The sequence below is a fragment of the Bacillus sp. NPDC060175 genome (assembly GCF_042728695.1).
Classification (GTDB): domain Bacteria; phylum Bacillota; class Bacilli; order Bacillales; family Bacillaceae_G; genus Bacillus_A.
On sequence record NZ_JBHWYR010000023.1, the window covers coordinates 1 to 57,671 of the forward strand.

Here is a 57,671-nt window from a genome sequence, read left to right on the forward strand (position 1 = left end):
TGTATTAGGCACGCCGCCAGCGTTCATCCTGAGCCAGGATCAAACTCTCCAATAAAGTTAGTTTGTCTAGCATCTAAAAATAAAAATTGACGTTTCACGTTGTTTGTTTCGTTTAGTTTTCAAAGTTCAACATCGCGTTTCAGCGACTTTCATAATATATCATAGTATATTATTTTCGTCAACAAGTTTTTTTCGATAACTTGTATCTCTCATTTGCTGACTCTGCCTATTATATACACTTCCCTATTACTATGCAAGTATTATTATAAAAAAATAAGAGGGGGAGAAATCCCCACTCTTATTCTTCAGAAGAAACCTCTTCGCTAATTTCTTCTTCTTCTTCATCCTTTTGTGCTTTTGCTACTGTCGCTACCTCTTGCTCATCCCCTAATCGAATTAGACGAACACCTTGTGTATTACGCCCCATTTGAGAGATTTGATCAACTGGCATACGAATAATAACACCCGCTACTGTAATTAACATAATGTCTTCTTCACCTGTTACAGACTTAACTGCTACTAATTTACCGTTCTTGTCTGTAATGTTACAAGTCTTCAGACCTTTACCACCACGACTCTGTAGTCGATACTCTTCAACCGGCGTACGCTTACCATACCCGTTCTTCGTTACGATTAAGACATTTGTATCCTCTTCAACAATTTCCATACCTACTACTTGGTCCTCTTCGCCTAGTGTAATAGCTTTTACACCAGCTGCATTACGGCCCATAGAACGTACATCCTGTTCATTGAAGCGAATTAACATACCGTTGCTTGTCCCTACGATAATATCTTTATCACCAGATGTTAAACGTACAGAAATCAATTCATCTTCTTCACGAAGCGAAATTGCAATTAAACCGTTCGTACGTATATTTGCAAATGATGAGAGTGGCGTTCTCTTAGAGATACCTTGTTTCGTTGTAAAGAATAAGAACTGGTCGTCACCAAATTCACGAATTGGAATAATAGCGTTGATCCACTCACCCTTATCTACCCCTAATAGATTAATAATCGGTATGCCCTTTGCTGTACGACTATACTCTGGAATTTCATATCCTTTTGTACGGTATACTTTACCCTTGTTTGTGAAGAATAAAATATGATCATGAGTAGACGTTGTTAATAAATGTTCAACAAAGTCATCATCATTCGTACCCATTCCTTGTACACCACGTCCCCCACGGTTCTGTGTTTTGTACGTAGAAGCCGGTAACCTCTTAATATAACCATTATGAGTAAGTGTAATTGCGATATTTTGTTCTGGGATTAAATCTTCATCCTCAATAGCTTCCATACCGCCAATTGTAATTTCTGTTCTTCTCTTATCATTAAAACGATCTTTTACTTCAGCTAATTCCTCACGAATAATTTCAAGAACTTTTTCTTCGTCTGCTAAGATTGCTTTTAACTCCGCAATTATCTTCATTAAGTCTTGATATTCTTGTTCGATTTTTTCGCGTTCTAATCCGGTTAAACGTTGCAAACGCATATCTAAAATCGCTTGCGCTTGTTTCTCACTTAAGCCGAAACGTTCCATTAAACCTTGTTTTGCAATATCAGCTGTTTTGGAACTACGGATTAAAGTAATAACTTCATCAAGATGATCTAAAGCAATTCGTAATCCCTCTAAAATATGAGCACGCGCCTCTGCTTTCTCTAATTCATAAGCAGTACGTCTACGAATTACTACCTTTTGATGCTCTAAATAATAATATAGATTTTGTTTTAAATTTAGGACTTGTGGCTCTCCATTTACTAGAGACAACATATTAATACCGAAACTTGTTTGAAGTGCTGTATGTTTATATAGATTATTTAATAGTACATTTGCATTGGCATCACGACGTACTTCCATAACAATACGCATACCATTTCGGTCCGATTCATCACGTAAATCTGTAATGCCTTCAATTTTCTTATCACGAACTAATTCTGCAATCTTTTCAATTAATCTCGCCTTATTAACTTGATAAGGTAGTTCTGTTACGATAATAGTTTGTTTACCATTTGCTCTCTCTTCAATTTCAACTTTAGCACGAAGTATAATAGAACCGCGACCTGTTTCGTAAGCTCTTCGAATTCCACTTCGCCCTAAGATTAAACCTGATGTTGGGAAGTCTGGTCCAGGAATATATTCCATTAATTCCGCGATAGTGATATCAGGGTTATGACTTAATGCCAACACACCATCAATTACTTCTCCAAGTTGATGCGGTGGAATGTTTGTTGCCATACCAACCGCAATGCCCGTCGTACCATTGACTAATAAGTTAGGGAAACGCGCTGGTAATACAACTGGTTCTCTTTCAGAACCATCGTAGTTATCTTGATAATCAATTGTATTCTTTGTAATATCGCGTATTAATTCCATAGAAATCTTAGACATTCTTGCTTCTGTATAACGCATTGCTGCCGCTGAATCTCCATCAACAGAACCGAAATTACCATGTCCATCAACAAGCATGTAACGTTGACTAAAATCTTGCGCCATACGTACCATTGTTTCATAAACAGCTGAATCACCGTGCGGGTGATACTTACCAATTACTTCGCCGACAATACGCGCCGACTTCTTATATGCTTTATCAGCTGTAATTCCTAAATCATTCATCGCATATAAAACCCTACGATGAACCGGCTTTAATCCATCACGAACATCTGGTAATGCACGAGACACGATAACACTCATTGCGTAATCTAAAAATGAGGTACGCATTTCATGACTAATATTAATTTCTCGAATTCGTGCTTGTTGTTGATTGTCTGACATCAACGAGCACCTCCTCTTACATTTCCGTTACAAATACATTGATTTATATGTAGAAGACAGGAATACTTAGATTCCTGTCATTACTCACTTAAATATCAAGGTTTTTCACGTATTTTGCATTTTCTTGGATAAAGTTACGACGCGGCTCTACTTTATCACCCATTAAAATTTCAAATGTTTCATCCGCTTCAATTGCATCTTGAAGAGAAACTTGAAGTAACGAACGTACTTCTGGGTCCATTGTCGTCTCCCACAGCTGAGTTGGATTCATTTCCCCTAGACCTTTATAACGCTGAATCCCAGGCTTAGGTTGAGCTGGTAATTCAGCTAGTATTTTTTCAAGTTCTTTATTGTTATAAGCATATTGAATTTTTTTACCTTGTTGTACCTTAAACAACGGTGGCTGTGCGATATATATATAACCACACTCAATAATTTGACGCATATAACGATAGAAGAACGTTAATAATAGGGTACGAATATGCGCACCATCAACATCGGCATCTGTCATAATAATAACTTTATGATAGCGAGCTTTTTCAATATCAAAGTCCCCACCAATATTTGTACCTATTGCTGTAATAATTGTACGAACTTCATCATTTGATAAAATCTTATCTAAACGTGCCTTTTCAACGTTAATAATTTTACCCTTCAGTGGTAAAATCGCTTGGAAATGACGATCGCGTCCTTGTTTTGCAGATCCGCCCGCAGAGTCACCCTCCACGATATAAATTTCGCTAATTGCTGGATCTTTAGAAGAACAATCAGCTAGCTTCCCTGGTAAACTTGAAACTTCTAAAGCACTCTTTCGGCGCGTTAGTTCACGAGCTTTTTTAGCTGCTACACGTGCACGTGCTGCCATAGTCCCTTTGTCTATAATTTTACGTGCAACATTGGGATTTTCTAGTAAGAACTTTTCAAACGCCTCTGAGAATACAGATTCTGTAATCGTTCTCGCTTCACTATTTCCAAGTTTCGTCTTCGTTTGCCCTTCAAACTGTGGATTTGGATGTTTAATTGATACGATTGCTGTTAAACCTTCACGAACATCTTCACCAGTTAAATTACTATCCGCATCTTTTAAAATATTATTTTTACGACCATAATCGTTAATTACACGTGTTAGAGCAGTCTTAAAACCTACCTCATGTGTACCGCCTTCATACGTATGAATATTATTTGTAAATGAATAAATATGATTTGTATAGCCTTCGTTATATTGAAGAGCAACCTCAACCTGAATCCCATCTTTTGAACCGTCAACATATACAGGTTCTTCATGAATCGGTTGTTTTGAACGATTTAAATGTTCAACATATGATTTAATTCCACCTTCATAATGGAATTCTTTCTTTTGCTTATGTTCACGCTTATCTTCAATTGTTAATTTAATATTACGATTTAAAAACGCCAACTCACGCATACGAGTAGCTAATGTATCAAATTCGTATTCTGTCGTCTCTGTAAAAATTTCTGCATCTGGCTTAAAGCGTGTGATCGTTCCTGTACGATCAGTTTCACCTATTACTTTTAAATCCGCAGCTGGGATCCCACGTTCATATTTTTGATAGTGTATTTTTCCATCTCGATGTACAAATACCTCTAATTCTATTGATAAAGCATTTACAACAGATGCACCTACTCCATGCAAACCACCGGAGACTTTATAACCGCCACCGCCAAATTTACCACCGGCATGGAGTACCGTCATAATAACTTCTACAGCGGGACGTCCCATTTTCTCTTGAATACCAACTGGGATACCACGACCATCATCTGTTACAACAATACTATTATCTTCTTCAATACTGACATTAATTTCATCACAATATCCCGCTAAAGCTTCGTCAATACTGTTATCAACTATTTCCCATACGAGGTGATGAAGACCTTTTCCACTTGTAGAACCGATATACATACCAGGACGCTTACGAACCGCTTCCAGTCCTTCTAACACCTGGATCTGACTTTCATCATATGCATTTTCCTGCATTTGCTTTTGTTCCATTGACACAAAGATCACCTACTTTTCCATTTAAACAGAAATTATTTCCTGTCTATTTCACAATCTACCGTGCCGTTCGTTACATGAATTGTTTTCGCTTCTTTCAATGTTTCGTGTTCAATTCCGTCGACACTCGTCGTCGTCACAAAGGTTTGTACTTTTCCTTGAATTGTATTTAGCAGATGCGATTGGCGATAATCATCTAATTCTGATAACACATCATCTAGTAAAAGGATTGGATATTCCTTAACCTCTGAGTATATCAATTCAATTTCAGCCAATTTTAGGGATAGTGCGGTTGTTCGTTGTTGTCCTTGTGAACCAAAGACTTGAACATTTTTACTATTAACGAAGAAGTGTAAATCATCACGATGAGGACCTAGTAAAGTTGTACCACGAAAAATTTCACGTTGTTTCACAGATTGGAAACTTTCATAGTATACTTCTTTTATTTTCGACAAATCCATTGATTCTGATACATCTACACTTGGTTTATAAACAATTTCTAACTCCTCTAATCCCCTGCTAATCCCGCGGTGAATTGGAGCAGCCCATTCTTGTAGTAAATGCAAAAACTCAAAACGTTTTCGCAAAATTTTTGCACCATGCTCAATAAGTTGAAGTGTAAATACATCCAACATCGTTTCCTCATTTTTACTATTCCCTTGCATCTTCTTAAGTAAATGATTTCGTTGCGTGAGTACCTTTTGATATTGACTTAATTCATACAAATAGACCGGAGCTATTTGTCCAAGTTCCATATCCAAAAAGCGTCTTCGTACTTGGGGGCTTCCTTTTACAAGATTTAAATCTTCTGGGGCAAACATAACAACATTCATTTCACCAATATACTGGCTCAATTTTTGTTGTTCTAACTGATTTAACTTTGCCTTTTTACCTTTTTTTGAAATATTTAATTCTAAGGATAATGAACTATTTCGCCTTTGTAATCTACCTTTTATATTACCATAATCCTCATCCCAACGAATGAGTTCACGATCGTTCGAAGTTCTATGGGATTTCGCCATCGCCAATACATAAATAGCTTCCATCAGATTCGTTTTCCCTTGCGCATTTTCACCAATAATTACATTGACTTTATCCTCAAAGGAAAGCTCTAAATGCTCATAATTGCGATAGTTTTTTAATTGTATCTCTGTAATAAACAAAGGGATCCCCCTTTATGCCTGAACTTGGAAAGTTCCGCTTCCCGGAATTTCAACAACATCATTTGCATATAACTTTCGGCCTCTTCTATTTTCAAGTTCTTGATTCACATATACTTCATATTCTTGTAAGAACCATTTCACAGCGCCACCTGTATCAATTACATCAGCTAACTTTAAAAATTGTCCTAGTGTAATGTATTCTGTTGAAATCTTAATAAGTTTCATAAAATCGCTCACTTTCTGAAAGTGTTCATTCTTTCATTGTACTAAATAAACTAGCATTAGGAAAGTAATACCCTACAAATCAAATAAGGGTCACTAGTACCTTTACACTAGCAACCCTTAATCCTTACTTAGTAAGTACGGACTGGTAAAATTAACTGGATAATAGAATTATCATTTACTGTGCGAATTAAAAACGGTCTCATCGCTCCAGTAAAACTAACTTTAATTTCTGTACTATCTAAAGCTTTTAATGCGTCCATCATATATTTTGCACTAAAAGATATTTTTAATTCTTCTCCATCTACATTTTCACATTGAACCTCTTCTACTACTTTTCCGATTTCTGGTGCATTCGAAGAAATCTCTAACATCTGTTGTTCTAATGTTGATAATTTAACAACGTTGTTACGACCATCTCTTGCTAATAGCGACGCACGATCAATCGCTTGTAAAAATTCTTTTGTATTTACAAAAATATCAGTTTTACTTTCAGCTGGAATTAAACGCGTTGTATCTGGATAATTTCCTTCTAATAATCTTGAGAAGAATAATAAATGTTTTGTACGGAATAATACTTGATACTCCGTAATAACGATATCTACCATTTCTTCAGACTCATCTAGAATTTTACTTAATTCATTTAAGCTTTTACCAGGAATAACGACATTCGCTTGAAATTCATCGGCAATATTATACCCTTCGATTTTTGCTTTACGAAGTGCTAGCCTGTGACTATCTGTTGCAATACAAGTTAGCTCGCTGTTATATACTTTCCAGTTTACACCTGTCAAGATCGGTCTTGTTTCAGAACTTGAAACTGCAAATACTGTTTGACGAATCATGTGTTTTAGTAAATCTGTTGGAATCTTAAATACATGATGTTCTTCGATTTGTGGTAATAACGGATATTCAGCAGCATCTAAACCATTTAAGTTGAACTCTGATTTTCCAGATTTTATTTTTGTCATAAAATGATTTTCCACAGAAATTTCGACAGTTTCTTTAGGTAATTTTTTTACGATTTCACTAAAATATTTTGCTTGTAAAATAATACTTCCTGATTGTTCAATTTCCACAATTTCTTTTCCAGCATCTTCGACTGGGATAAATGATTCGATAGAGATGTCTGCATCACTACCTGTTAAAGTAACTCCTTCTTCAGTTGCTACAACTTTAATCCCTGTAAGAATTGGAATTGTTGTACGAGAAGAAATTGCCTTCATTACATCTTGTACACTTCTTACAAGATAGTCTTTTTGTATTGTAAAACGCATAACGAAAACCCTCCGGTAAGTATAAGATTTTATTTATTTAATAAAGATAAAAAAATAGTAGTAATAGTAATAGGGCTTGTGGATATGTGGATAACCCTATTTAAAGATGTAAAAACAGTCTATCTACATGTGGATAGACTGTGCGTAAAACAAGCTAAGTTATTCACACTATTCAGCTACTACTATTTTAAAATATCCTTAATTTCTTCAACGTGTTTTTGTAATTGAGTATCCGTTTTTAATAGCTTCGAAATTTTTTCGTGAGCATGGATTACTGTTGTATGATCGCGGCCACCAAATTCTTCACCTATTTTTGGCAAAGATGAGTCCGTAAGTTCACGTGATAAATACATCGCAATTTGGCGAGGGAATGCAACGGATTTTGTCCGTTTTTTTGCTTTGAAATCTTCTAACTTTACTTGATAGACGCCCCCAACAGCCTTTTGAATATCAGAAATAGAAATAATTCTAGGTATAGAGTTTGGAATAATATTTTTAAGCGCTTCAGCCGCTAAATCAGCATTCATATCTTTATTAATTAAAGATGAATAAGCTACAACTCGAATAAGTGCACCCTCTAGTTCACGAATATTTGAATCGATTTGATTTGCAATATAAAGCATAACTTCATTTGGTATATCAAGACCTTCTGCTTTTGCTTTTTTACGTAAAATTGCGATTCTAGTTTCTAAATCTGGTGGCGTAATGTCCGTAATTAACCCCCATTCAAAGCGAGAACGAAGGCGATCTTCTAAAGTTGGGATTTCTTTTGGTGGTCTATCGCTTGAAATCACAATTTGTTTACTTTCTTCATGTAACGCATTAAATGTATGGAAAAACTCTTCCTGTGTTTGTTCTTTTCCAGCAAGAAATTGAATATCATCTATTAATAAGACATCTACATTACGATATTTATTACGAAAATCGACAGCTTTATTATCACGAATTGAGTTAATAAATTCATTTGTAAATTTTTCAGATGATAAATATACAACTTTTGCATTCGGATTGTGTTCAATTACATAATGCCCAATTGCGTGCATTAAATGTGTTTTTCCAAGTCCAACGCCCCCGTAAATAAAGAGCGGATTATAGGCTTTAGCTGGTGCCTCAGCTACAGCTAAAGAAGCAGCATGTGCAAAACGATTACCAGAGCCAATAACAAATGTATCAAATGTATATTTTGGGTTTAACATACTCTGTGGTAAGTGATTAGACTCATCATGTGCGTGTTTTTGCTTAACAGAAGGGAGATCTATATCCTCTTCTGCCTGACTTTGGGGAATGATAAAACGAATAGCTAGTTTTGCCCCTGTTAAATCATAAAGTGTTTCGGAGATTAATTCCGAATAATGAGATTCTAGCCAGTCACGAGCGAATTCATTTGGAGCTGTAATAGTTAATACATCTTTTTTCAAGTTATGAGCAGTTGTTGATTTTAACCAGGTTTCATAACTTGGCTTGCTTACCTTTTTTTCTAATTCTTTTAAGGCACTATTCCATAAATCAGAGATATTTTCCAAAGGTGTCCCTCCTTTACAAAGATGGTAAAAGAATAAGGTTGCGCAACAATTGTACAACCTGTAAATATTTCTAATGCATATTTATACGAAACGTATTTTAAAATATAAAAACGTCGTTAGTATCCGAGATAGAGTTTTCGACAAAAAAACAAATGTGGACAACTATTTACCCACATGTGATTTAAAGTATCCACATGTTATACACAAATTGTGGATAAAATAAAGGTGTGGAAAACTTATTCAAAGTGAAAACACAACTATAATATCAAAAAAAAGCAGCTATAGCAATGAATTTAGGAAAGTTATCCACAAAATCAATACCTTGTGGAATAAACTTGTCCACAATACGATATACTGTGTAAAAGTAAAAAAAGAGTTTGTGGATATAAAAAAGAGAAAAAATATTTATCCACAAGGAAATATAGGGACTGTGAAAAAGTGTGTGAATAGGTTAAAAATGAATATTTGATGAAAATTTCGAGAACCATTGACATTTTCCTATTTGATTTACTATAATTTATTAGACTGTCTTTAACAGATATTCCTCAGGGAGGTGTCATATAATGAAAAGAACTTACCAACCAAATAAACGTAAGCGCAGCAAAGTACATGGTTTCCGCAGCCGTATGAGCACAGCAAACGGACGTAGAGTGCTAGCAGCTCGTCGTCGTAAAGGAAGAAAAGTATTATCTGCGTAGACCACTGAACGTTCAGTGGTCTTTTTTTCTAATAATAATGAGTTTCCGCTGATGAAATACAGGAGTGTCAAATGATATGAAGAAAAAAAACCGTATAAAAAAGAATGATGAATTCCAGGCTGTTTTCCAAAAAGGACAATCGAATGCCAATCGCCAGTTTGTTGTATACAAATTAGATAAAGAAAAACAGCCGCATTTTCGCATTGGTCTTTCTGTTAGTAAGAAAATAGGAAATGCAGTAGTTCGTAATCGAATTAAGCGTATGATTCGCCAATCGATTATAGAATTAAAAGATGAGATAGATTCTGGAAAAGATTTTGTTATAATAGCAAGGAAGCCTTGTGCAGAGATGACATATGAAGAGTTAAAGAAAAGCTTAATTCATGTCTTTAAACGCTCTGGTATGAAGAGAATAAAAAAGTAGCGTAAGGAAATGAATTACACTATATACATACCGAAACAAGGAGGAGCAAGCTTTGAAAAAGAAAATAGGTTTATTAGCCATGGTTATTATGTTAATGGCAATCGCTACCGGCTGTAGTGAAACAAATCAGCCGATTACACCGAAAAGCACTGGGATTTGGAATGAATATTTCGTATACCCGCTTTCTCAGTTAATCACGTATTTTGCAAATTTATTTGGTAGTAATTATGGTTTAGCAATCGTTGTTACAACTCTTATCATTCGTTTTGCATTATTACCATTAATGATTAAACAAACGAAGAGTACGAAAGCAATGCAGGCGTTACAACCAGAAATGGTGAAATTAAAAGAGAAGTACAGCTCAAAAGATCAAGCAACACAACAAAAATTACAACAAGAAATGATGCAGTTGTATCAAAAAAATGGTGTAAATCCATTAGCAGGATGTTTACCAATATTTGTTCAGATGCCTATCCTATTCGCTTTTTATCATGCGATTATGAGAACGGCAGAAATTAGTAAACATACATTTTTATGGTTTGATTTAGGACAGGCAGATCCTTACTATATCCTTCCAATCGTTGCGGCTATTACGACTTTTATTCAGCAAAAGCTTGCAATGGCAGGAACAGCTGGGCAAAATCCGCAAATGGCAATGATGATTTGGCTTATGCCAATTATGATTTTAGTCTTTGCAATTAACTTCCCAGCAGCACTATCATTGTACTGGGTAGTTGGTAATATCTTTGGTATCGCTCAAATGTATATGATCAAAGGGCCTGAAATTAAGGCTAGTAAGGCAGGAGGATCAAGCAAGTGAGTATAATTACTGCTAAAGGACAAACAGTCGAGCTGGCAGTACAAGATGCTTTAAGACAATTAAATGTTTCGAAAGATCGAGTAGATATAAATATTATCGATGAGGGTAAGAGGGGATTCCTAGGTTTATTTGGGAATCGCCTCGCTGTAATAGAAGTTGTATTGAAAAAAGATCCAATCCAAGAATGTGAAGAATATTTAAAAAATGTTGTTCAAAATATGGGTGTGGAAGTTGAGATTAGAAAAATTGTAAAAGGGCGCGAAGTTGAATTTACAATTTCCGGTAAAAACATTGGTGTTTTAATTGGTAAAAGAGGTAATACGTTGAATTCTTTACAGTATTTAACAAAACTTGTTGCGAATCGTAATACAAAGCAATATATTGGTATTACACTGGACGCTGAAAACTATCGTAGTAAAAGAAAAAGTACGTTAGAATCTCTTTCTTATCGATTGGCAAAACAAGTAGTGAGTACGAAAAAAAGAGTTGTTTTAGAACCAATGCCTTCTTTTGAACGAAAAATTATTCACCAAGCGTTATCTAATCATCAAAATATCATTACAACTTCTGAAGGGAAAGAACCACATCGGTATGTTGTAATATCTTCCAAGTGACCGGTTACTCAATTGAGTGCCGGTTTTTTTGAGGAGAAAATAAATGTGGATAACTAAAAAACACTAAATTTATCCACTGTGAATAAGTTTAGTGTTTTTTACATAAGGACATAATAAAATGAGTTATTATTCTTTTGTAGATAGGTTCGTTATGGTATCCTAATAATTTAGTGACGGAAAAAATTCATGTTGAAATAGAGATAAATAAGCAAGTGAGGTGAAAGGACATGGAATTTGATACAATTGCCGCAATTTCCACAGCACTTGGGGAAGGTGCAATTGCCATTGTTCGAGTAAGTGGGGATGATGCGATTGAGAAAGTCGATCGTATTTTTAAAGGGAAGGATTTAACACAGGTTTCTTCTCATACAATTCATTATGGTCATATTGTCGATTTAGATACAAATCAAGTTATTGAAGAAGTTATGGTATCCATTATGCGTGCACCAAGAACTTTTACGCGTGAAAATATAGTAGAAATTAACTGTCATGGTGGACTTGTTTCGGTAAATAAAGTATTACAGCTTATTTTAGCACAAGGAGTACGACTGGCAGAGCCTGGTGAATTTACAAAACGTGCTTTTTTAAATGGACGTATTGATTTGTCACAAGCAGAAGCTGTTATGGACTTAATCCGTGCGAAAACAGATCGTGCTATGAATGTAGCGATTAACCAAATGGAAGGACGATTATCTAAATTAATCGGCCATCTGCGTCAAGAAATATTAGAAACATTAGCTCATATTGAGGTGAATATAGATTACCCAGAATATGATGATGTAGAAGAGATGACGCATAATATTTTAATTGAGAAAGCTACACATGTCCGTGCTGAAATTAAAAAGGTATTAGAAACATCGAAGCAAGGAAAAATTTTACGTGAAGGCATTTCTACCGCGATTATCGGTAGACCTAACGTTGGGAAATCATCGCTATTAAATAGTCTTGTTCAGGAGAAAAAGGCAATTGTAACTGATATTGCAGGAACAACCCGTGATGTTATTGAAGAGTACGTTAATGTGCGTGGTGTACCACTTAAACTTATAGATACAGCCGGAATTCGTGAAACGGAAGATGTTGTTGAACGAATTGGTGTAGAGCGTTCGAAGGAAATGATGAGCCAAGCAGACTTAGTGTTAATTGTAGTGAACTATAGCGAGGCTTTAACAAATGAAGATGAGGATCTATTCCGTGCCGTACAAGGAAAAGATTTCATTGTCATTGTAAATAAGACAGATTTACCGCAAGAAATTGATATGGAACGTGTTACAGATTTAGCGGTAGGCAATCGTGTTATTACAACATCGTTAATTGAGGAGCAAGGAATAGACGAGCTTGAAAAGGCAATAGCTGATTTATTCTTTGAAGGAACAATTGATTCTGCGGATATGACATACGTGTCTAATGCGAGACATATCGGATTATTAACACAAGCAGGAAGAACAATTAATGATGCAATTGAAGCGATAGAAAATGGTGTTCCGATTGATATGGTTCAAATTGATTTAACAAGAACGTGGGAAATACTTGGTGAAATTACTGGTGATACTGTCCATGAAAGTTTAATTGACCAATTGTTCTCTCAATTTTGTTTAGGAAAATAAAGTGAAACTTTAATCAGAGATGATTTAGTAAGATAGAGGTTATTAGGAGGAATAAACAATGGGATACAATGCCGGTTCATATGATGTCATAGTAATCGGTGCAGGTCATGCAGGATGTGAAGCTGGTCTTGCGGCAGCACGAATGGGCTCAAAAACATTAATGTTAACAATTAACTTAGATATGGTAGCGTTCATGCCATGTAACCCTTCTGTTGGTGGACCAGCAAAAGGGATTGTTGTTCGTGAAATTGATGCATTAGGCGGAGAAATGGGACGCAATATTGATAAAACACATATTCAAATGCGTATGTTAAATACGGGTAAAGGACCAGCTGTACGCGCGCTTCGTGCACAAGCTGATAAATTCTCTTACCAGCATGAGTTAAAGAAAACAATTGAAGAAACACCAAACTTAACGTTGTTTCAAGGTCTGGTAGAGCGTTTAATTATTGAAGATGGTGTATGTAAAGGGGTAATTACACAAGCTGGTGCCGAATACACAGCGAAAACAGTTGTAATTACAACGGGAACATTTTTACGTGGTGAGATTATTATGGGAAATTTAAAATATTCAAGTGGTCCAAATAATCAGCAACCATCTATTACGTTATCTGAACACTTAGAGGAACTTGGTTTTGATCTTGTTAGATTTAAAACAGGTACACCTCCGCGTGTAAACAGTAATACGATTGATTATAGTAAAACAGAAATTCAACCAGGTGATGATAAGCCACGTGCTTTCTCTTTTGAAACGACAAAATTCATTATGGATCAAATTCCATGTTGGTTAACGTATACAAGTACAGAAACACATCGTTTAATAGATGAAAACTTACATCGCTCAGCTATGTATTCTGGTATGATTAAAGGAACAGGGCCTAGATATTGCCCTTCAATTGAAGACAAGGTAGTAAGATTTAATGATAAACCACGTCATCAAATTTTCTTAGAGCCAGAAGGACGTAATACGCAAGAAGTATATGTACAAGGCTTATCGACGAGTTTACCAGAAGATGTACAGCGTGCAATGCTTAGAACAATTCCTGGCCTGGAAAATGTTGAAATGATGCGTACGGGTTATGCAATTGAATATGATGCAATTGTACCAACTCAACTATGGCCAACACTTGAAACGAAAAAAATTAAAAATTTATATACAGCAGGACAAATTAATGGAACTTCTGGTTACGAAGAAGCGGCAGGACAAGGGCTTATGGCTGGAATTAATGCAGCGTGTCGTTCTTTAGGTAAAAAAGAAGTTATTTTAGGTCGCGCTGATGCATATATTGGTGTCTTAATTGATGATCTTGTAACAAAAGGCACAAATGAACCATACCGTTTATTAACGTCTCGTGCAGAATATCGTTTATTATTACGCCATGATAATGCAGATCTTCGTCTAACTGAGGTTGGGCGTGAAATTGGTTTAATTAAAGAAGATCGTTATGAGAGATTTACAAATAAAAAAATACAAATTGAACAGGAAAAGGAACGGTTAGAGAGTATTTTTATTAAACCGCGTCCTGAAGTTCAAGAATTAATTCGTAGTATTGGTGGAAGCGAATTGAAAGATGGAATACGTGCAAGTGACTTATTACGTCGTCCAGAGATGACATATGAGCATATTCATCTTTTAGTACCAAGTGAAGTAGAATTAAATGATGAAATTACAGAACAAGTTGAAATTCAGATTAAGTATGAAGGATATATCGAGAAATCTTTACAGCAAGTAGAACGTATGAAGAAAATGGAAAACAAAAAAATTCCTGTGGATATTGATTATGATGCGATTTCTAGCCTTGCCACAGAAGCGAGACAGAAATTGAAAGATGTTCGTCCACTTTCGATGGGGCAAGCTTCACGTATTTCTGGCGTAAATCCAGCTGATGTTTCTATTTTGCTTATTTACATTGAACAAGGAAAAATTGCACGAGTATCGAACCAATAACATAGTAAGGAGATATTGCTAGATGAACATAGAACAATTTCAATCTATGCTAGAAGAGAAGGGTATTTCCCTCTCTTCTAGACAGTTAGAGCAGTTCGAAATCTACTTTGAAACGTTAGTAGAGTGGAATGAAAAAATGAACTTAACGGCTATTACGGAGAAAGAGGAAGTATACTTAAAACACTTTTTTGATTCTGTTACAGCGGCTTTTTATTATGATTTTTCGAAACCATTTTCTATTTGTGATGTTGGAGCAGGAGCTGGATTCCCAAGTATCCCTTTAAAAATCTGTTTCCCGCACTTAAAAGTAACAATTGTAGATTCATTACAAAAACGTATTAATTTCTTAAATCACTTAGCGCAAAAGTTAGAATTAAGTGATGTTGCATTTTGTCATGATCGTGCTGAAACATTTGGAAAAAAAGAAGGTGTACGTGAAGCATACGATATTGTAATGGCACGTGCAGTTGCACGTCTTTCTGTATTAAGTGAGCTATGTTTACCACTTGTAAAAGTAGGGGGAACATTCATTGCAATGAAAGGTGCAGCGGCGAACGAAGAAATCGAAAATGGCAAATATGCTCTAGAGGTACTTGGCGGAGAATTGAAAGAAATGTCTACGTTCCAATTACCGTTTGAAGAAAGTGAGCGTAATATTTTATTAATCGAGAAAAAGCGCAAGACACCAAAGAAATATCCACGCAAACCGGGAACGCCCAATAAATTACCTATTGAAAAATAAATCTTATTAGACGTAAGATTAAATTATATAAATGAAAACGTAAATGTTTCATAGGAAACATTTTATGTAGAACAGTCAATAGGCCTAAAAGGTGGTGGAATATGTATGAAAAATACGTTTTCTCGTTTATTTGGCTTTGGGGATAAAGAGAGCGAATTCGAATTACAAGACGAAAGCCATGAAGAAATAGCTAAAAAGGTATATGAAGAAATACAGGAAATTCCGATAGTAAACATTACCCCTAACCGTTATCAACCACGAACAGTTTTTGACGATGCACGTATTGAGGAGCTAGCATTAACGATTCGTACACATGGGCTTATCCAGCCGATTGTTGTGAGACAGTATGAGGATGATAAGTACGAGATTATTGCCGGGGAAAGGCGTTTCCGCGCAGCAACAAAGTTAGGGTGGGAAAAAGTCCCTGCAATAATAAAGAATTTAAATGATACTGAGACAGCTTCTGTAGCGTTAATTGAAAATTTGCAGCGTGAGGAATTAACAGCAATTGAGGAAGCTGTGGCATATCAAAAGCTGATTGAGTTACATAATTTAACACAAGAAGCATTGGCACAACGACTTGGAAAAGGACAATCGACAGTCGCGAATAAATTGCGATTATTAAAATTGCCTGAAGAAATCAAAAGTGCATTATTAGAAAAAAGTATTACAGAACGGCATGCTCGCGCCCTCATTCCTTTGAAAAATGAGGAATTACAACTGAAGGTTTTACAAGAGATTGTGGAGAAGCAATTGAATGTAAAGCAAACAGAAGAACGAATTGCAAAGTTACTAGAAGAAGTAAAACCAAAGCGAAAAGCGAAGCAAAAAGCAGTAAGTCGAGATGCAAGAATTGCTATGAACACAATTAGACAATCATTACAAATGGTTGCTAACAGTGGTTTGAATGTTAATTCTGCGGAAGAAGAGTTTGATGAATACTATCAAATTACGATTAAAATTCCGAAGAAAAAATAATTACGTGCTAGAGACCTTATCCTATTGGAGAGGTCTCTTTTACTATATTTTCTTGTTAAAGCAAGAAGGAGTTTAGAAATAAATTTTGAAGTTTAATAAGGACGTAAAAGAAAAACTTTTATTTCATGTTACAATAAACGTAATTGTTTCTAGAATAAGAAAGGTTGAAAGTAGGTGACATCGTGGGAAAAATCATTGCTATCGCTAATCAAAAAGGCGGTGTTGGAAAAACAACAACATCCGTTAATTTAGGGGCTGGATTGGCACAAGTAGGAAAAAAAGTCCTTCTCGTAGATATTGATGCTCAAGGAAATGCAACGACTGGTGTAGGAATTGAAAAGTCTGAATTAGATCAATGTATTTATAATGTTCTTGTGGAAGATGCAGATGTTCAAGGCGTTATACGGAAAACCGCAACTGAAAACTTAGATGTTCTACCCGCTACAATTCAATTGGCTGGTGCTGAAATTGAATTGGTACCAACCATTTCCCGGGAAGTACGCTTGCAAAGAGCATTACAGCCAATTCGTGATGAATATGAGTATATTATTATTGACTGTCCCCCATCCTTAGGATTATTAACGATTAATGCATTAACAGCAGCAGATTCTGTTATTATTCCTGTACAGTGTGAATATTACGCGCTGGAAGGGTTAAGTCAGCTATTAAATACAGTTCGACTTGTGCAAAAGCATTTAAATAAAAATTTAGCAATTCAAGGTGTATTGTTAACGATGTTGGATGCTCGTACAAATTTAGGAATTCAAGTTATAGATGAAGTGAAAAAATACTTTAGGGATAAAGTATATCGTTCGATTATTCCTCGTAATGTTCGCTTAAGTGAGGCACCAAGTCATGGAAAACCAATTATGCAGTATGACGCTAAATCAAGAGGAGCAGAAGTATATTTAGATTTAGCAGAGGAAGTGATTGCAGGTGGCTAAGGGATTAGGAAGAGGAATCAATGTGTTTTTTCCAGATTTAGATGTGAAAGAAGAAGAAACGATTCAGGAGATTATAGTAACTGAATTAAGGCCGAATCCATATCAACCACGTAAACATTTCAATAAAGAAGCGATTCAGGAATTAGCGGCTTCTATTAAAGAGCACGGTATATTGCAACCGTTAATTGCTCGAAAGAGTATTAAAGGATATGAAATAGTTGCAGGTGAAAGAAGATATCGTGCTGCTAAAGAGGCCGGACTTGAGAAAGTGCCTGCTGTCGTAAGGCAATTAAATGAGCAGCAAATGATGGAATTTGCTTTGCTTGAAAACTTACAACGAGAAGATTTAAATCCTATGGAAGAGGCAATGGCATATCAGATGTTAATGAACGAGCTAAATGTAACGCAAGAACAATTAGCAAAACGTCTTGGTAAAAGCAGGCCTTATATCGCAAATTACACTCGATTGTTAAGCCTCCCTTCATTCGTTCAAGATATGATTGCAAACGGTCAGCTTTCAATGGCTCATGGAAGAACTTTACTTACAATAAAAGATGAAGAACAGTTGAAATCTTTATTGAAGCGAATTGAAAAAGAAGGACTGAATGTTCGCCAATTGGAACAAATTGTCCAGGAAATTAATCAACGTGTTTAACGTGAAACACAACAAGAGAAAAAATAAAGAAATATATTTTTTGTATATCGAGAAACATTTTTAATAGAAAAGTTTGGTACGGATGTAAAGATCAAAGAAACGAAAAAAGAAAAAGGTAAAATCGAAATCGAATTTTTTAATAAAGAAGACTTAAATCGAATTTTAGAATTATTATCAAAGGGAAATTAAAAAGCAAACCATCTTATTGTTTATAGATGGTTTGCTTTTTTTAATGCAGATAATTTTTGGTCTGTTTCTTTTATACTTTGTGCAATTACATCAGCCATCTTCATGACTAAACTTAGTCTTGTATTTTGAAGTACGAAAAACTCCATGAAACCATTTAAATTTACGATGCCATGAATATGCAAATCACCAATTTCAGGTAATTTCTTATTCATCGCAGCTCCAGGTTTACTGGGGCCCCTTCCGGTAGTTATAGAACCGATACTTTGAGATTTTCCTAAACATGCATCAACAGCAATAATAAATGAAGTAGGATTTTCTTTCTGTATATTCTGAATTTTCTCTTCTAAGTTTAGTGCATGTATTGGTTCGTCTAGTGTGCCGAACACTTGAAGGTTTTTGATTTCAATTTGTTCTAGTTTAGTACCAACTAATGGACCAAGTGCATCACCGGTGGAACGGTCTGTTCCGATACAAACGAGAATGAGTGGCATATTAGTCTTAATGGGAATATGGGAAAGTAAGAAATTGCTGATTGTCTCAGAGGCTTCTAAGTCATGATGCATAACATTTTGAGTTTCTTTTTCAAAAAAAGGTAAGCGAAAACTTCTAATATTCATGAAGCACCCATCCTTTTAATAAATTTTCACAATATGTTATATGGTGTCTGAAATGGAAAATTATAAGTGCATACTTTTTGCAAACTGTGAATGAAAACAGAAATAATAGTACTAGTATATATATATTCGTCTCATTTTATACCTGAATGGAAGTTAACAAATGGAATTAAAGTCATAAATTTTTTTCAGAAATCAGAGAGAGTTCTGATACAATAATAAGGATAACTAAAAAGAAATTTTAGCTGGAGAGGTAGAGGGACATGGATTTAGCGTTGAAATGGTTTGAGTCCATTGATTGGACGAATATAGGTGTGAAATCACTAAAAATAATCGTTATTTTAATACTTGGTGCAATCGTTGTGCGAGTTGTGAGGGCAATTGTACGAAATGCGTTTCGTATGGGAAGCCGTTCGCCGATTCAAATTTCAGAACGTCGTACAGTTACGGTAGCGAAGTTGCTTGAAAATATTGTGGCATACGTTGTTATGTTCATTATGTTAATTGCAATTTTAGGTGTGTTTGATATTAATGCGTCAGGTCTATTAGCCGGTGCTGGGGTAATTGGTTTAGCAGTCGGTTTTGGTGCACAAAGTTTAGTTAAAGATGTTATTACAGGATTATTTATTTTGTTAGAGGATCAATTTTCAGTAGGTGATTATGTAAGAATAGGTCAATTTGAAGGAACTGTTTTGGAAATTGGACTACGTACAACGAAGATGAAAAGCTGGACAGGTGAAATTCATATAATACCAAATGGTAGTATTGTACAAGTAACGAACTTTTCCGTTAGTAATAGTGTAGCATTTGTTGATGTATCTATTTCTTATGAAAGTGATATAGTACGAGCGGAGCAAATTATTGAAGATTTATTAGTGGAATTACCAGAAAAATATGAGAAAATGGTAACAACACCTCAATTGCTAGGTGTTCAAACACTGGCAGCGTCTGAAGTTGTATTACGTGTTATTGCTGAAGTTGAGCCGATGCAGCATGCAGTTATTGCGAGGGCTCTTCGCAAAGAGATTAAAAATCGTCTTGATTTACATGGGATTGAAATTCCATACCCACGTATGGTTTTATATAGTCGCGAAGAATTAGTTAGTGAAAAAGCAATTTAATAGTGGGAGGGATTTGGAGAATGGAGCAAAAGCAATATAACTTGTACGATGTTGTGGAAATGAAGAAAGCCCATCCATGTGGTGAAAATCGCTGGAAGATTATTCGTATGGGAATGGATATCCGCGTTAAGTGCGAGGGGTGTGACCATTCGGTAATGATTCCTCGAAGAGAGTTTGATCGTAAGGTAAAAAAAATACTTGTGAAGCATGAAGAATAGTGAAAAAGCAACAGCTGCAGTAGACAGCCGTTGCTTTTTTTCATTTGGTGGAAACTTGTCATTTTTTTCGTTACTATCTATAATGATGAAAGATTGAGACATAGGAGTGAAAAATATGGGATTAACGGCTGGGATTGTTGGATTACCTAACGTAGGGAAGTCCACTTTATTTAATGCAATTACACAAGCAGGAGCAGAATCTGCGAACTATCCATTCTGTACAATCGATCCAAACGTAGGGATTGTAGAAGTACCAGATGAGCGTTTAAATAAATTAACGGAATTAGTAGAACCGAAAAAAACTGTTCCGACTGTATTTGAATTTACTGATATTGCAGGTATCGTAAAAGGTGCGAGTAAAGGTGAAGGGTTAGGAAATAAATTCTTATCTCACATTCGTCAAGTAGATGCAATTTGCCAAGTTGTTCGTTGTTTTGAAGATGAAAATATTACGCACGTTTCAGGAAAAGTAGATCCAATTGATGACATTGAAACAATTAACTTAGAACTAATCTTAGCGGATTTAGAATCTGTTGATAAACGTATCGAACGAGTTGCGAAGTTAGCAAGACAAAAAGATAAAGAAGCTGTATATGAGCATGAAATTTTAGTTCGTTTAAAAGAAGCTTTTGAAGAGGGAAAACCAGCTCGTACTGTTGAATTTACAGAAGAGCAAATGAAGATTGTTAAAGGCCTTCATTTACTTACAACGAAAGAAATGCTATACGTAGCAAACGTAAGTGAAGATGATATTATGGATCCTTCTGACAACAAATATGTACAAATGGTAAAAGAATTTGCAACAAATGAAAATTCACAAGTAATTGTTGTATGTGCAAAAATCGAATCAGAAATTGCTGAGTTAGATGAGGAAGAGAAGAAAGTATTCCTTGAAGAACTAGGTATTGAAGAATCTGGTTTAGATCAATTAATTCGTGCTGCATATGACTTATTAGGACTTGCTACTTACTTCACAGCTGGTGTGCAAGAAGTACGTGCATGGACGTTTAAACAAGGTATGAAAGCACCACAATGTGCTGGTGTTATTCATACGGACTTTGAACGTGGATTTATTCGTGCGGAAACAGTTTCTTATACTGATTTAATGACAAATGGCTCTATGACAGCTGCAAAAGAAGCTGGTAAAGTACGTTTAGAAGGAAAAGAGTATATCGTAAAAGACGGAGATGTTATGCACTTCCGCTTTAACGTTTAATTTAATATTTCCTAGGAAAAATAAAGATATAGACTTGGCAAATATATTATATGTTTGCCAAGTTTTTTACGTATTGGTGAGTTGATTCATATAACTTACTATGATATAATCTAAACTCGTGAGTAATTACTATAAATTAATTGCTCCTTGCCCATTATGGGCCGTTTAGACCAAAAGGAGGTGAAAGTGTAATGAGAAAGTACGAAATTATGTACATCATTCGTCCTGGCGTTGAAGAAGAAGCTCAAAAAGCTTTAGTTGAACGTTTCGCAGGTGTTTTAACAAACAATGGTGCAGAAATCATTAACACAAAAGAGTGGGGTAAGCGTCGTTTAGCTTACGAAATCAACGACTTACGTGAAGGTTTCTACATGATCTTAAAGGTGAACTCTAACTCAGAAGCGATTAACGAATTCGACCGTTTAGCTAAGATCAACGAAGATATCCTTCGTCATATCGTTGTTAAAGAAGAAGAAAAATAATTAAGATATATAGGGAGAGTGGTTCGATTGATGAATCGTGTTATCCTCGTTGGTCGCTTAACTAAGGACCCTGACTTACGTTACACGCCTAATGGTGTTGCGGTAGCTACTTTTACGTTAGCTGTGAATCGCGCATTTGCGAATCAACAAGGTGAGCGTGAAGCTGACTTTATTAATTGTGTAATATGGCGTAAACAAGCAGAAAACGTGGCAAATTATTTGAAAAAAGGTAGCTTAGCAGGCGTAGATGGACGTCTTCAAACTCGTACTTACGATGGACAAGACGGTAAACGTGTATATGTAACAGAAGTTCTTGCGGAGAGCGTACAATTTTTAGAGCCGCGTAATGGCGGTGGGGAGCAACGCGGTTCGTTCAATCAGCAACCATCAGGAGCTGGTTACGGTAACCAAGGCTCTAACCCATTTGGTCAGTCTAGTAATCCGGGTAACTCAGGTAACTCAGGTAACTCAGGTAACTCTGGATTTACAAAGAATGACGATCCATTTTCGAATGTTGGTCAACCGATTGACATTTCGGACGACGATTTACCATTTTAATGGCATGAATCGGTTATTTTTAACAAAGAATGGAGGGAATAGACATGGCAGGACGCAAAGGTGGACGTGCGAAACGTCGTAAGGTGTGTTTCTTCACATCTAACGGCATCACTCGCATTGACTATAAAGATGTTGATTTATTAAAACGTTTCGTTTCTGAGCGTGGTAAAATTTTACCTCGTCGTGTAACAGGAACAAGCGCGAAATACCAACGCAAACTTACAGTTGCAATTAAACGTGCTCGTCAAATGGCACTTTTACCATATGTTGGTGAATAATAGCGTATGAAATGCACAGTAGAGTCGGACTCTACTGTGCATTTTGCTATGCTTTTCTTTTTTTGAGAGAGAGGTTGGATGATGAAAAATACGAGATTTATTACTGAGGGCGCAGTGTTATTGGCTATATATTCCATTTTGTTACTTGTATCTAGGTATGTTCCAATTTTAGGTACAATGGTAACGTTTGTGTTGCCGTTACCATTTATATTATTAACAGTAAGACATAAACTATCTAATATACTCGTGATTTTTGTAGCGGCACTTTTTATTACAGTTATTGTGAGTCAGCCGATTGGTCTCATAAAGACAGTGATGTTTGGGTTAATAGGTGTCGTATTAGGATATATGTATAAAAAAGGGAAAAAACCAGTGGAGATATTGATAGCTGGAACGCTTGCGTATTTAATTGGTATAATGCTCATTTATGTTGGAAGTATAAAGTTTTTCAACATAGATTTAATGAAGCAAATGCAAAATATATTTAGTGAAAGTGTGGCGCAAAGTGAAAAGATAGCAAATGCTGCTGGTATGCCAGTTAGTAAAGAACAAAAAGAGTTGCTTGCACAAATGAATGATATATCACAAACGTTACTTCCAAGTATACTTGTACTAGTTTCTGTATGCTTTTCTTGGATTACAGTGCTAATATCAGGTAGTGTTTTGAGAAAGTTAAAGCACGACGTTACACCTTGGCCAAAATTTAAAGATATACAATTGCCAAAGAGTATTGTCTGGTATTACGTCATATTTATTTTGTTAGCAACTTTTATAAAAGTAGAACCAACATCATATTTATATATGGTATTTTCTAACCTATATGTAATATTTGCTTTGCTGCTCGTATTGCAAGGATTAACGTTTATCACCTTTGTAGCACACAGAAAAGGTTTTACGAGAGGTATTCCTATTATTAGTTTTATTGTATGTATGTTTATTCCAATGCTGTTTCCTCTTGTGACAATCTTAGGTATAATTGATTTAGGGATTTCATTGCGTTCTAAAATAGGGGAATAAAATAATATTCCTTACACTATTTTAATTTGTTTAACTAACTGGAAGGTGAGTTAGTTTTACTTTATAGGAGTTGTATACATGCCTGAATTTTATAAGAAACAGTGGTTTTTATATCCTGTTTACGTATTGGCATTTTTTGTGTTGGTGCTAATCTCGATTCTCTGTTATTTCCACTTAATTATGGGGATATCTTCCTTTTTTGTTTTTAGCATCGTTTTCTTTTTAGTTATACGATTTGAACTTACCTTTCAAAGGAACTTTGAAAAGTATACGACAGATATGATTACTAGGGTAAAAAAAGTGAGTAACGAAGCATTCAACCAGATGCCAATCGGTATATTGTTATACAATAAGGAGTATGGGATTGATTGGGCAAATCCTTACTTGTCTTCATGTTTGGGGCAACACGCATTAGCTGGGTGGCATCTGTACGATGTATCAGAAACATTACTCCTTTTTATTAAAGGAGAGACTTCTGATGATATAGTATCTTTAAATAGTCGGAAGTTCCGTGTGTTTGTAAGGAAAGAAGAAAAACTAATTTATTTTTTTGATGTAACTGAGCAAACAGAGATTGAAAAAATGTATGAAGATCAGCGTACTGTTTTGGCTGTTATTTATTTAGATAACTACGATGAAGTTACACAAGGGTTAGATGATCAATTACGTACGAATATAACAAGTCTTGTGACGTCACGTCTAAATGAATGGGCCGTTAAGTATGGTGCATATTTGAAACGCGCATCTTCAGAAAGATTCTTCGTTGTACTAAATGAAAGTATTTTAGCGCAAATGGAGAAAGGGAAATTTAGTATTTTGGATCAAGTGCGTGAAGAAACATCAAAAAGGAATATACCACTTACATTAAGTGTTGGGGTTGGCTCAGGTGATTTACCTTTATCGGAGCTTGGAGCGATGGCTCAATCTGGTTTAGACCTTGCATTAGGACGAGGAGGAGACCAAGTAGCTATTAAACAAGCAACGGGTAAAGTTAAGTTTTACGGTGGCAAGACGAATCCGGTCGAAAAGCGTACTCGTGTACGTGCTAGAGTTATTTCGCATGCATTAAAGGATTTAGTATTAGAAAGCAGTAATGTCATTGTAATGGGGCATAGAGCCCCTGATATGGATGCGATTGGTGCAGCGATTGGTATTTTAAAGGTAGCTCAATTAAATGAGCGCAAAGGATATATTGTATTAGATGAAAATGATTCTGATAAAGGAATCAAACGTTTGATGGATAAAGTGAAACAAAATGAAGAGTTATGGTCACACTTTATTACACCAGGGCAAGCGATGGAATTTGCAAATGATGATTCATTACTTGTTGTTGTTGACACGCATAAACCTTCAATGGTGATGGAGGAAAAACTGTTACATAAGATTGAAAATGTAGTAGTTATTGACCATCATCGCCGCGGGGAAGATTTCATTGAAGATCCATTACTTGTTTATATGGAACCGTATGCTTCTTCAACGGCAGAGCTTGTTACAGAGTTACTTGAGTATCAACCGAAAAATTTAAAGATGACAATGTTAGAAGCAACGGCATTGTTAGCTGGTATTATTGTTGATACGAAAAGTTTTACATTCCGTACAGGCGCTCGTACCTTTGATGCCGCTTCTTATTTACGCTCGCATGGCGCAGACACTGTACTTGTACAAGAACTTTTAAAAGAAGATATGGGTCAGTATTTACGAGTTGCAAAAGCCATTAAAAATGCGTACATTTATAAAAATGGAATTGCGATTGCTAAAGTTGATGGTGATGAATATTATGACCAAGTACTTATTGCACAATCAGCAGACACATTATTGACAATGACAGGTATCATTGCATCGTTTGTTATTGCAAAACGTGGAGAAAATTTCATTGGAATTAGTGGTAGATCTTTAGGTGAATTGAATGTACAGCTAATTATGGAGAATTTAGGAGGTGGCGGGCACTTAACAAATGCAGCCACACAAATGAAAAATGTTACAGTAGATGAAGCGGAGGAGAAGCTTCGATTTGTTATTGATGACTATTTACAGGGAGGCACACAATCATGAAAGTAATTTTTCTAAAAGACGTAAAAGGTAAAGGTAAAAAAGGAGAAATAAAAAACGTACCAGACGGTTATGCAAATAATTTCTTACTAAAACAGGGGTTAGCTGCCGAAGCGACAAACAGCAGTATGAAAACTTTAGATGCTCAAAAGCGCAAAGAGGAAAAAGATGCAGCAGCAGAGCTTGAAAGTGCAAAACAATTAAAAGAAACATTAGAGGAATTAACTGTAGAATTAAAGGCGAAATCTGGAGAAGGTGGCCGTTTATTTGGTTCTATTACAAGCAAACAAATTGTAGATGCAATGCAAAAATCACACAAGATTAAACTTGATAAACGTAAATTTGAAATGGACGATGCAATCCGTGCATTAGGTTATACAAAAGTCACTGTAAAATTGCATCCGCAAGTAACAGCGGCAGTAAAAGTTCATGTTAGTGAACAATAAAAATAAATTAAGCAAGGAGGATTGCGCATGAGTGATGTACTGGCTGATCGTACCCCTCCGCATAATATAGAAGCAGAGCAGGCGGTTTTAGGGGCTATATTGATTGATCAAGATGCATTAACGTCAGCATCAGAGCTGTTGCTACCTGACTCGTTCTATCGAACGAAACATCAAAAGATTTTTGAAGTCATGCTTGGGTTGTCTGATAAGGGAGAACCAATCGACTTAGTAATAATGACATCAGCGATGGCTGATCAAGGAGTACTAGAAGAAGTTGGTGGGGTTTCTTATCTAGCAGAATTAGCAGAAGTTGTTCCAACAGCTGCAAACGTAGAATATTATGCACGCATCATCGCTGAAAAGGCACTTTTACGTCGTTTAATTCGAACGGCGACTCATATTGTATCGGATGGATACGAGCGAGAAGATGATGTGGATGGCCTTTTAAATGAGGCTGAGAAAAAAATATTAGAAGTATCTCACCAAACAAATGCAAAAGCATTCCAAAACATTAAAGATGTCCTTGTAGATGCTTATGATAAAATTGAACTTTTGCATAATCAAAAAGGTGAAGTTACCGGGATACCAACTGGATTTACTGAATTAGATAAGATGACCGCGGGTTTTCAGCGAAATGATTTAATCATCGTAGCAGCGCGTCCGTCGGTGGGGAAAACTGCATTTTCATTAAATATCGCACAAAACGTAGCGACGAAAACTGATGAAAATGTAGCGATTTTTAGTTTGGAGATGGGCTCTGATCAGCTTGTTATGCGTATGCTTTGTGCAGAAGGAAATATTGATGCGCAAAGACTTCGTACCGGTTCATTAACTTCTGATGATTGGGCGAAATTAACAATGGCGATGGGTAGCCTGTCGAATGCTGGTATATATATTGATGATACACCAGGGATTAAAGTAAATGAGATTCGAGCAAAATGTCGTAGATTAAAGCAAGAACAAGGTCTTGGGATGGTTTTGATTGACTATTTACAGCTTATTCAAGGAAGTGGGAAATCAGGAGAAAACCGTCAACAGGAAGTATCTGAGATTTCTCGTACATTAAAAGGGATTGCACGTGAATTGCAAGTACCTGTTATCGCCTTGTCGCAGTTATCTCGTGGTGTAGAATCTCGTCAAGATAAACGTCCGATGATGTCTGACATTCGTGAATCAGGAAGTATCGAGCAGGATGCTGACATTGTGGCCTTCCTATATCGTGAAGATTACTATGATCGTGAAACAGAAAATAAAAATACAATTGAAATTATCATTGCAAAACAACGTAATGGTCCAGTAGGTTCAGTAGAGCTTGCGTTTGTTAAGGAATTTAATAAATTCGTCAACTTAGAACGCCGCTTTGAGGATGGACATGCACCGCACGCATAAAGGCAGTATAAAAAAGAAACACATTTCTTATAATAAGATGTGTTTCTTTTTTTTTATATGAAAGATAGGGCTTTCATAAGGTGAATATGTAATTCTTACGAACGAAAACGTTTTTCGATAAAAAAATGTTCGCTTTTTGGTTGACTTCTTTTTCTGTTTTGGTACAATTATATTGTTTGAATAGATCGTTTGAAAATTGCGGAGGTGCTTTAATAATGTCTTCAGTAGTAGTTGTAGGAACACAATGGGGCGACGAAGGAAAAGGTAAAATCACTGATTTTCTTTCTGAGCATGCGGAAGTAGTTGCAAGATATCAAGGTGGAAATAACGCGGGACATACAATTGTTTTCGGCGGAGTTAAATATAAATTACACTTAATTCCATCTGGTATTTTCTATAAAGAGAAAATTTGTGTAATCGGAAATGGCTTAGTAGTAGATCCGAAAGCATTACTTGAAGAGTTAAAATACTTACACGATCGTGGTGTAAGTACTGATAATTTACGTGTAAGTAACCGTGCGCACGTTATTTTACCTTATCACTTAAAACAAGATGAGTTAGAAGAAGCGAGTAAAGGTGATAACAAGATCGGTACAACGAAAAAAGGTATCGGTCCTGCATATATGGATAAAGCTGCTCGTATTGGTATCCGTATGGCTGATCTTTTAGACCGTGAAGCATTTAAAGAGAAGCTTGAGCGCAATTTAGTGGAAAAAAATCGTTTGTTTGAAAAAATGTACGATACAGAAGGTTTCAGCGTAGAAGAAATCTTTGAAGAGTACTTCGAATACGGACAACAAATCGCACAGTATGTATGCGATACATCTGTCGTATTAAATGATGCACTAGATAACAATCATCGTGTATTATTTGAAGGTGCACAAGGTGTTATGCTTGATATTGACCACGGTACGTATCCATTCGTTACATCTTCTAACCCAATTGCTGGTGGTGTAACAGTTGGAACTGGAGTTGGTCCTGCGAAAGTTACTCGCGTTGTAGGTGTATGTAAAGCATATACAAGCCGTGTAGGTGATGGTCCATTCCCTACGGAACTTAATGATGAAATCGGTCATCAAATTCGTGAAGTTGGTCGTGAATACGGAACAACAACTGGTCGTCCGCGCCGCGTAGGTTGGTTCGATAGCGTTGTTGTAAGACATGCACGTCGTGTTAGTGGTTTAACAGACTTATCATTAAACTCTATCGATGTATTAACAGGTATCCCAACTCTTAAAATTTGTGTTGCTTACAAATACAATGGCGAAGTTATCGATGAAGTTCCAGCTAACTTAAACATTTTAGCGAAATGTGAGCCTGTATATGAAGAGCTTCCAGGTTGGACAGAAGATGTTACTGCTATGAAATCATTAGATGAACTTCCTGAAAATGCAAGAAAATACGTAGAGCGTGTTTCTGAATTAACAGGAATCCAATTATCTATGTTCTCAGTTGGACCAGATCGTAATCAAACAAATATCGTTCGTAATGTATACGAAGCTTAATTGATATAAAAAATTGATTCTTTTAAGAAAAAACTCATGTTTTCATGAGTTTTTTCTTATCTTTTATAAAAAAATAAAAAAAGGTATTGCAAAAATGAAAGATAACATGTTATGATATGTCTTGTCGTCACGAAAATATGACGTTGGTGAGTATGAGCCATTAGCTCAGTTGGTAGAGCATCTGACTTTTAATCAGAGGGTCGAAGGTTCGAATCCTTCATGGCTCACCATTTTATTTTTCGTGGCCCGTTGGTCAAGTGGTTAAGACACCGCCCTTTCACGGCGGTAACACGGGTTCGAATCCCGTACGGGTCATGTTTTTTTATGTTCATTTTTGGTCCCGTGGTGTAGTGGTTAACATGCCTGCCTGTCACGCAGGAGATCGCCGGTTCGACCCCGGTCGGGACCGCCACTTTTGTTTATACCACCATTAGTGGTTTTATATATAGTTTTGGCTCGGTAGCTCAGTCGGTAGAGCAGAGGACTGAAAATCCTCGTGTCGGCGGTTCGATTCCGTCCCGAGCCACTCTCAGGATATTAAGTGGGCCCACTTAATATCCTTTTTATTTTGTCCAGTTTTACAAAAGTGGGTAGTTATTTTACAATAGAATGAGGAGCCTCTAGCAGTTGAAGCTAGAGGTTTTTCTATAGATCGTATAGGATTCCGTGTAAAAGTGGATGATACATGAGTCTATGAGAATAGAGGAGAAATACTTAGACTAAGATTGTTGTCATATAGGAACATACTATATAAACACCAATATGTTTGAGGATTATTGATCATATTTTTATAAGGAGGAAATAGACGATGATGGGAAAGAAAATTTTAGTAGTTGATGATGAAAAGCCGATTGCGGATATTTTGAAGTTCAACCTAGAAAAAGAAGGTTTTGAAATTGTAATGGCGCATGATGGTGATGAGGCGATTGAAAAAGCAAATGAAGAACAGCCAGATATGGTTTTATTAGATATTATGTTACCGGGAAAAGACGGTTTAGAGGTATGTCGTGAAATACGTAAAAGCTCAGAAATGCCAATTATTATGCTTACAGCAAAAGACTCTGAAATTGATAAAGTATTAGGGCTTGAGCTTGGGGCAGATGATTATGTAACGAAGCCATTTAGTACGAGGGAGTTACTTGCTCGTGTGAAAGCAAATTTACGTCGCCATCAGCAGGGTGGTGCTGCAGAGAAAGAAGAAAATACTGAAATGGTTATTGGACCAATCGTTATCAATTCGAACGCTTATAGTGTAACGAAGCGTGAAGAAAGCATTGAGCTTACACATCGTGAATTTGAATTACTACATTATTTAGCGAAGCATTTAGGTCAAGTTATGACTCGTGAACATTTATTACAAACAGTTTGGGGTTATGATTATTTTGGAGATGTACGTACAGTAGACGTAACAGTACGTCGTTTACGCGAAAAAGTTGAAGATAATCCAAGTCATCCTACTTTAATTGTAACTAGACGTGGGGTAGGGTATTACTTGCGTGACCCAGAACAGGAATAGTATATGAAGAAAGTTGGTTTTTTTCAATCTATTCATTTAAAATTTGTGCTCATATATATGCTGTTAATATTAATAGCAATGCAAGTAATTGGTGTATATTTCGTCAGGGAATTAGAAAAAAGCCTTGTAAAAGGCTTTCAAGATTCCTTAACGCAGCAAACAAACTTACTTTCTTATAACCTGAAGCAAGAGTTTGTAAAAGAACGTCCTAAAACAGAATCAGTAGATAAAGCTATTAATGATTCGATTCAAAAATTCGCATCAGATCGTAAGAGAGATATTCAAGAAGTAAGTGTAATTGATTCTACTAAAAAATTAATGGCAATTTCAGATGCGTCTAAGCAAAATAAGGTAGGACGAACGTCAGCAGATACAGCTGTACAACGGGTAATGGTACAAAAGAAACCAGAGTCAAAGATTGAGAAAGATGGACATACAGGTCATCGAGTTCAAGTTATGATTACCCCTATTCTAAAAGAGCCGGGCGGAGATGTACTTGGCGTCATTCATATTGTTGCATCTATGGAAGATGTGTATAAACAAATGAAGGACATCAACCAAATTTTCGCAACGGGGACAGTAATTGCTTTATTAGTAACAGCTGTACTTGGAATTTTATTGGCTCAAACAATTACGAGACCAATTTCAGATATGCGAAGACAAGCAATTGAAATGGCGAAAGGAAATTATTCGCGAAAAGTAAAGGTGCATAGTCACGATGAGATTGGACAATTAGCATTATCTTTTAACAATTTATCTAAAAAATTACAACAAGCTCGTTCCTCCACAGAAAGTGAAAGACGAAAATTATCATCCGTTTTATCACATATGACAGATGGAGTAATTGCTACTGATCGAAAAGGGGATATCATTTTATTAAATGATCCTGCGGAAAAGATGTTAAATGTTTCGCGTGAAACGGCGCTAGATCAATCAGTGTTAGAAGTGTTAGGAATACAAGAAGAATTTACACTTGATCATTTATATGAAGAACCTGATTCAGTTTTATTAGATTTTAGTACGAGAAATGAACCATATATTTTACGTGCTAGTTTCTCTGTTATTCAAAAAGAAACAGGGAAGGCAAATGGTTTAATTGCTGTATTATATGATGTAACAGAGCAGGAGCGGATAGAACAAGAGCGCCGTGAGTTTGTTGCGAACGTATCTCATGAGTTAAGAACGCCGTTAACAACGATGCGCAGTTACTTAGAAGCACTTACTGATGGAGCATGGCAAGATCCAAATATTGCACCGCAATTTTTAACGGTTACACAAGAGGAAACGGAAAGAATGATCAGGCTTGTAAATGCATTGTTACAACTATCTAAACTAGATAGTACAGAACATCGCTTAATGAAGGAATGGGTCGACTTTACTGACTTCTTTAATAACGTTATCGATCGCTTTGAAATGTCTAAAGAGCAAAATGTAAGCTTCAAACGATCTTTCTCTAAAAAATCTCGATTTATTGATATGGATACAGACAAAATCACACAAGTTTTATATAACATTATTTCCAATGCACTAAAATATTCGCCAGAAGGTGGTACAGTAACATATCGCCTGCGTGACCGCGGGGAGTTATTAGAGATTAGTGTGAGTGATCAAGGAATGGGAATTCCGAAAGAAAATGTAGATAAAATATTTGAACGTTTTTATCGTGTAGATAAAGCGCGTTCGAGACAAATGGGTGGTACAGGTCTTGGGTTAGCTATTGCGAAAGAAATGATTGAGGCACATGGCGGCTCGATTTGGGCGAAAAGTGAGGAAGGAAAAGGGACAACTATTTATTTCACATTGCCAATGGCGACAGATGAAGAGGACGATTGGGAATGAGTATGGAAAACTTTAAAACGATAGTTCTAATTAATTTGGTTGTCATTAGTCTATTTCTTACTTTTAACTTATGGACATATGTTCCTGATTCCACTTCTATGCAAAATACAAAGTTCGTTCAAGGTAACGAAGAGATAAATCAGGTAAAGATTTCGGAGGTTGTTCGCCCATCCTCTGTCGTTATTCATAAAGAGAAAAATCATTATGTAAGCGAAAAGAAGGCAAATGTGGATTCAATCTATAAAATTCTTGAAAACGGAGAATTACATGATTTTAGGGAAATAACGGGGACAGTCCCTAAAGGTGATTTTCTGTCTTATGTACACGGAGAAGAAAAAATTGAATTTGTTTTCCCTACAAATATCCCGTTAGATACGATTAAAGATATGTTTAATATTAAAGATAAAAACATAGAAAGTAACAGAAGTTTTAATCGTATTATAATTGATCCTTCTAGAAGTACGGACCAAGAAATTAAAGTTAGCTTTGTTTCCTATGATACTCCTCATAAAATATATCAAGCAAAATTGAGCGGTGCTTATATAAAGGATATTATAAATGCTCAAAATCAACTTATAACAGTAGCAAGACCATATTTTGAATATCAAATAAATGATACAAAAAAACTTTTTTTACCAGATGGGATTACGGAATTAAGTAAGGCAGAGTATATTACAGCTAAACTAGAGGTAGATCCATTCAAAAATGCTTTATTTAGTGATCCACGTTATTTAAGTCCTATTTCTGAGAAAGAAAAGGAAACATTTACGGATGGCATCCGTTCTATGGAAATTGATAAGTTGGATGCAATGTTGAAATATAAAAATTCCGCTGTACATGGTGATAAACCTACGGATAATGCGGTGATTTTACAAAAAAGTTTTGATTTTGTAAGTGGGCATAGTGGATCCTTTAAGTCCTATCGTTTTGATTATATTAATGGGAGGAAAACTTCATTCCGTTTATATGAGGATGGTTTGCCTGTATTTAATGCCAATGGAATAGCGGAATTAAAACAAGTATGGGGTTCAGGTGAAATTATGCAGTATGAAAGACCCTTTTTTGAGTTCAGTATTACTTTGCCTAGTAAACAACAAACAACTTCTCTTGCATCAGGTCATATAGTGATGACATCACTAGAGAATAACCCGGAAATTGATAAAAAATCAATTCAGGATGTTGGTATTGGTTATAAAATGTCATTGGAACCTTCCATCAGTGATGGGAGTGGGAGAATCGCTGTCTTACAGCCGATATGGTATGTAAAATGTGAAGAAGATGGTAAGCAACAAATATATGAGTGGAGTGAGGGGGGACTAAATGGATTGGGATCGAATTAAAACAATATTTATTGTGACCTTTTTTGTTTTAGACCTCTTTCTTATCTTTCAGTTCATTCAAAAGCAAGATAGTAATCAATTAGAACTTGTGACGGAAACGAAAATCGATCAACAATTAAAAGCTGAAAAAATTACTATGGGGAATTTTCCTAAAGAACCGAAAAAAGAGTCATTTATAATGGCGAAAAATAAGGTTTTCAAAGAAGAAGATGTACAATCTTTAAAAAATCAGACGGCGCATGTGCAAGACGAATATCAAATAGAGAGTAAATTAAAAGAGCCTTTTTTAAATACAAAATCATCGTCAAAAGATAAGTATAATGATTTTTTGAAAAATTATGTGCTGGATGGACAAAAATATGAGTTTGGAGCAATAAAGGACTCAAAAATTTACTTCTTTCAAAAGTATAAAGATAAACCAATCTTCTACAATAATCGTGCGATGATTGTTGTAGATTTAAATGAAAAAAATGAGCTTATTTCGTATACACAAACAATGTTAACGGATTTGAAGGAAATGGGCGAAAGCGAAAAGACGAAAGAACAAGAAATTATTACTGCTCAAACAGCTTTAGAAAATATATATTTGAAAAATAAAATTGCAGAAAATACGCACGTGAAAGAGGCGCAGATTGGATATGCAACTCTTGCGGAGTCTTCTTCTAATATACAAGTGCTTGCTCCAACATGGAACTTAAAGACAGAGCAGAAAAAGGATTTTTTTGTGAATGCAATTGAAGGACAAGTTATGGAATTAGGGGAAACTCAAGTGCCGGAAGAACATAATGGAGTGAGAAAGAATGAGTATGCACTTTAGTGTACTTGCGAGTGGAAGTACAGGGAATATGCTATATGTAGGAACAGATGAAAAAAAACTGCTCGTCGATGCAGGTTTAAGTGGTAAAGCGACAGAGGCTTTATTTAAACAAGCTGAACTGAATATAAATGACGTATCAGGTATTCTTGTAACACATGAGCATAGTGACCATATTAAAGGATTAGGTGTATTGGCACGTAAATATGATTTACCTATTTATGCGAACGAGAAAACATGGAATGCAATGGAACATTTAATAGGTAATATCCCAACTGATCAAAAATTCATTTTCTCAGTAGGGGACGTGAAAACATTTGGGGATATTGAAGTTGAATCATTTGGTGTTTCTCATGATGCAGCGGAACCGATGTTTTATGCTTTTCATAACAATAATAGAAAGTTAGCTCTTATTACAGATACGGGCTACGTAAGTGACCGTATGAAAGGTGTCATTAAGGGAGCGAACGCTTTCGTATTTGAAAGCAATCATGATGTGGAGATGCTTCGTATGGGACGCTATCCATGGAGCATTAAGCGACGTATTTTAAGCGACGTTGGCCACGTTTGTAATGAGGACGCTGCATTAGCGATGGCTGATGTTATTACAGACGAGACAAAACACATTTATTTAGCGCATTTAAGCTTAGATAATAACATGAAAGAATTAGCGCGTATGTCTGTATCACAAGTATTAGAGGAAAAAGGTTTTGGGGTTGGAGAATCCTTTGAAATACATGATACGGATCAAAAAATGCCTACTAAAATTCAATACGTATAATTCTTCATTTTAGTAAACAATAAAGGTGAATATAGTTGTTTTCAGGAAGATAGGTGAACAAATATGTCCTTTATTGATGAAGAAAAATATCGTATTAAACGCGCAGGGAAAAAGAAACATAAAGGTATTGTCATTTCTAGCATAGCGGGGACAATTGTAGGGGCTTCATTATTTGCATTTGGAGCTCCTTTATTTTCAAATCATGCAGGTAAGCTTCCGCAAGCTGAAGCAAGTGAAAAAAATATGGCTGAAGCTCAAAGTGGAAATGTTCCTGTTAAACAGATTAGCTTTGTAGACGCCGTTGATCGTGCTTCAGAGGCTGTTGTTGGTGTTATTAACATTCAACGAGATGATTTTTCAGAGGCTGATTCGGAAGCTGGTACAGGCTCTGGTGTGATTTATAAGAAAACAGATGGACATGCGTATATTGTAACGAATAACCACGTTGTTGCTGGGGCGAATCGTATTGAAGTGAGCTTAAGTGACGGTAAGAAAATTCCAGGTAAAGTATTAGGAACCGATGTAGTCACGGACTTAGCGGTACTAGAAATAGATGCGAAGCATGTGAAGAAAGTGATTGAAATTGGCGACTCTAATACAGTTCGTAGAGGAGAACCAGTTATTGCGATTGGGAATCCACTTGGGCTACAATTTTCTGGAACTGTCACACAAGGTATTATTTCGGCTAACGAGCGTATTGTCCCTGTAGATTTAAACCAAGATGGACATTACGATTGGCAAGTAGAAGTATTACAAACAGATGCGGCAATTAATCCAGGTAATAGTGGTGGTGCACTTGTTAATGCAGCAGGACAATTAATTGGCATTAACTCAATGAAAATTGCAGCAAAAGAAGTAGAAGGAATTGGACTAGCTATTCCAATTACAAGAGCCGTCCCTGTTATGAATGAACTTGAGAAATACGGTAAAGTAAAAAGACCTTATGTTGGAATTGAGCTTAGATCGTTAAATGAGATTCCGAATTATTATTGGTCAAAAACGTTACATTTACCAGGTAACATAACGGATGGAGTTTGCATTTTAGATGTGAAAAGTCCTTCGCCAGGCACGGATGCTGGCTTGCGAGAGCATGACGTTATTGTGGCGGTAGATGGAAAAGCGGTGCACGATATTATTGGGTTCCGCACGGCCTTATATAATAAAAAAATTGATGACAAAATGACTCTTACTTTTTATCGTGGTACAAAACGAGCGACAACAACGGTGAAATTAGGCATTCAAAAGTATTAAAAACAGGAGGGCCTACCTCCTGTTTTCTATTGTAGAAAAGTGAGGTGAAGAATATGAATTTACCTTGTTGTTTAGAACATGTTGAATTAGCATTAGATATCATTGTGGATGAGTGTGAAGTTGCACCGGTTATTAACAATGTGGATAACTCTAAAGAAGAGAAAAAAACATGTGAATTTTGTCAAAAAGAGGCGACATATGTTGTATCGAACACAGATTCTCACACAATATGTGGGTAACATTTGTGGATATGTGGATAAGTCCTGTGGATAACGTGTTTGTAAGGTGGGGAATAGATGTGAATATCTCGATTATTTCAATCGGAAAATTAAAAGAAAAATACTTAAAACAAGGTATAGCAGAATACTTAAAACGATTATCTTCTTACGCAAAAGTAGAAGTAATTGAGTTGCCAGATGAAAAGGCACCAGAAAATTTAAGTGCAGCAGAAATGTTAATTGTAAAAGAAAAAGAAGGTATACGTATACTGGATAAAATTTCTGACGATACGCACGTCATTGCGTTAGCAATAGAAGGAAAACAAAAATCATCAGAAGAATTTGCAGCAAGTATAGATCGCCTTGCTACATATGGAAAGAGCAAAATCACATTTGTAATTGGTGGATCACTGGGGCTTAGTTCTGAAGTAATGAAGCGTTCAAACGAATCTCTTTCTTTCTCAAAGATGACATTACCACATCAATTAATGCGATTAGTATTGCTTGAGCAAGTGTATAGAGCGTTTCGGATTAATCGTGGGGAACCGTATCATAAATAGTGGGTAGTAATCGAAAGTTAATAATGCCTTGTGTAATAACATAAAGTATTATTGGCTGTATATTGAATAAAAAATATGATTAAGAAATTAGCACTTATCTTTACAGGATAGAGTGCTTTTTTATACGCACTTTATTATTTTAGATTTAACCGATCGTAATTAAAATGTACAATAAATATGGGATATGCGAGTGTTTGGTAAAATCAAGTATACTCAATATAGGAGAAAAGAAGTATTAGATGTAATTAGGGGGGCTTAACATATTTAGGGGAAATATGAAAAAAATACTTATATCATTACTAAAAAACCCATTATTAATAATCGGATACTGGATTTTTTGTTATGAGTTAGCTTTGTTATGTATGTATGGAAGAGTGAATAATAATATTTATATTTTGTTATTATGTACAGCATTTTTAATACTTATAATTATATTTACTACAATTAAAGTTATAAAAAATAGGGAATATGAATCATCCGAATTATTAAATATAAAGGGATGGAAATATGCTTCCGTTATCATCATTATCTTTATAACGCTTTTTTATGGGATAAAAATTTATAAAAGTGCAACGAATTATGGTGGTAAACTAGCATGGTTTATAGAAAGCGTAAAAAACGAAAGATCAGTTGAACTTGAGCGTGATAATATATATAAGTATGGTGTAGAGGGTATTTTTGAAGATATAAATAAGAAATATACTTTGCCAAAGAAGTTATATATGTCGGATGGTTTTACTTTGGAATTTAACTCAGATGGAACAATTACATCATTTGATACTTTTCTTTATGGAAAAAATGCTGCTGGAAAAGAGGAAAGCTACTTAATATCTTATAATAAAAATAAATCAAAAGATATTTTTGTAGGACTAAATGGGTATATTAACGCTGATTATAATGAAGATAAATTAGTAAAACCTTTAATTAAAACAGTTCAAGCCATTCCAGTTAAACAAACTGTCAGTAAGTGGAATGAAGATAAATATGGGCTGGTTTATTATGGGAAAAGAAACTGGGGTTACAATAGAGAAGGAATTATTAATATTAATAAAGATGGGAAATTAGAGAAGCTTGAAGAAGCAAAATCCGAAATAATTGGATATACGGTATCTATATTTATCCCCGGAAAAGAGAAAGAGATAGTACCTGCTAGATATAATTTACTAGGTGACCCAAATTGGAGTAAGGAAAGTAGTTCTAAAAAGAAAAAGAAGGATCTAACTAATAATAATGAGCAATTTTACTTTTCAAAAGAAGTGGGTTATAAACTACATGTTACAGATAAAGCGTTAGGGAGTACCTTTTATTCACTAAGCAAGACAATAGATGGTGGAGAAACATGGGCAGTTATAAATGAAGACCCATTTAATGAAGCAGTTGGTAGTGCATCAGGAATCATCTTTTTCAATGAGAAACTCGGATTTTTAAGGGCAGCTAGACCCTCTGGCACTGAAGGAGGGCTATACCGTACAGATGATGGGGGTATAACTTTTCAAAAGGTGAGCTATATAAATCATGAAGTGAAGCTAGAGAGTGGACAATTAATAACCCCTTTTGATTTTCCTAATATGCCTTATGAGAAGGATGGGGTTTTTAACATGTTAGTTGGGCAAGGATCAGATGGAGACTATAATGGTAATAGTAGTATACTTTATCAATCTAAAAATCAAGGTGAAACATGGGAGTATGTAAAAGAGGTTAAAGGTAATTAGTAGTGGGAAAGACCATTGGACAAAAATCACCGATGGTCTTTTACACATTAATAGGTGGTATATAGATTTCCTAAAATAAGTATGTTTCTATTTCTAAAAAAATATGCTGTAATATGAAGAGGGAAAAAGTATAAGTAGTCAGAGAAGTGAGGAATTAAGGGTGAAGAAGTTTAAGAAGTTTTACTTAGAGATTACAAGTGTATGTAATCTTGCGTGCAGCTTTTGTCCGCCGACGGAAAGGCAGAAGCAATTCATTTCTGTGGAGGATTTTGCTAAAAGATTAGACCAAATTAAACCTCATACAGACTACATTTATTTACACGTGAAGGGTGAGCCGTTGCTCCATCCAAAAATAGATCAACTATTAGATTTAAGCCATGAAAAAGGGTTTAAAGTTAATATTACAACGAACGGAACGTTAATTAATAAGAGAAGGCATAGATTGTTAAATAAGCCTGCGTTAAGACAAATGAATTTTTCACTGCACAGTTTTGATGGACACCCAGGATCGCAAGATAAAGAGGGCTATGTAAGGAGTATACTTTCTTTCATTAGAGAAGCGACGAGTCAATCGGATTTAATTGTTTCGCTAAGGTTATGGAATTTAACTCAGGATAACAAAACGAATCTTGAAATTCAGCGGAATAGAGATTTATTATCTATTATCGAAAAAGAGTTTGATCTTTCTTATAACATAGAAGAGAAGCTCACACCAGGAAAAGGTATAAAAATTGCGGAACGTGTATTTATTAATCAAGATTATGAATTCCAGTGGCCGGCATTACATGAAGAAGAGGATGATGGAAAAGGATTCTGTCATGGTCTTCGAAATCAGGCTGGAATCTTAGCGAACGGAACTGTTATTCCTTGCTGTTTAGATGGTGAGGGAATTATTAACCTTGGAAATATTAATAGTGATTCATTCTCTAATATTATTGAAGGCGATAGAGCGCAAAATATTGTAGATGGATTTTCAAAAAGGGTTGCAGTAGAAGAACTGTGTAGAAAATGCGGATACCGCAAAAGATTTGGAAAGTAAATATAGAATAAGCCCTCATAAAACGAGGGCTTATTTTTATTCTTGATAAGAGTGCTCTAGTTCATCAATTAAGGAACCGACGTAAGAAACAGCTTTACGGATTGCATCTGGTTTTGACATGTCTACTCCAGCGTGTTTCATTAATTCGAGTGGTTTCATCGTACCGCCTGCGCGGAGCACGTTGAGCCAGCGATCAACGGCAGGCTGTCCCTCTTCCTTAATCATTTGGGCTACGGCGGTAGATGCAGTTAGGCCTGCTGAATATGTGTAAGAATATAAGCCCATATAATAGTGAGGTTGACGCATCCATGTTAAACCGGCACCTTCATCAATTTCTACTGAATCTCCCCAGAATGTAGAAAGGACATTTGTTTTTATTTCAGTTAAAGTGGTGGCTGTAAGTGCTTGTCCTTCCTCTGCTATGGCATATACTCTTCTTTGATATTCTCCTTCAAGTAAATGAGTAACAAAGTTATGGTAGTACGTGCCGAGTAGTTGCAGAATAACCCATCTGCGCATTCTCTTGTCCTCCGTTGTCGCAAGTAAATGCTGAGTTAATAGTAATTCATTCATCGTTGATGGAGCTTCAACAAAGTACATAGATGGACGCACATTCATAATACGCTGATTTTTATTGGCTAAATAAAAATGACCAGCATGTCCAAATTCATGAGCTAATGTGAAACACCCGCGCATCGTACCCTGCCATGTAATTAAAATATAAGGGTGAGAACCGTATGGGCTAGAGCAGAAGGCACCTGTTGATTTTCCAACGTTATCTGCAAGGTCTACCCATCTTTCTTTGAAGCCCTTTTCGATAATGGAACTATATTCATTTCCTAATACTTTTAAAGAATTTTGAATGAGTTTTCCTGCTTCTTCATAAGTAATCGCTGGATTGAATTCAGGATCTAAAGGCGCGTGTAGGTCGCAGAAAAGCATTTGATCAAGACCTAATACTTTCCTTTTTAAATCTGCAAAACGGCGCATATGAGGCGCTAATTCGTTATAAATAATATCTAGTTGGTTGTTATACATTTCAAGTGGAACTTTTTGAGGCTCTAAAAGCATATGAGTAACGGATTCATATTTGCGTAACCGCGAAAGTGTCACTTGTTTTTTTACTTCAGTAGCATATGTTGTTGCGACTGTATTTTTATATCGTTTCAATGTGGAAACAAATGATGAATATGCTTTTCTACGTATATATGTGCTTGGAGAGAATTCATATTTACTTTCAAATAATGCAAATGATACAGGCAAATCATTTCCTTGTTCATCTTGTATAGAAGGAAAATCCATATCGGCTAATTTAGTCATACCGTAAATTTTGTAGGGAGAACTATGAACTTCGCCGAGTGCAGCAAGAGCTTCTTCTGTTTCAGGTGAGAGAGTGTGCTGCCTTTTTTGTAGTATTTCTAGTAACGATTTACGGAAAGGTTCAAGTTTTGTTTCTTCAATTAAATATTTTTCAATTGTTCCTTCTTCGAGTGAGAGGATTTCATTATGGATAAAGGATAGTGCAGTATGTACAGTTGTCCATAAAGCGGAAATTTTGGAAGAGTCCGCTTGAATAACTGGATCTGTTCGATCAGCAGATTCTTTTAAATTTGCATATGAATATAGCTTTGTTAATTTCATTAAAAGCTCTTCCTCTAAAAGCAGGCAATTTAATAAAGTAGTGGGGCTAGTGTGTAATTGTCCTTTAAATGTATCAAGTTTTTTTATATCATCTTTTAATACACGTAATGCAATTTCCCACTCTTTATCAGATGGGTATAAATCAGAAAGGTCCCATGTTAATTCAGTAGGGACTTCTGCGCGAATAAGGCGTTTCTCAATTACATCTTTCATTTGTTATATCCCCCTTATTATAAGTATCTAAAAACATGATACTAGAAAATTCAGTAAAATAAAAATATTTTACATTTTTATACATGAAAAAGAAGGACAAGCATAAAAAATGCTTGTCCTTCGAGTTGAATTTTAAAAATTAATATACTTTATCACCGTTGAAAATAGAGTTTTTCACGACAACATAATCTACAGTACGAATAGCATCTAATCTTGTTCCGCCAGCGTAAGAGATAGAAGATTGAAGATCTTGTTCCATTTCGATTAAAGTGTCTTCTAAAGAACCTTTATGCTCAACGAACATTTTCTTACCTTCAACGTTTTTCTTCTCACCTTTTTGGAATTCAGAAGCAGAACCAAAGTATTCTTTATAAAGCTTGCCATCTTTTTCGATTGTTTCCCCTGGAGACTCTTCATGACCAGCGAATAGAGAACCGACCATAACCATAGTTGCTCCAAATCGAATTGATTTAGCTACGTCGCCATGCGTACGAATACCACCGTCAGCGATAATTGGCTTACTTGCAGCTTTTGCACACCAGCGAAGTGCAGCTAGCTGCCAACCACCAGTTCCAAAGCCTGTTTTAATTTTAGTAATACAAACTTTACCAGGTCCAATACCAACTTTTGTTGCGTCAGCACCAGCGTTTTCTAATTCTCTTACCGCTTCTGGAGTTCCAACGTTTCCAGCGATAACGAAGCTCTCTGGTAAATGTTTTTTAATATGTTGAATCATATTGATCACAGCATTAGAGTGACCGTGTGCGATATCGATTGTAATGTATTCAGGTGAAAGTTGCTCAGCAGCTAATTGTTGTACGAATTCGTATTCGTCTTCTTTAACACCAACGCTGATTGAAGCAATTAATCCACGTGATTGCATATCTCTAATGAATGAGATTCGTTTCTCTGGTTGGAAACGATGCATGATATAGAAATAATTATTTTCAGCTAAATAAGTTGCGATTCTTTCATCTATAATCGTTTGCATATTTGCAGGTACGACAGGTAATTTAAATTTATGTTTTCCTAAAGTGACAGTTGTATCACATTCAGATCGGCTGTTTACAATACATTTTGCAGGAATTAATTGAATGTCTTCATAGTCAAATACGTTTTCCATCATTTACACCCCTAAAATACGAATATTTTATTTTTATTGATTAAAAATGTTCGTCCATAGGATAATTTACATCATTTTTATTAAGAAGTCAAAGATTTTCTTAACATTTTTTTTGAAAGAAGCTAATATCTTTTAAAAATAACGTTAAAAGCGAATTTAAATAGTTTTTATAGGTATAACGTTCGTTTATAAAAAAAGTAAGGAAAGTTGCGATAATTGCATAAAATTGTATGTGTGCTTCTTATTTTGGGTGAGGGGGCTGGGGAGATACTATGAAAAAGTTAATATTAACAATAGGAATAACTTTGTTGGTTGTTGCTGGATGCAGCAATAATGATGCCTTTGATAAGGCAAAGAAACAAGGAGATTTAGCGTTGGAAAATAAAGAATACGATAGAGCAGTCGCATCTTTTGAATTAGCATTAAAAGAAAAGAAGGATGATCGGGAAATAAGGCTGAAGATAAATCAAACGAATAAAATGATTGAAGCATTACAGGAAAGTAATATAGACCGAGCAAGTTCGTTATTGAGGGAAATTGAAAATGATTCTGCTAGTTCAGTTATATTAGCCAAACAAGCAAAAGAAAAACGAGAAGTTTTAGCTAATCAAAAAGATGAGGAAGAAAAATATAAGCAAATGCTTGCTAAAATAGAAGAGTTGAAAAACCAACAGAAGTTTGTGGATGTAAAAGAGCAACTGAACGTAATTATTAGGGAAACGAAAGGGAAAGAACAGTTTAAAGTATATTATCAAAATGCGAATGAACAAATTACACAGATTGTGCCGAGAGCAGTAAATGTAGATAAAACAAAAGATGAGAACCGTAAGGAAGAAAAAGAAGAGAAGTCGGGAAGTGTTATTACCGGTCAGAAGGCAGAGTATATTACTAAATTAAATAGTATTGAGGAGAGTTTGAAGAAACTCGATTACTTATATGAGAACGGAATTACAACTGAAATGAAAGAGGGTGAGGGTAAAAGATACGAGGCATGGGATAAAGCATTAAATGAGATTTATGGTGTTTTGAAAATGCAACTTCCTACAAGTGAAATGAACACTTTGAGAGAGAAACAGCGTGAATGGATTACGTATCGAGATCAAAAGGCGGAAGAAGCTTGGAATGAATCCGGGCAGGGGACATTGTCAGGTTTAGCAAGTACTTCATCGAATGTAAGTAGTACGAAGGAAAGGTGCTATCAGTTAGTTGAACAGTATATGAAGTGATAGAGGTTTATTTTTATAATGGAATAATTTTTTGAAATAGAAAATTTCTATATAAAAAGGTGAATCCCGAATGATTCGCCTTTTTATGTGAGCTTTCAAGTATAATGAATAAGGTGATAATAACGTATATGATGATTCATTGATAGGAAAAGTGAAAAAAGAAAATAATACAGAATAAAAAGAGGTTAATATATGAGTAAAAAAAGTTTTTCTGATTATGCATTAAGTAAAGAAATTGTAAGAGCACTTACTGGTTTAGGATATGAACATCCAACGGAAGTGCAAGGAGAGGTTATTCCAGTTGCCTTGCAAAAGAAAGACCTTGTCGTGAAATCACAGACTGGAAGTGGAAAAACCGCTTCATTTGGCATACCACTTTGTGAAATGGTGGAGTGGGAAGAGAATAAGCCACAAGCTTTAGTTTTAACACCGACGAGAGAGCTTGCGGTGCAAGTAAAAGAAGATATTACGAATATAGGTCGCTTCAAAAGAATTAAGGCCGCTGCAGTTTATGGTAAATCTCCATTTGCACGTCAAAAATTAGAGTTAAAGCAAAAAACACATATTGTAGTTGGGACTCCTGGCCGTGTGTTAGATCATATTGAAAAAGGTACCCTTTCTTTAGAGTGTTTGAAGTATTTAGTTATTGATGAAGCAGATGAAATGCTGAATATGGGTTTTATTGATCAAGTAGAGGCAATTATTGACGAATTACCTAAAAAACGAATGACAATGCTATTTTCAGCAACACTTCCAAAAGATGTTGAAAAGTTATCTCGTACGTATATGGATTCGCCAACGCATATTGAAATTAAGGCTGCCGGGATTACAACGGATAAAATTGAACATACACTTTTTGAGATGAGAGAAGAGGAGAAGCTTTCACTTCTTAAAGATGTAACAACGATTGAGAATCCAGATAGTTGTATTATTTTTTGCCGTACGCAAGAAAATGTAGATCACGTATTTCAACAGTTAAAGCGGGTTAACTATCCTTGTGACAAAATACATGGTGGTATGGTACAAGAAGATCGTTTTGAAGTTATGGATGATTTTAGAAAAGGAAAGTTCCGTTATTTAGTAGCGACAGACGTAGCTGCTAGAGGAATTGATATTGATAATATTACACATGTTATTAACTATGATATTCCATTAGAAAAAGAAAGTTATGTACATCGTACGGGAAGAACGGGACGAGCTGGTAATAACGGGAAAGCTATTACATTCATGACGCCGTATGAAAATAGATTTTTAGAAGAGATTGAGGAGTACATTGGCTTTGAAATTCCAAAGGCACTTGCACCTTCAAAAGAAGAAGTTATGAAAGGGAAAGCAGTATTTGAGGAAAAGATACATGCTAAACCAATTATAAAGAAAGATAAAAATGCAGACCTAAACAAAGGAATTATGAAATTGTACTTTAATGGCGGGAAGAAAAAGAAAATTAGGGCGGTAGATTTCGTCGGTACAATTGCTAAAATTAAAGGTGTTACAGCAGAAGATATAGGAATTATTACAATACAAGACAATGTTTCTTACGTTGAAATATTAAATGGAAAAGGACCACTTGTTTTAAAAATCATGAAAAACACAACGATTAAAGGGAAACAATTAAAGGTTCATGAAGCAATTAAGTAAACAAAAAACTATCCACCTGTTAGAGGTGGATAGTTTTTTTGTTTAAGTTTCTTTGAGGTCATCAACTAGTTTCTCTGCTAAACGTCTATACATATTACTCATAGTCACGAAGGATGTTAGTAATAAAAACTTTTCTAGCTTTGGATCTTCTAAGGAAGAAACCTCGTTTACTTCCTTAACACGGTTATTCACGTCGTGCTTAAAGTTTCCCACATTGGCGTCATTAAGAGAAAGGTAATCTTTATATAGGGTATTTAATTCGAATGTATCATCGCTTATTAACGGTGCATTTATATTTTCTAAGGAGCTTTTTATATCATTAATGGAAAGAGCTCCTTTTAATTGATAAATTAAGCTGATTAAAATCATATGTTCTTTTGAATACTTTTTATTTTTGATAGGGATGAATAATTTCCCTTTTGCGTAATTGTTAATCATTGTTTTTGTTAATACTTTTTCATCATCAGTTCTCGTTGTATCCGCATAAGTATTCTCAAATAGTTGGACAACTTGGTCTACATATAAGTCGACATTTGGGATATCCTCAAGTTTAATACTTTTTTCTAAATGTAATGATTCAAGTAATTTATTTATATTTTCCACGTAGAACCCCTCACTTTTATAACTTAGTGGAACGTAATGTTTAGTATATCTTTAAATATGGTATTACGAAACAAATGAATTGTAAATGTTGACCCGTGAGAATAATGTGTATATAATTACATGTAGTTATGAAAACTACATGTAATTATATGAGGGGTGTTTATATGAATACTTATGTAAGAGAACCAGTTAATGCATTTACTCACTTAGGAGGAGCTGTATTATCATTTATTGCATTATTAGCTATGCTTGTGAAGGTTTCTGTTAAGATGCCATCTGTTGCTGCAATTACAGCCGTTATTTTATTTGGTATAGGGATGATGGTCCTTTATATGGCGTCAGCCGTGTATCATAGTGTTGTAGCCAGTGAACGTGTTATTTATTTCTTTAGGAAGCTAGATCATTCTATGATTTTTATATTAATTGCAGGTACATATGCACCCTTTTGCTTAATTACATTAAATTCGGCAAATGGTTTACTATTATTTTGTTTAGTTTATGCAACTGCGATTTTTGGTATTGTTTTTAAAATGTTTTGGTTTAATTGTCCAAGATGGTTATCGACAGCAATTTATCTTCTGATGGGTTGGTTAATTGTTCTATTCTTTGCACCGTTAGCTGAGAATTTAAGTACAGGAGGTATTATTTTCTTAGTACTTGGAGGCATTTTTTATACAATTGGCGGGTTTATTTACGGTGCGAAGCCAAAATGGTTGGAGTTTAAATATATGGGACACCATGAAATTTTTCATGTTTTTGTATTGTTAGGTAGTCTTGCTCATTTTCTAAGTGTATATTGTTACGTAATTTGATCAAAAAACGCCACATGATGTCTGTTATGTGGCGTTTTTTTATTACCTGATTTGAATCGTGTATTGCCCAAAAAATTATGGGATAAAATGTAAGTTTCTGTGTTCGCATAATAAACATATGATAAGAAATATGTGATATACTTTGAGAAGTTTATAATGAATGAAATATGGAGGACTATAATTATGGCAATACTTGTAACAGGTGGAGCAGGATATATTGGTAGTCATACATGCGTAGAATTACTAAAAAACGGTTACGAAATTATAGTAGTAGATAATTTTTCGAATAGCTCAGTAGAGTCTATAAATCGAGTAAAAGATATAACAGGAAAACAGTTTAAGCTTTATAAAGAAGATATTTTAAATCGAGAAGCACTTGATACGATTTTTGAAGAAAATACAATTGAAGCTGTTATTCATTTTGCAGGCTTTAAGGCTGTAGGGGAATCAGTAGCAATTCCGTTAACGTATTATCATAACAACATTACAAGCACATTAGTGCTATGTGAAGTGATGCAGAAGCATAATGTGAAGAAGATGATCTTCAGTTCATCTGCAACAGTGTATGGTATCCCGGAAACATCACCAATTACGGAGGAGTTTCCATTAAGTGCAACAAATCCATATGGTCAAACGAAATTAATGATTGAACAAATTATGCGTGATGTAGCATTTGCGGATACAGAATGGAGTATCGCATTACTTCGTTATTTCAACCCATTTGGTGCGCATGAAAGTGGGCGTATTGGAGAAGATCCAAATGGAATTCCAAATAACTTAATGCCATATGTAACACAAGTAGCAGTAGGTAAGCTAAAAGAATTAAGTGTATTTGGAAGTGACTATCCAACAAAAGATGGCACGGGTGTCCGTGATTATATTCATGTTGTAGACTTAGCGAATGGCCATGTAAAGGCGCTTGAAAAGGTAATTGGCACTACTGGGATAGATGCATATAATCTCGGTACAGGTACTGGTTATAGTGTGTTGGAAATGGTTGAAGCATTTGAAAAGGTTTCGGGCAAGGAAGTTCCTTATAAAATTACAGAGCGTCGCCCTGGTGATGTTGCAGTATGCTTTGCAGATGCATCGAAAGCGAAGCGTGAATTAGGATGGGAAGCAAAACGCGGATTAGAAGAAATGTGTGCAGATTCTTGGAGATGGCAATCAAATAATAAAAATGGCTATCTAGAAGTTTAATAAACAGATAAAAAATGACCTTTGCATAAGCAAGAGGTCATTTTTTTATCTGTTTATTTTCTATTAAGTTTATTGGCCACTTTAGTAAAGAAAGTTCGTTGTTTTATAGAAATGTTTGACTGACAAAACGTATAGTAGTCAATATCTTTAATATAAGTAAAGAGTCTAGAAATAGCATATAAGAATGTAATAGAAGATCCGAGTGCAAAACTAATACCGTAACCATTGAATCCAAATGGAAGTAGAAGAAGACTTAATAATAGGTTTGCAAAAAAGAACAGGGCTGATGTTCGAAATGCCCCTTTACGATCTTCAAAATATAAGAGTAGTAACGTGATAACAAGGACCATCCCGTTTGCATAAGCACCAATTATAGTTAGTTGCAAAATAGAGTATTCAAGTGTCACGTTCCCAGATTGTGAACTAAACATCCATATTATAAAAATAATAAGTAAAGAAAAAATACCTTGATTACGAAGTATGCGTTCCATTTCTTGCTTTAGGACAAAGTTCATTGATTCTTTTAATTGTAAAATTGTATTTAATGTCGCCCCATTGTTAACTGAGCCGAAGAACTTCTTATACCGTTCATAAAACCTTGTTTCAATGGATACTACGAAGAAAATATAGGTTGGGATAATGCTTAAATAAGCCCAGAAAACAGAGGTATCATACATTTGATGATAAATAAACGTGTTTTCAATATTTCCTCGCCCTTCTCCGAACCAAATAACAAAGTTACATACCCAAATGCCGATATTGTAAAGTAAGCTTGACCAAAATAGTTCCGGATATTTATCTAAGTAAGAAAGGAAGGTAAATTGTTCGGTAGCATCACTATTTGGAAACATTCGTACAATAACTATACTTAACCACACTAATGTAATGAAAGTCCCGATTGTAAAAGAAATTAAAAGTAATAGGGCAAATCCATGTTCTATTCCAAGTGTTGGATGCCAGTAAGCGATAAGCGCAATTCCAGATAAGGAGAAAATGGAACCAATTAAAAATGCAAGAGCGATGGACTGATAATCTTTAGCTGCTGTTAAATAAATGGATTGAATCCAAATGATGTTTAAAGCTAAAAATAAAAATAGCATCACGATTTTATAATACAAGGCTAATGGTGTAAAAATTGCAAACAAAAGCCATAAGACAATAGCTAAGAAAAGTGTGATTTTCGTCATTCCTAAAAAGGAAGAAAATACTTTATCAGCTTTTTGCTCGTATAAAAGGTCAGCCACATATCTAGTTACGATGAGCTGTAAGGCACCATATATAATTTGAGAAAAAATAAAGCAGTATGAAATTGAAATTGTGAAAAGGCGCTGTTCCTCAATTGAAATAGAATGGAACAAACTTAAAATGTATCGAATAGCTGTTACTGCTAAAATAACGACTAACCACGGACCAGCTGTAACAAATAATGAAAATCCGTACGCCTTTATTCTTGAAGAATAGTAGTCTTCTTGGAATAATTTTTGTAAACGAAATCCTATTCCTGCCATGTTTTTTTACCTCTTTCTAAGTAAAGCTTACGATAACTATCAACGACACCTGATAATTGATAGTGCGCTTCAATACGATTGCGCCCATTATCCCCAAATTGTTGAATGGATTCAGGGTGACGATAATACCACTCTAAATGAATGGCAACTTGTTCAGGAGATACAGGTGGTACAACAAATCCACATTGTCCGTAAGGATCTCTATCTTGTCCGTAAATTAATTCCTTACAAGAGCCGACATCTGTAACAACCCATGGTAATCCTGCTGCCATTCCTTCTAACATAGCTAATGGTTGTCCTTCAGATATACTTGTTAATACGAGAAGATCTGTTTGTTTTAAGTAATCTTTAATATTTACTTTGCCGGTCATTATTACATGCTCTTCTAATCCTAATTGTTGAATTAACTCACGACATTCCTGAGCATATTCTGCTTCTTCCGTATCAGGACCTAGTAGGTAAAATATAAATGGAATATCTTTTTCCAATAATAATTTAGCTGCATAAATCATTGTTTTTACATCTTTAATTGGCACAACTCGTATAATGGCGGAAATGATGAGTTTATCCGAATTGTATTTTGGTTTACGTAACCCTTTATAGTCAGATAAAGTAACGCCATTTGGAACGATTTTTAGTTTATGGGCCGGGGCACCTAATTCTTTTTGATATGCACTATTTCGGCCGAACAACGTAATTACATCAGCAGCTTGTTCATATGCTTGATGAGACAAGTGATGAAAGAAAGAAACCCATCTTTTTTTGTATTCAATTGGTATCCAAGTAGATTGTAGTATTTCTTCTTCACGCTCCCGGGAGTAAATACCATGTTCAGTTAGAATAAATGGTATATCGGACTTGGCACTAATTGCAGCACCAAGTAACCCACCATATCCTGTCGATACAGAATGAATAAGATCTAATTCAGGAAAATCAATTTGTAAAATTTGAATGATTGGTGTGAACATAGATCTCCACATCCAAAAGTAATTTAAGAAGGATCCACTACTTTCTTCATATAAATAGCTTTCTTTAACAATCTCATAAAACTCACGGCTTTCGAAGAAGGAATGGAGTGTTCCTAGTTTTTGTTTGTTTCCTAATATTTGTAATGCTGTTGTATCGTTGGCTTGAAATGTAAACCATTTTTGAAGTGTCTGTACTTCTTGTTCAGTTAAATTAGTTTTTATATGTTTTGCTTCATTTTCTGATTGCAAAGGAATCAGAATGATATCTTTTACGTTGCTTGGAATTTCATATTGATATTCATCTTCTGTTTTTACTTGAGGGACTATCGCAAAAATCGTAAATTCATGTTCTTTAAACTGCTGGATAATCATCTGAACCCAGCTTGCTACCCCTCCACTTACAAAGGGGTAGCTGCCTTCAACGACCAAACCTATTCTCATTTGTTATTCTCCTTTAATTGGAATTGTAGCGCTGGCTTTCGTTAACGTAACGCTATAAATTTGGGAATCAAGCTTTTTAACTGTACCGTAAGAGAATGAGCCAGGTTGTATCTTCTTACCTTCTTCTACACGTATAATTGTTGAAGTATGGTTTGGTAACCCTTGATAGGCAATGTGAACAGCATCATCTTCATAAGAAACATCTAGGTTACCAGTTTGATAAATTTTCATAGAAGCAGTTGCTTCACTTTGAGTCATACTTTTCATATAAGGATACCTTTCTCGTATTTCTTTAATTGTCGTTTTATAAGCTTTAAATAATTCTTCCCATGTTAAGTTACCTGAGCGTTTTTCATCAAGGATATCATCTGGATGGACGAAATGTGAGATAACCCCTAAATTTGCGGTAACATCAGTTAAGATAAATTGCTCTTCATCTGTGATAGCATAGCCACTCGTAATGCGCGGGAAATGATAAATGTTTTTATTCTGTACATCTGGTCCGAATTCTTGAATTAAACTGCCGTTACTTGTGCCTCCCACATATAGAGAAGCAACTGTTTCTATAGTTGGAACCGCGTCGTTTAATGCACTTAATCCAGTTGTATTTATAATATTGGATGGTGGTACATAGGTTTTTAATTTTTCATTTGGAAAGAAGTTATACACGAGTTTTTGTAGAGCATTTAAGGAGCTCTCCATATCCTCTTTTGAATTCCATGGAACATATTCAAGTGCTTTATCTACTGGGTCTGGTGGTAATAATAAAGGTTGATGGTTATAGCCATGAATGCCTATTTCCCCGCCGTGACTTAATAATTCTCTCCCAAATAATAAATAGGTATTTCTATTTTTACCTGAGAAATCTTCAAAAGGTGGAGTTACTTTGTTTTGGTATGTCCCAATTGCAACACCCGTATATTTAATATCAAGCTCTTCAGAGATATTCTTCATATTTTTCCACCAATGTTTTTTATAAAATTCTTCAACAGAAATTTTTTCTGTTGTTAAGTTTTTTAGTTCTCCACTTGGAATCGGAGATGGGAAGTCATCGATATACATAATCTCGGCTCCAAGTTGTGCTGTAGCGAAAGCCGGGAAAATAGTCCCGAGTGATTGAACGAACATACCTCTACCTAATTTATCGTTCAATGCTGTTGTATTCCAATATAAGACTTTTCCTTCACCGTAGTCATTGGTCCAGAGGATGGGAGTATCTTCCGCTGTAATCCAAGTATTAGTTGTATTCTCATCTAGCGTAATATTCATTGAGCTATGAGTAAACAATGGAGAAGAACTTGGGAGATCTGGATAACCAGGGAATAAAACTTCTTCAAAGGTTAATCCTTTCGCATCTTTGAAACCTTCTTTTTTTGTAATACCAAATAATGTGTTCCAGGAAGGATCTGAATCAAGTCGGTTTGCGATAATAATCCTTCCGCCCATTTGTACAAAATTTTGAATATCAGCTTGTGGAAGTTGCGCCATTATTTCACCTGTAATAATAATCCCTGTATAGGGAGAAGGAGTAAGTCCCTTAATTTCATTAGCTGTAATATCTTTATAGTGTAGGTGTGCGTAATCCATTGCCTTCTTTGTATTAAATTCGACTTGTTGTCCTAATGTATTATCCGTTTTTAAAACGTATAATTGCATTTTCTGTCCATTTTGAGTTACATCTTTTGCTTTGAGTGTTTTAACAGTATCTGTTTCTTTAGTTTTAGGAACAGAAAACTTTTGATAAAAATTTTCTGTTCGATATATAAGGATGGATAAAATTAAGAGAAATAAAATGATACTAATAATCCCGATATATATATTAATCCCCTTTTTCAATGTGTGCGCCTCCAAACTGCCTTACAAATAATTGATATTTACGCGGTAGTATATGAATTCTTTTTGCAGTTGTTAGATTGTTGATTAAGTTATAGAGCTTATCCCATAACTTTTGGCCATAATATATTTCAAGTAATCCAACATAGCCGTAATATGATTCAGGATAGAAATGAATAAGATTTAAAAATTGTTCTTCAGACTTTGCATATTGTTTTGTGTGTAGAAACAGGTTTCCAAGGTGGAAAGGGTAAAGAGATTCATTAGGGAATAGTTCTACACTTTGTGTAATAAAATTCATAAATTCAGCGATTATTTTTTCTTTTTGCTGATTAGAAAGAAGACCACTGTTTATATATCTTAAATAGTTAGAAACCAATTCTTTTGCAATTTCATTTTGTGGATTTTGTAGAAATTGCTTATTTAAGTATTCGATCTGTTTTTCGTACCGTTCATTTAGTAAATTAATAGTAGTTGCTGCGTAATGCACAGTTTCAGGATCTTTATGGTGAATGGCTTCTTTCAATAAGCCTCCTTCATTAGAAATAGAGGAGGAGCTTAACTGTACAATGAGTTGTTTATGTAATTCAGGCTTATCTAGTTCTAATCCAGAAGAAAATGAAATTAAGTCCATATCTTGTTTTGCTGATTCCAAAATATCTTCGTAATTATCAACGTGAAAGGCAACATAATCAGAGTATTGCTGTAACCACTCGGTTTTGGAGCGTCTTATATTAAGTAATAACATGATTGCTGATACAATAAGTCCGATAAGCGGGAAAAGAAGAGAGATAATCAAGCAAAATTCAATAATTCCTTTTTTATCTTTAGCAATCAAACTTTTCGTAAATCGAAATAAAAGAAAAACCAAAATAGCATAAATAAAATAAAGAAGGAGTAAAATCATTAGAATATCACTCCTTTAGAAGAAAGAGCATTTTGTATACGAGTTTGAACTTGTAGTAAAAACTTTTCTTCAGTGCCAGGTAATAAAATCATAATTTTTTGTTCGGTCGTACTATAACCGAATATATCGATATCACGTAAATGGTCTTTTAAAATAGAATTTATCATTTCTAAAGAATCTTGCGGAGCATTGAACTCAAAATAGGAATATGGATAAGATAATGTTTCGTAACGTTTTTTTTCTATTTTTAGTAAATGTTCAAATTCATCTTCATAATAAATGCTTGTTTTAGGGAATGTGCGATCCTCTTGATTCGATAGCCAAAGATTAGAAGCGTTCTGTAAACGATCACCCATCCAGCGTAAATACCATGTGAAAAGTTCGAATTGCTCAGAAGTTACTTTTGAAAACTCGATTTCGTCTAATATAATGACGTATTGTACATCATCTTGGAATAGGACGGGACCAACTAAAAGTGGAGCATCTTGAAAATCTTCATCTGTACGGAAAAAAGGTCGATTATGCGCTAGAGCATTTTTGATGACTAACGAAGCGTTTTTAACAAAAATAGATTGAGATAATGTACTTTTACCAGTTTCTGATCTTAATTTAATACGAAGCGATTGTTTATTGTTATCGACGTGATAGATACCAATTTTTTTTGCTCCAAAGTACATTTTTAATACATTTATTCCTTCATCGAGTACAATTTCAGGATGTGTATGATTTAAAGCTTTAAACATATGATACATTTTAGACAAATGGTTATTTGATTCAAGTACACGAGAACGTAGTGTAATACGTGTTTCATCCAATTGTTTCACAACATGTTTTAATTCTTTATTTTCAGCCTTCAGCTCATTATTTATCATATGTACATCTTCATAACGTTCTTTTTGTGAAGTACTCATTAATCCGCAACATAAACTAATAACAAGTAAGAAAATCCAACTTATCCAGTAACCTGATGAATAAAAGTACAGTAATACATCATCTTCTTTATATATACCGCTTACAAAAATATAAATCATTGCTTCCAGAAAGACGAAAAGGGCAATAGATATACCATACCGGCTGGAAATAATTAATGTAATAAATAAGAGTAAGCAGTATTCATACGTAGGTGTTAGAAAATCAGTTAGTATTGAGAGAAAAAATAGTGCAATAAAGAGAATCGTAGGTTCAATCATTTTTTGGAATGAATTGGATTGCTTATAGTACATAAATAAATTCCTTCTTTCATTTGCAAATTTAATTTTGAGGAATAGTACATTGACGCGAAATGCATAATTTAAAAGAATTATTTTAGGATATATAATAGTTAGAGCCCCAATTATTTTATCAATAGGAATATAGTAAATTCAAGGAAAATAAATTCTAATTTTTGTAAATGTATTATGTTTTTTGGGTTTTTATAAAATGATTCAGTTCGCAAAACTGTAAAATATCATGTGTTTACTATATGTCTATTGAGATTTTAAGGTGTTAAAATAGATGGGGCATTACAGTTGTATAGGGGGTAATATTATTATGGCCTGGAAGCGTTCCGTATGTTTTTTTGCTATATTTTCTTTTCTTTTTTCTTCAAATACATTTGCTCAAGCGAATGTTGTGAATCCGATTCTAAAAAATGTACAGAGTTATAAAATTTATTATGGTGAAGCGAATGAGCAAGTAATTGAGAGACTTTCAAAGTACGACATGGTTATTATTGAGCCGTATGCATTTACGAAAGAACAAATTCAACAATTAAAAAAATCAGGAACAGTGGTTCTTGGGTATGTAAGTGTTTTAGAGTTAGAAGCATGGCATAAACCACAAGTAGTGGAATCTGATTATTATTATAGAGACGGCAAGAAAATGAAAATAGAGCAGTGGGATACATATATTATGAATTTAGCTGACGACCATTACCGAGGTATTGTTGTTAATAAAGTAAAACAGCAAATTATTGGAAAAGGTATAGATGGGGTGTTTTTAGATACAGTTGGTGATATTGATGATTATTTTTATAATCAGCCAGCTATACAAGGGGAATTTAGAGAAGCATATGTAAATTTATTAAAAGAAATTAAAAGTGTTGATTCCAACCTACTTCTTATACAGAATTGGGGATTTGATACAATCAAAAATACATCCTTGAATTTTATACATGGTGTATTGTGGGAAGACTTCAATAAACAAGTTATTGCAAAAGATGAATGGAGTCAAAATTGGATGCGCTATTTTAAACAACAAAGCAATAAAATTGTAACGTTTACTGTTACTCCAAATAACGTATCTAAAAAATATAGTTCTATAAATGGATTTATTCCTACAATTAATCCGAATGATATTTATGATAAATAGCAATTGTTTGGAATAAGAGACTATCAAGATTGACTATGACAGTTTAGGTCAGTAATCCGATTATCTTATAAAGATGAATGTATTACTGACCGGCCCTTTTTATATAATAGGGAGACTTAATGAATTCGAACGAGCTGTTTATGGTATACTGTGTTACCTTCTGGGCTTGAATATGGTGGTAAGCTTCGCCCAAAGCAATTTGCAATAATGTTGGAATGATCGTTATATGAAATTCGAATTTCATATAAATCTACAGTGTCATCTAGATCGGCGTAAAAAACGGCAAGATTATTACTGTCGAGAGAATAGGGGAAGCTCGCTTCTACATTTTCTCCAATCAGTACGGGAAGTTTTACAGGAGTGGAATAAGTAGACCAATCCCATACTTCAATAGCTATGTGATGTGGATAGTATTTATCCAGGTTCACAATGTTAACTACAGCAGAAACAGTAGTAGTTTCTTTCGTTAAAACACCAGTTGAATGAACTACATATCGGGGAATTCCATGATGAAGCATATACATCTTACCTTTCTAAAAAGATTAATATGAATTTAAAATATTTTATGTGAAGGATCAATAGAATGAACTAGTATAAATGAATCATTCTATTGATTTTCATAGAAATCAAAGAGAATAATTTAAAAATCATCCCGGGT

At 35.1% G+C, this 57,671-nt stretch carries 51 protein-coding genes, 4 tRNA genes and 1 pseudogene; 40 read left to right on the forward strand and 16 right to left on the reverse strand.

Going from position 1 to position 57,671, the window contains the following annotated elements:
• Nucleotides 1–298 precede the first annotated feature (298 nt).
• The 6 genes from gyrA to dnaA form a co-directional block, all read right to left on the reverse strand.
• The gene (gyrA, locus tag ACFWDE_RS13625) at nt 299–2,773 is read right to left on the reverse strand and encodes a DNA gyrase subunit A (RefSeq protein WP_002113241.1); all 2,475 of its coding nucleotides are present in this window, start codon (nt 2,771–2,773) and stop codon (nt 299–301) included.
• Between the two features lie 88 nt (nt 2,774–2,861).
• Nucleotides 2,862–4,784: a DNA topoisomerase (ATP-hydrolyzing) subunit B gene (gyrB, locus tag ACFWDE_RS13630; RefSeq protein ID WP_033710559.1), complete on the reverse strand. Its 1,923-nt coding sequence runs from the start codon at nt 4,782–4,784 to the stop codon at nt 2,862–2,864.
• A 38-nt stretch (nt 4,785–4,822) separates the two neighbouring features.
• Complete coding sequence (gene recF, locus ACFWDE_RS13635) at nt 4,823–5,950, reverse strand: DNA replication/repair protein RecF (RefSeq protein WP_016106803.1); 1,128 nt, start codon at nt 5,948–5,950, stop codon at nt 4,823–4,825.
• 12 nt (nt 5,951–5,962) lie between these two features.
• On the reverse strand, nt 5,963–6,175 hold the full coding sequence (gene yaaA / locus ACFWDE_RS13640) for a S4 domain-containing protein YaaA (RefSeq protein ID WP_002159661.1): 213 nt from the start codon (nt 6,173–6,175) through the stop codon (nt 5,963–5,965).
• A 128-nt stretch (nt 6,176–6,303) separates the two neighbouring features.
• The gene (gene dnaN / locus ACFWDE_RS13645; protein WP_131231382.1) at nt 6,304–7,449 is read right to left on the reverse strand and encodes a DNA polymerase III subunit beta; all 1,146 of its coding nucleotides are present in this window, start codon (nt 7,447–7,449) and stop codon (nt 6,304–6,306) included.
• 182 nt (nt 7,450–7,631) lie between these two features.
• A complete protein-coding gene (dnaA, locus tag ACFWDE_RS13650; RefSeq protein WP_002144554.1) occupies nt 7,632–8,972 on the reverse strand; it encodes a chromosomal replication initiator protein DnaA in 1,341 nt (446 codons plus the stop codon).
• A gap of 563 nt (nt 8,973–9,535) precedes the next feature.
• On the opposite strand from dnaA, the gene rpmH reads away from it, so the two are divergent.
• From rpmH to ACFWDE_RS13700, 10 genes and pseudogenes are all read left to right on the forward strand, one after another.
• Entirely contained in the window at nt 9,536–9,670 is a 135-nt protein-coding gene (rpmH, locus tag ACFWDE_RS13655) for a 50S ribosomal protein L34 (RefSeq protein WP_002068706.1), read from the forward strand.
• 76 nt (nt 9,671–9,746) lie between these two features.
• Nucleotides 9,747–10,094 carry a ribonuclease P protein component gene (gene rnpA, locus ACFWDE_RS13660; RefSeq protein WP_002089963.1) on the forward strand — a complete coding sequence of 116 codons (348 nt, stop codon included), beginning with the start codon at nt 9,747–9,749 and terminating at the stop codon, nt 10,092–10,094.
• A 52-nt stretch (nt 10,095–10,146) separates the two neighbouring features.
• Nucleotides 10,147–10,914 (forward strand): YidC family membrane integrase SpoIIIJ, encoded by a 768-nt coding sequence (gene spoIIIJ / locus ACFWDE_RS13665; RefSeq protein WP_002144555.1) that lies wholly within the window; start codon nt 10,147–10,149, stop codon nt 10,912–10,914.
• Complete coding sequence (gene jag, locus ACFWDE_RS13670) at nt 10,911–11,528, forward strand: RNA-binding cell elongation regulator Jag/EloR (RefSeq protein ID WP_377892857.1); 618 nt, start codon at nt 10,911–10,913, stop codon at nt 11,526–11,528. Before spoIIIJ ends, jag begins: the two co-directional genes overlap by 4 nt.
• A gap of 227 nt (nt 11,529–11,755) precedes the next feature.
• Complete coding sequence (gene mnmE, locus ACFWDE_RS13675) at nt 11,756–13,132, forward strand: tRNA uridine-5-carboxymethylaminomethyl(34) synthesis GTPase MnmE (RefSeq protein WP_002144558.1); 1,377 nt, start codon at nt 11,756–11,758, stop codon at nt 13,130–13,132.
• Between the two features lie 58 nt (nt 13,133–13,190).
• Complete coding sequence (gene mnmG, locus ACFWDE_RS13680) at nt 13,191–15,080, forward strand: tRNA uridine-5-carboxymethylaminomethyl(34) synthesis enzyme MnmG (RefSeq protein ID WP_377892860.1); 1,890 nt, start codon at nt 13,191–13,193, stop codon at nt 15,078–15,080.
• A gap of 22 nt (nt 15,081–15,102) precedes the next feature.
• On the forward strand, nt 15,103–15,822 hold the full coding sequence (rsmG, locus tag ACFWDE_RS13685) for a 16S rRNA (guanine(527)-N(7))-methyltransferase RsmG (protein ID WP_002089956.1): 720 nt from the start codon (nt 15,103–15,105) through the stop codon (nt 15,820–15,822).
• A gap of 105 nt (nt 15,823–15,927) precedes the next feature.
• The gene (noc, locus tag ACFWDE_RS13690) at nt 15,928–16,800 is read left to right on the forward strand and encodes a nucleoid occlusion protein (protein WP_002016471.1); all 873 of its coding nucleotides are present in this window, start codon (nt 15,928–15,930) and stop codon (nt 16,798–16,800) included.
• Nucleotides 16,801–16,982: 182 nt separating this feature from the next.
• On the forward strand, nt 16,983–17,744 hold the full coding sequence (soj, locus tag ACFWDE_RS13695; protein ID WP_002113231.1) for a sporulation initiation inhibitor protein Soj: 762 nt from the start codon (nt 16,983–16,985) through the stop codon (nt 17,742–17,744).
• Nucleotides 17,737–18,588: pseudogene (locus tag ACFWDE_RS13700) on the forward strand (ParB/RepB/Spo0J family partition protein). Before soj ends, ACFWDE_RS13700 begins: the two are co-directional and overlap by 8 nt.
• A 20-nt stretch (nt 18,589–18,608) precedes the next feature.
• Here ACFWDE_RS13700 and yyaC read toward each other — a convergent pair.
• Nucleotides 18,609–19,205 (reverse strand): spore protease YyaC, encoded by a 597-nt coding sequence (gene yyaC, locus ACFWDE_RS13705; protein WP_193647874.1) that lies wholly within the window; start codon nt 19,203–19,205, stop codon nt 18,609–18,611.
• Nucleotides 19,206–19,465: 260 nt separating this feature from the next.
• Between yyaC and ACFWDE_RS13710 the strand changes: the two genes are divergently transcribed.
• The 25 genes from ACFWDE_RS13710 (at nt 19,466) to ACFWDE_RS13830 (ending at nt 40,551) form a co-directional block, all read left to right on the forward strand.
• Nucleotides 19,466–20,323, forward strand: a complete 858-nt coding sequence (locus tag ACFWDE_RS13710) for a mechanosensitive ion channel family protein (protein ID WP_377892862.1) — start codon at nt 19,466–19,468, stop codon at nt 20,321–20,323.
• Between the two features lie 20 nt (nt 20,324–20,343).
• Complete coding sequence (locus tag ACFWDE_RS13715) at nt 20,344–20,541, forward strand: DUF951 domain-containing protein (RefSeq protein WP_000436054.1); 198 nt, start codon at nt 20,344–20,346, stop codon at nt 20,539–20,541.
• A gap of 115 nt (nt 20,542–20,656) precedes the next feature.
• Entirely contained in the window at nt 20,657–21,757 is a 1,101-nt protein-coding gene (gene ychF, locus ACFWDE_RS13720; protein ID WP_002159666.1) for a redox-regulated ATPase YchF, read from the forward strand.
• Nucleotides 21,758–21,948: 191 nt separating this feature from the next.
• Nucleotides 21,949–22,239 (forward strand): 30S ribosomal protein S6, encoded by a 291-nt coding sequence (rpsF, locus tag ACFWDE_RS13725; RefSeq protein WP_002144565.1) that lies wholly within the window; start codon nt 21,949–21,951, stop codon nt 22,237–22,239.
• Between the two features lie 27 nt (nt 22,240–22,266).
• Nucleotides 22,267–22,797 (forward strand): single-stranded DNA-binding protein, encoded by a 531-nt coding sequence (gene ssb, locus ACFWDE_RS13730; RefSeq protein ID WP_377892863.1) that lies wholly within the window; start codon nt 22,267–22,269, stop codon nt 22,795–22,797.
• A gap of 44 nt (nt 22,798–22,841) precedes the next feature.
• Complete coding sequence (gene rpsR, locus ACFWDE_RS13735; RefSeq protein WP_000918874.1) at nt 22,842–23,075, forward strand: 30S ribosomal protein S18; 234 nt, start codon at nt 22,842–22,844, stop codon at nt 23,073–23,075.
• Nucleotides 23,076–23,156: 81 nt separating this feature from the next.
• Complete coding sequence (locus ACFWDE_RS13740; RefSeq protein WP_377892864.1) at nt 23,157–24,092, forward strand: YybS family protein; 936 nt, start codon at nt 23,157–23,159, stop codon at nt 24,090–24,092.
• Between the two features lie 78 nt (nt 24,093–24,170).
• Complete coding sequence (locus ACFWDE_RS13745; RefSeq protein ID WP_377892865.1) at nt 24,171–26,144, forward strand: DHH family phosphoesterase; 1,974 nt, start codon at nt 24,171–24,173, stop codon at nt 26,142–26,144.
• Nucleotides 26,141–26,587 (forward strand): 50S ribosomal protein L9, encoded by a 447-nt coding sequence (rplI, locus tag ACFWDE_RS13750; RefSeq protein WP_377892866.1) that lies wholly within the window; start codon nt 26,141–26,143, stop codon nt 26,585–26,587. Before ACFWDE_RS13745 ends, rplI begins: the two co-directional genes overlap by 4 nt.
• 27 nt (nt 26,588–26,614) lie before the next feature.
• The gene (dnaB, locus tag ACFWDE_RS13755) at nt 26,615–27,976 is read left to right on the forward strand and encodes a replicative DNA helicase (RefSeq protein ID WP_002144569.1); all 1,362 of its coding nucleotides are present in this window, start codon (nt 26,615–26,617) and stop codon (nt 27,974–27,976) included.
• Nucleotides 27,977–28,191: 215 nt separating this feature from the next.
• On the forward strand, nt 28,192–29,481 hold the full coding sequence (locus tag ACFWDE_RS13760) for an adenylosuccinate synthase (RefSeq protein WP_002138921.1): 1,290 nt from the start codon (nt 28,192–28,194) through the stop codon (nt 29,479–29,481).
• A 154-nt stretch (nt 29,482–29,635) separates the two neighbouring features.
• A tRNA-Lys gene (locus ACFWDE_RS13765) sits at nt 29,636–29,711 on the forward strand.
• A gap of 13 nt (nt 29,712–29,724) precedes the next feature.
• Nucleotides 29,725–29,796, forward strand: a tRNA-Glu gene (locus ACFWDE_RS13770).
• Nucleotides 29,797–29,817: 21 nt separating this feature from the next.
• Nucleotides 29,818–29,893, forward strand: a tRNA-Asp gene (locus ACFWDE_RS13775).
• Between the two features lie 41 nt (nt 29,894–29,934).
• Nucleotides 29,935–30,007, forward strand: a tRNA-Phe gene (locus ACFWDE_RS13780).
• Between the two features lie 282 nt (nt 30,008–30,289).
• Nucleotides 30,290–30,997: a cell wall metabolism DNA-binding response regulator WalR gene (walR, locus tag ACFWDE_RS13785; RefSeq protein ID WP_002089942.1), complete on the forward strand. Its 708-nt coding sequence runs from the start codon at nt 30,290–30,292 to the stop codon at nt 30,995–30,997.
• Nucleotides 30,998–31,000: 3 nt separating this feature from the next.
• Nucleotides 31,001–32,836 (forward strand): cell wall metabolism sensor histidine kinase WalK, encoded by a 1,836-nt coding sequence (walK, locus tag ACFWDE_RS13790; RefSeq protein WP_002113220.1) that lies wholly within the window; start codon nt 31,001–31,003, stop codon nt 32,834–32,836.
• Nucleotides 32,833–34,176 carry a YycH family regulatory protein gene (locus tag ACFWDE_RS13795; protein ID WP_377892868.1) on the forward strand — a complete coding sequence of 448 codons (1,344 nt, stop codon included), beginning with the start codon at nt 32,833–32,835 and terminating at the stop codon, nt 34,174–34,176. The genes walK and ACFWDE_RS13795 overlap by 4 nt, the downstream gene beginning before the upstream one ends.
• Nucleotides 34,157–34,993, forward strand: coding sequence for a two-component system regulatory protein YycI (locus ACFWDE_RS13800; protein ID WP_002113218.1), 837 nt, complete (start codon nt 34,157–34,159; stop codon nt 34,991–34,993). Before ACFWDE_RS13795 ends, ACFWDE_RS13800 begins: the two co-directional genes overlap by 20 nt.
• Nucleotides 34,977–35,771 (forward strand): MBL fold metallo-hydrolase, encoded by a 795-nt coding sequence (locus tag ACFWDE_RS13805; RefSeq protein WP_002113217.1) that lies wholly within the window; start codon nt 34,977–34,979, stop codon nt 35,769–35,771. The genes ACFWDE_RS13800 and ACFWDE_RS13805 overlap by 17 nt, the downstream gene beginning before the upstream one ends.
• Before the next feature lie 63 nt (nt 35,772–35,834).
• The gene (locus tag ACFWDE_RS13810) at nt 35,835–37,022 is read left to right on the forward strand and encodes a S1C family serine protease (protein ID WP_377892869.1); all 1,188 of its coding nucleotides are present in this window, start codon (nt 35,835–35,837) and stop codon (nt 37,020–37,022) included.
• Between the two features lie 53 nt (nt 37,023–37,075).
• Nucleotides 37,076–37,261 carry a CxxH/CxxC protein gene (locus ACFWDE_RS13815; protein ID WP_215585689.1) on the forward strand — a complete coding sequence of 62 codons (186 nt, stop codon included), beginning with the start codon at nt 37,076–37,078 and terminating at the stop codon, nt 37,259–37,261.
• A 59-nt stretch (nt 37,262–37,320) separates the two neighbouring features.
• Nucleotides 37,321–37,800, forward strand: a complete 480-nt coding sequence (gene rlmH / locus ACFWDE_RS13820) for a 23S rRNA (pseudouridine(1915)-N(3))-methyltransferase RlmH (RefSeq protein ID WP_002123590.1) — start codon at nt 37,321–37,323, stop codon at nt 37,798–37,800.
• 275 nt (nt 37,801–38,075) lie between these two features.
• Nucleotides 38,076–39,512, forward strand: coding sequence for a WD40/YVTN/BNR-like repeat-containing protein (locus ACFWDE_RS13825; protein ID WP_377892871.1), 1,437 nt, complete (start codon nt 38,076–38,078; stop codon nt 39,510–39,512).
• 160 nt (nt 39,513–39,672) lie between these two features.
• Nucleotides 39,673–40,551: a radical SAM/SPASM domain-containing protein gene (locus ACFWDE_RS13830; protein WP_002144586.1), complete on the forward strand. Its 879-nt coding sequence runs from the start codon at nt 39,673–39,675 to the stop codon at nt 40,549–40,551.
• Nucleotides 40,552–40,587: 36 nt separating this feature from the next.
• Here the strand turns inward: ACFWDE_RS13830 and pepF are convergent, their stop codons facing one another.
• Nucleotides 40,588–42,405, reverse strand: coding sequence for an oligoendopeptidase F (gene pepF, locus ACFWDE_RS13835; RefSeq protein ID WP_377892873.1), 1,818 nt, complete (start codon nt 42,403–42,405; stop codon nt 40,588–40,590).
• Nucleotides 42,406–42,544: 139 nt separating this feature from the next.
• On the reverse strand, nt 42,545–43,528 hold the full coding sequence (guaC, locus tag ACFWDE_RS13840; RefSeq protein WP_033717570.1) for a GMP reductase: 984 nt from the start codon (nt 43,526–43,528) through the stop codon (nt 42,545–42,547).
• A 272-nt stretch (nt 43,529–43,800) separates the two neighbouring features.
• On the opposite strand from guaC, the gene ACFWDE_RS13845 reads away from it, so the two are divergent.
• The gene (locus ACFWDE_RS13845; protein WP_377892875.1) at nt 43,801–44,754 is read left to right on the forward strand and encodes a lysozyme inhibitor LprI family protein; all 954 of its coding nucleotides are present in this window, start codon (nt 43,801–43,803) and stop codon (nt 44,752–44,754) included.
• A gap of 192 nt (nt 44,755–44,946) precedes the next feature.
• Nucleotides 44,947–46,392 carry a DEAD/DEAH box helicase gene (locus ACFWDE_RS13850; RefSeq protein WP_002144590.1) on the forward strand — a complete coding sequence of 482 codons (1,446 nt, stop codon included), beginning with the start codon at nt 44,947–44,949 and terminating at the stop codon, nt 46,390–46,392.
• Nucleotides 46,393–46,434: 42 nt separating this feature from the next.
• Here the strand turns inward: ACFWDE_RS13850 and ACFWDE_RS13855 are convergent, their stop codons facing one another.
• Nucleotides 46,435–46,995: a DUF1836 domain-containing protein gene (locus ACFWDE_RS13855; protein WP_377892876.1), complete on the reverse strand. Its 561-nt coding sequence runs from the start codon at nt 46,993–46,995 to the stop codon at nt 46,435–46,437.
• A gap of 164 nt (nt 46,996–47,159) precedes the next feature.
• Between ACFWDE_RS13855 and trhA the strand changes: the two genes are divergently transcribed.
• Nucleotides 47,160–47,807: a PAQR family membrane homeostasis protein TrhA gene (trhA, locus tag ACFWDE_RS13860; RefSeq protein WP_002144591.1), complete on the forward strand. Its 648-nt coding sequence runs from the start codon at nt 47,160–47,162 to the stop codon at nt 47,805–47,807.
• Between the two features lie 183 nt (nt 47,808–47,990).
• On the forward strand, nt 47,991–49,007 hold the full coding sequence (gene galE, locus ACFWDE_RS13865; RefSeq protein ID WP_377892877.1) for a UDP-glucose 4-epimerase GalE: 1,017 nt from the start codon (nt 47,991–47,993) through the stop codon (nt 49,005–49,007).
• Between the two features lie 53 nt (nt 49,008–49,060).
• Here the strand turns inward: galE and pelG are convergent, their stop codons facing one another.
• Genes pelG through ACFWDE_RS13890 form a run of 5 tightly spaced genes read right to left on the reverse strand, consistent with a single transcriptional unit; the run spans nt 49,061 to nt 55,887 of the window.
• Nucleotides 49,061–50,515: an exopolysaccharide Pel transporter PelG gene (gene pelG, locus ACFWDE_RS13870; protein WP_377892878.1), complete on the reverse strand. Its 1,455-nt coding sequence runs from the start codon at nt 50,513–50,515 to the stop codon at nt 49,061–49,063.
• Nucleotides 50,503–51,924, reverse strand: coding sequence for a GT4 family glycosyltransferase PelF (gene pelF, locus ACFWDE_RS13875; RefSeq protein WP_377892879.1), 1,422 nt, complete (start codon nt 51,922–51,924; stop codon nt 50,503–50,505). The genes pelG and pelF overlap by 13 nt, the downstream gene beginning before the upstream one ends.
• A gap of 3 nt (nt 51,925–51,927) precedes the next feature.
• A complete protein-coding gene (locus ACFWDE_RS13880; RefSeq protein ID WP_377892880.1) occupies nt 51,928–53,760 on the reverse strand; it encodes a DUF2194 domain-containing protein in 1,833 nt (610 codons plus the stop codon).
• Nucleotides 53,744–54,664 (reverse strand): tetratricopeptide repeat protein, encoded by a 921-nt coding sequence (locus ACFWDE_RS13885; protein WP_377892881.1) that lies wholly within the window; start codon nt 54,662–54,664, stop codon nt 53,744–53,746. Before ACFWDE_RS13885 ends, ACFWDE_RS13880 begins: the two co-directional genes overlap by 17 nt.
• On the reverse strand, nt 54,664–55,887 hold the full coding sequence (locus ACFWDE_RS13890; protein ID WP_377892883.1) for a GAF domain-containing protein: 1,224 nt from the start codon (nt 55,885–55,887) through the stop codon (nt 54,664–54,666). The genes ACFWDE_RS13885 and ACFWDE_RS13890 overlap by 1 nt, the downstream gene beginning before the upstream one ends.
• Before the next feature lie 307 nt (nt 55,888–56,194).
• Here ACFWDE_RS13890 and ACFWDE_RS13895 point away from each other — a divergent pair, with 307 nt between their 5' ends.
• Nucleotides 56,195–57,013: a glycoside hydrolase family 191 protein gene (locus tag ACFWDE_RS13895; RefSeq protein ID WP_215554896.1), complete on the forward strand. Its 819-nt coding sequence runs from the start codon at nt 56,195–56,197 to the stop codon at nt 57,011–57,013.
• Nucleotides 57,014–57,129: 116 nt separating this feature from the next.
• On the opposite strand, the gene ACFWDE_RS13900 is transcribed toward ACFWDE_RS13895, so the two are convergent.
• On the reverse strand, nt 57,130–57,531 hold the full coding sequence (locus ACFWDE_RS13900; RefSeq protein ID WP_377892885.1) for a hypothetical protein: 402 nt from the start codon (nt 57,529–57,531) through the stop codon (nt 57,130–57,132).
• Between the last annotated feature and the right edge of the window lie 140 nt (nt 57,532–57,671).

Bases quoted from the DNA above. Each gene is read 5' to 3' on its own strand.
- pelG (WP_377892878.1), bottom strand. From the start codon at position 50,515: ATGGCAGGAATAGGATTTCGTTTACAAAAATTATTCCAAGAAGACTAC.
- ychF (WP_002159666.1), top strand. From the start codon at position 20,657: ATGGGATTAACGGCTGGGATTGTTGGATTACCTAACGTAGGGAAGTCC.
- rpsF (WP_002144565.1), top strand. From the start codon at position 21,949: ATGAGAAAGTACGAAATTATGTACATCATTCGTCCTGGCGTTGAAGAA.
- ACFWDE_RS13895 (WP_215554896.1), top strand. From the start codon at position 56,195: ATGGCCTGGAAGCGTTCCGTATGTTTTTTTGCTATATTTTCTTTTCTT.
- gyrA (WP_002113241.1), bottom strand. From the start codon at position 2,773: ATGTCAGACAATCAACAACAAGCACGAATTCGAGAAATTAATATTAGT.
- dnaN (WP_131231382.1), bottom strand. From the start codon at position 7,449: ATGCGTTTTACAATACAAAAAGACTATCTTGTAAGAAGTGTACAAGAT.
- rsmG (WP_002089956.1), top strand. From the start codon at position 15,103: ATGAACATAGAACAATTTCAATCTATGCTAGAAGAGAAGGGTATTTCC.
- mnmE (WP_002144558.1), top strand. From the start codon at position 11,756: ATGGAATTTGATACAATTGCCGCAATTTCCACAGCACTTGGGGAAGGT.
- ACFWDE_RS13900 (WP_377892885.1), bottom strand. From the start codon at position 57,531: ATGCTTCATCATGGAATTCCCCGATATGTAGTTCATTCAACTGGTGTT.
- trhA (WP_002144591.1), top strand. From the start codon at position 47,160: ATGAATACTTATGTAAGAGAACCAGTTAATGCATTTACTCACTTAGGA.
- guaC (WP_033717570.1), bottom strand. From the start codon at position 43,528: ATGGAAAACGTATTTGACTATGAAGACATTCAATTAATTCCTGCAAAA.
- ACFWDE_RS13800 (WP_002113218.1), top strand. From the start codon at position 34,157: ATGGATTGGGATCGAATTAAAACAATATTTATTGTGACCTTTTTTGTT.
- ACFWDE_RS13825 (WP_377892871.1), top strand. From the start codon at position 38,076: ATGAAAAAAATACTTATATCATTACTAAAAAACCCATTATTAATAATC.
- ACFWDE_RS13845 (WP_377892875.1), top strand. From the start codon at position 43,801: ATGAAAAAGTTAATATTAACAATAGGAATAACTTTGTTGGTTGTTGCT.
- ACFWDE_RS13885 (WP_377892881.1), bottom strand. From the start codon at position 54,664: ATGATTTTACTCCTTCTTTATTTTATTTATGCTATTTTGGTTTTTCTT.
- rpsR (WP_000918874.1), top strand. From the start codon at position 22,842: ATGGCAGGACGCAAAGGTGGACGTGCGAAACGTCGTAAGGTGTGTTTC.
- noc (WP_002016471.1), top strand. From the start codon at position 15,928: ATGAAAAATACGTTTTCTCGTTTATTTGGCTTTGGGGATAAAGAGAGC.
- ACFWDE_RS13715 (WP_000436054.1), top strand. From the start codon at position 20,344: ATGGAGCAAAAGCAATATAACTTGTACGATGTTGTGGAAATGAAGAAA.
- pelF (WP_377892879.1), bottom strand. From the start codon at position 51,924: ATGAGAATAGGTTTGGTCGTTGAAGGCAGCTACCCCTTTGTAAGTGGA.
- rnpA (WP_002089963.1), top strand. From the start codon at position 9,747: ATGAAGAAAAAAAACCGTATAAAAAAGAATGATGAATTCCAGGCTGTT.
- ACFWDE_RS13815 (WP_215585689.1), top strand. From the start codon at position 37,076: ATGAATTTACCTTGTTGTTTAGAACATGTTGAATTAGCATTAGATATC.
- walK (WP_002113220.1), top strand. From the start codon at position 31,001: ATGAAGAAAGTTGGTTTTTTTCAATCTATTCATTTAAAATTTGTGCTC.
- pepF (WP_377892873.1), bottom strand. From the start codon at position 42,405: ATGAAAGATGTAATTGAGAAACGCCTTATTCGCGCAGAAGTCCCTACT.
- gyrB (WP_033710559.1), bottom strand. From the start codon at position 4,784: ATGGAACAAAAGCAAATGCAGGAAAATGCATATGATGAAAGTCAGATC.
- rplI (WP_377892866.1), top strand. From the start codon at position 26,141: ATGAAAGTAATTTTTCTAAAAGACGTAAAAGGTAAAGGTAAAAAAGGA.
- galE (WP_377892877.1), top strand. From the start codon at position 47,991: ATGGCAATACTTGTAACAGGTGGAGCAGGATATATTGGTAGTCATACA.
- ACFWDE_RS13890 (WP_377892883.1), bottom strand. From the start codon at position 55,887: ATGTACTATAAGCAATCCAATTCATTCCAAAAAATGATTGAACCTACG.
- rpmH (WP_002068706.1), top strand. From the start codon at position 9,536: ATGAAAAGAACTTACCAACCAAATAAACGTAAGCGCAGCAAAGTACAT.
- ACFWDE_RS13710 (WP_377892862.1), top strand. From the start codon at position 19,466: ATGGATTTAGCGTTGAAATGGTTTGAGTCCATTGATTGGACGAATATA.
- walR (WP_002089942.1), top strand. From the start codon at position 30,290: ATGATGGGAAAGAAAATTTTAGTAGTTGATGATGAAAAGCCGATTGCG.
- ACFWDE_RS13740 (WP_377892864.1), top strand. From the start codon at position 23,157: ATGAAAAATACGAGATTTATTACTGAGGGCGCAGTGTTATTGGCTATA.
- ACFWDE_RS13795 (WP_377892868.1), top strand. From the start codon at position 32,833: ATGAGTATGGAAAACTTTAAAACGATAGTTCTAATTAATTTGGTTGTC.
- ACFWDE_RS13745 (WP_377892865.1), top strand. From the start codon at position 24,171: ATGCCTGAATTTTATAAGAAACAGTGGTTTTTATATCCTGTTTACGTA.
- yaaA (WP_002159661.1), bottom strand. From the start codon at position 6,175: ATGAAACTTATTAAGATTTCAACAGAATACATTACACTAGGACAATTT.
- ACFWDE_RS13760 (WP_002138921.1), top strand. From the start codon at position 28,192: ATGTCTTCAGTAGTAGTTGTAGGAACACAATGGGGCGACGAAGGAAAA.
- ACFWDE_RS13850 (WP_002144590.1), top strand. From the start codon at position 44,947: ATGAGTAAAAAAAGTTTTTCTGATTATGCATTAAGTAAAGAAATTGTA.
- ACFWDE_RS13810 (WP_377892869.1), top strand. From the start codon at position 35,835: ATGTCCTTTATTGATGAAGAAAAATATCGTATTAAACGCGCAGGGAAA.
- ACFWDE_RS13805 (WP_002113217.1), top strand. From the start codon at position 34,977: ATGAGTATGCACTTTAGTGTACTTGCGAGTGGAAGTACAGGGAATATG.
- yyaC (WP_193647874.1), bottom strand. From the start codon at position 19,205: ATGAATATTAGAAGTTTTCGCTTACCTTTTTTTGAAAAAGAAACTCAA.
- mnmG (WP_377892860.1), top strand. From the start codon at position 13,191: ATGGGATACAATGCCGGTTCATATGATGTCATAGTAATCGGTGCAGGT.
- dnaB (WP_002144569.1), top strand. From the start codon at position 26,615: ATGAGTGATGTACTGGCTGATCGTACCCCTCCGCATAATATAGAAGCA.